This window comes from Geobacter sp., assembly GCA_009684525.1.
Lineage (GTDB): Bacteria > Desulfobacterota > Desulfuromonadia > Geobacterales > DSM-12255 > Geoanaerobacter.
Genome location: WKKR01000001.1, coordinates 1,038,084 through 1,095,754, shown reverse-complemented (window position 1 = coordinate 1,095,754; position 57,671 = coordinate 1,038,084). Strand labels below are relative to the sequence as shown.

The 57,671-nt window shown below is 60.6% G+C and carries 51 protein-coding genes, 1 tRNA gene and 1 pseudogene (1 of these 53 only partly in view); 29 read left to right on the top strand and 24 right to left on the bottom strand.

Annotated elements, in window-relative coordinates:
- Positions 1-25: 25 nt before the first annotated feature.
- From GJT30_04795 to GJT30_04760, 8 genes are all read left to right on the top strand, one after another.
- Positions 26-859 carry an ABC transporter permease subunit gene (locus tag GJT30_04795; GenBank protein ID MSM38926.1) on the top strand — a complete coding sequence of 278 codons (834 nt, stop codon included), beginning with the start codon at positions 26-28 and terminating at the stop codon, positions 857-859.
- A 107-nt stretch (positions 860-966) separates the two neighbouring features.
- The gene (locus GJT30_04790; GenBank protein MSM38925.1) at positions 967-1,461 is read left to right on the top strand and encodes a hypothetical protein; all 495 of its coding nucleotides are present in this window, start codon (positions 967-969) and stop codon (positions 1,459-1,461) included.
- On the top strand, positions 1,412-2,332 hold the full coding sequence (locus tag GJT30_04785) for a DUF815 domain-containing protein (protein ID MSM38924.1): 921 nt from the start codon (positions 1,412-1,414) through the stop codon (positions 2,330-2,332). The genes GJT30_04790 and GJT30_04785 overlap by 50 nt, the downstream gene beginning before the upstream one ends.
- 192 nt (positions 2,333-2,524) lie before the next feature.
- Complete coding sequence (locus GJT30_04780) at positions 2,525-3,331, top strand: ABC transporter substrate-binding protein (protein MSM38923.1); 807 nt, start codon at positions 2,525-2,527, stop codon at positions 3,329-3,331.
- Positions 3,332-3,346: 15 nt separating this feature from the next.
- Positions 3,347-5,404 (top strand): HAMP domain-containing protein, encoded by a 2,058-nt coding sequence (locus GJT30_04775; protein MSM38922.1) that lies wholly within the window; start codon positions 3,347-3,349, stop codon positions 5,402-5,404.
- A 181-nt stretch (positions 5,405-5,585) separates the two neighbouring features.
- The gene (locus tag GJT30_04770; protein MSM38921.1) at positions 5,586-6,257 is read left to right on the top strand and encodes a hypothetical protein; all 672 of its coding nucleotides are present in this window, start codon (positions 5,586-5,588) and stop codon (positions 6,255-6,257) included.
- Complete coding sequence (locus GJT30_04765; GenBank protein MSM38920.1) at positions 6,254-6,829, top strand: hypothetical protein; 576 nt, start codon at positions 6,254-6,256, stop codon at positions 6,827-6,829. Before GJT30_04770 ends, GJT30_04765 begins: the two co-directional genes overlap by 4 nt.
- A 51-nt stretch (positions 6,830-6,880) precedes the next feature.
- Positions 6,881-7,567, top strand: coding sequence for an outer membrane beta-barrel protein (locus GJT30_04760; GenBank protein MSM38919.1), 687 nt, complete (start codon positions 6,881-6,883; stop codon positions 7,565-7,567).
- Between the two features lie 83 nt (positions 7,568-7,650).
- On the opposite strand, the gene GJT30_04755 is transcribed toward GJT30_04760, so the two are convergent.
- The 6 genes from GJT30_04755 to GJT30_04730 form a co-directional block, all read right to left on the bottom strand.
- Positions 7,651-8,910, bottom strand: coding sequence for a hypothetical protein (locus GJT30_04755; GenBank protein ID MSM38918.1), 1,260 nt, complete (start codon positions 8,908-8,910; stop codon positions 7,651-7,653).
- An 8-nt stretch (positions 8,911-8,918) separates the two neighbouring features.
- Positions 8,919-13,451 carry a hypothetical protein gene (locus GJT30_04750; GenBank protein MSM38917.1) on the bottom strand — a complete coding sequence of 1,511 codons (4,533 nt, stop codon included), beginning with the start codon at positions 13,449-13,451 and terminating at the stop codon, positions 8,919-8,921.
- Positions 13,452-13,756: 305 nt separating this feature from the next.
- On the bottom strand, positions 13,757-15,529 hold the full coding sequence (locus tag GJT30_04745) for a M3 family oligoendopeptidase (protein MSM38916.1): 1,773 nt from the start codon (positions 15,527-15,529) through the stop codon (positions 13,757-13,759).
- Between the two features lie 140 nt (positions 15,530-15,669).
- Positions 15,670-16,890: an ammonium transporter gene (locus tag GJT30_04740; GenBank protein MSM38915.1), complete on the bottom strand. Its 1,221-nt coding sequence runs from the start codon at positions 16,888-16,890 to the stop codon at positions 15,670-15,672.
- A gap of 233 nt (positions 16,891-17,123) precedes the next feature.
- Positions 17,124-17,819: a hypothetical protein gene (locus GJT30_04735; GenBank protein MSM38914.1), complete on the bottom strand. Its 696-nt coding sequence runs from the start codon at positions 17,817-17,819 to the stop codon at positions 17,124-17,126.
- Between the two features lie 42 nt (positions 17,820-17,861).
- Entirely contained in the window at positions 17,862-18,971 is a 1,110-nt protein-coding gene (locus tag GJT30_04730) for a DUF4339 domain-containing protein (GenBank protein MSM38913.1), read from the bottom strand.
- Positions 18,972-19,202: 231 nt separating this feature from the next.
- Between GJT30_04730 and GJT30_04725 the strand changes: the two genes are divergently transcribed.
- Positions 19,203-19,655, top strand: a complete 453-nt coding sequence (locus GJT30_04725) for a peptidylprolyl isomerase (GenBank protein ID MSM38912.1) — start codon at positions 19,203-19,205, stop codon at positions 19,653-19,655.
- A gap of 224 nt (positions 19,656-19,879) precedes the next feature.
- Here the strand turns inward: GJT30_04725 and GJT30_04720 are convergent, their stop codons facing one another.
- Positions 19,880-20,491 (bottom strand): hypothetical protein, encoded by a 612-nt coding sequence (locus GJT30_04720; protein ID MSM38911.1) that lies wholly within the window; start codon positions 20,489-20,491, stop codon positions 19,880-19,882.
- Between the two features lie 241 nt (positions 20,492-20,732).
- Here GJT30_04720 and GJT30_04715 point away from each other — a divergent pair, with 241 nt between their 5' ends.
- The gene (locus tag GJT30_04715; GenBank protein MSM38910.1) at positions 20,733-21,146 is read left to right on the top strand and encodes a quinol oxidase; all 414 of its coding nucleotides are present in this window, start codon (positions 20,733-20,735) and stop codon (positions 21,144-21,146) included.
- An 86-nt stretch (positions 21,147-21,232) separates the two neighbouring features.
- On the opposite strand, the gene GJT30_04710 is transcribed toward GJT30_04715, so the two are convergent.
- The 3 genes from GJT30_04710 to GJT30_04700 are packed head-to-tail and all read right to left on the bottom strand — an operon-like array spanning position 21,233 to position 23,006.
- Entirely contained in the window at positions 21,233-21,883 is a 651-nt protein-coding gene (locus GJT30_04710; protein ID MSM38909.1) for a hypothetical protein, read from the bottom strand.
- A gap of 44 nt (positions 21,884-21,927) precedes the next feature.
- Positions 21,928-22,512, bottom strand: coding sequence for a DNA-3-methyladenine glycosylase I (locus tag GJT30_04705; protein MSM38908.1), 585 nt, complete (start codon positions 22,510-22,512; stop codon positions 21,928-21,930).
- Positions 22,509-23,006 (bottom strand): DUF3124 domain-containing protein, encoded by a 498-nt coding sequence (locus GJT30_04700; GenBank protein ID MSM38907.1) that lies wholly within the window; start codon positions 23,004-23,006, stop codon positions 22,509-22,511. Before GJT30_04700 ends, GJT30_04705 begins: the two co-directional genes overlap by 4 nt.
- 410 nt (positions 23,007-23,416) lie before the next feature.
- Here GJT30_04700 and GJT30_04695 point away from each other — a divergent pair, with 410 nt between their 5' ends.
- Complete coding sequence (locus GJT30_04695) at positions 23,417-23,779, top strand: phage holin family protein (GenBank protein ID MSM38906.1); 363 nt, start codon at positions 23,417-23,419, stop codon at positions 23,777-23,779.
- A gap of 58 nt (positions 23,780-23,837) precedes the next feature.
- On the top strand, positions 23,838-25,814 hold the full coding sequence (locus GJT30_04690; protein ID MSM38905.1) for a sodium:proton exchanger: 1,977 nt from the start codon (positions 23,838-23,840) through the stop codon (positions 25,812-25,814).
- Between the two features lie 30 nt (positions 25,815-25,844).
- On the opposite strand, the gene recQ is transcribed toward GJT30_04690, so the two are convergent.
- The 3 genes from recQ to GJT30_04675 all read right to left on the bottom strand — a co-directional run bounded on the left by recQ (position 25,845) and on the right by GJT30_04675 (position 28,733).
- Positions 25,845-27,641, bottom strand: a complete 1,797-nt coding sequence (gene recQ, locus GJT30_04685; GenBank protein ID MSM38904.1) for a DNA helicase RecQ — start codon at positions 27,639-27,641, stop codon at positions 25,845-25,847.
- A gap of 10 nt (positions 27,642-27,651) precedes the next feature.
- Positions 27,652-27,906 carry a DUF3862 domain-containing protein gene (locus GJT30_04680; GenBank protein MSM38903.1) on the bottom strand — a complete coding sequence of 85 codons (255 nt, stop codon included), beginning with the start codon at positions 27,904-27,906 and terminating at the stop codon, positions 27,652-27,654.
- Positions 27,907-27,974: 68 nt separating this feature from the next.
- Positions 27,975-28,733 carry a TSUP family transporter gene (locus tag GJT30_04675; protein ID MSM38902.1) on the bottom strand — a complete coding sequence of 253 codons (759 nt, stop codon included), beginning with the start codon at positions 28,731-28,733 and terminating at the stop codon, positions 27,975-27,977.
- A gap of 257 nt (positions 28,734-28,990) precedes the next feature.
- Between GJT30_04675 and GJT30_04670 the strand changes: the two are divergent.
- Positions 28,991-29,938: pseudogene (locus GJT30_04670) on the top strand (hypothetical protein).
- Between the two features lie 344 nt (positions 29,939-30,282).
- On the opposite strand, the gene GJT30_04665 reads toward GJT30_04670, so the two are convergent.
- The 4 genes from GJT30_04665 to GJT30_04650 all read right to left on the bottom strand — a co-directional run bounded on the left by GJT30_04665 (position 30,283) and on the right by GJT30_04650 (position 33,779).
- Positions 30,283-30,492, bottom strand: coding sequence for a hypothetical protein (locus tag GJT30_04665; protein ID MSM38901.1), 210 nt, complete (start codon positions 30,490-30,492; stop codon positions 30,283-30,285).
- A gap of 139 nt (positions 30,493-30,631) precedes the next feature.
- Positions 30,632-31,258, bottom strand: a complete 627-nt coding sequence (locus GJT30_04660) for a CAP domain-containing protein (protein ID MSM38900.1) — start codon at positions 31,256-31,258, stop codon at positions 30,632-30,634.
- Positions 31,255-31,437, bottom strand: a complete 183-nt coding sequence (locus tag GJT30_04655) for an SPOR domain-containing protein (protein ID MSM38899.1) — start codon at positions 31,435-31,437, stop codon at positions 31,255-31,257. The genes GJT30_04660 and GJT30_04655 overlap by 4 nt, the downstream gene beginning before the upstream one ends.
- Before the next feature lie 98 nt (positions 31,438-31,535).
- Entirely contained in the window at positions 31,536-33,779 is a 2,244-nt protein-coding gene (locus GJT30_04650; GenBank protein ID MSM38898.1) for a vitamin B12-dependent ribonucleotide reductase, read from the bottom strand.
- Between the two features lie 384 nt (positions 33,780-34,163).
- Between GJT30_04650 and GJT30_04645 the strand changes: the two genes are divergently transcribed.
- The 15 genes from GJT30_04645 to GJT30_04575 all read left to right on the top strand — a co-directional run bounded on the left by GJT30_04645 (position 34,164) and on the right by GJT30_04575 (position 48,034).
- Positions 34,164-35,543, top strand: coding sequence for a hypothetical protein (locus GJT30_04645; GenBank protein ID MSM38897.1), 1,380 nt, complete (start codon positions 34,164-34,166; stop codon positions 35,541-35,543).
- Between the two features lie 47 nt (positions 35,544-35,590).
- The gene (locus GJT30_04640; protein ID MSM38896.1) at positions 35,591-36,748 is read left to right on the top strand and encodes an aminotransferase class V-fold PLP-dependent enzyme; all 1,158 of its coding nucleotides are present in this window, start codon (positions 35,591-35,593) and stop codon (positions 36,746-36,748) included.
- Complete coding sequence (locus tag GJT30_04635) at positions 36,736-37,008, top strand: hypothetical protein (protein ID MSM38895.1); 273 nt, start codon at positions 36,736-36,738, stop codon at positions 37,006-37,008. Before GJT30_04640 ends, GJT30_04635 begins: the two co-directional genes overlap by 13 nt.
- Before the next feature lie 19 nt (positions 37,009-37,027).
- Complete coding sequence (locus GJT30_04630) at positions 37,028-38,347, top strand: AAA family ATPase (protein MSM38894.1); 1,320 nt, start codon at positions 37,028-37,030, stop codon at positions 38,345-38,347.
- A gap of 376 nt (positions 38,348-38,723) precedes the next feature.
- Complete coding sequence (gene tsaD, locus GJT30_04625) at positions 38,724-39,758, top strand: tRNA (adenosine(37)-N6)-threonylcarbamoyltransferase complex transferase subunit TsaD (GenBank protein ID MSM38893.1); 1,035 nt, start codon at positions 38,724-38,726, stop codon at positions 39,756-39,758.
- Positions 39,755-40,576 (top strand): 16S rRNA (adenine(1518)-N(6)/adenine(1519)-N(6))-dimethyltransferase RsmA, encoded by an 822-nt coding sequence (gene rsmA, locus GJT30_04620; protein ID MSM38892.1) that lies wholly within the window; start codon positions 39,755-39,757, stop codon positions 40,574-40,576. Before tsaD ends, rsmA begins: the two co-directional genes overlap by 4 nt.
- 69 nt (positions 40,577-40,645) lie before the next feature.
- Positions 40,646-42,004: a nucleotide sugar dehydrogenase gene (locus GJT30_04615; protein MSM38891.1), complete on the top strand. Its 1,359-nt coding sequence runs from the start codon at positions 40,646-40,648 to the stop codon at positions 42,002-42,004.
- Between the two features lie 3 nt (positions 42,005-42,007).
- Positions 42,008-42,949 (top strand): NAD-dependent epimerase/dehydratase family protein, encoded by a 942-nt coding sequence (locus tag GJT30_04610; GenBank protein ID MSM38890.1) that lies wholly within the window; start codon positions 42,008-42,010, stop codon positions 42,947-42,949.
- A gap of 12 nt (positions 42,950-42,961) precedes the next feature.
- Entirely contained in the window at positions 42,962-43,255 is a 294-nt protein-coding gene (locus tag GJT30_04605; GenBank protein ID MSM38889.1) for a septum formation initiator family protein, read from the top strand.
- A gap of 75 nt (positions 43,256-43,330) precedes the next feature.
- Complete coding sequence (locus GJT30_04600; protein MSM38888.1) at positions 43,331-43,516, top strand: hypothetical protein; 186 nt, start codon at positions 43,331-43,333, stop codon at positions 43,514-43,516.
- Positions 43,513-45,195 (top strand): arginine--tRNA ligase, encoded by a 1,683-nt coding sequence (locus GJT30_04595; protein MSM38887.1) that lies wholly within the window; start codon positions 43,513-43,515, stop codon positions 45,193-45,195. Before GJT30_04600 ends, GJT30_04595 begins: the two co-directional genes overlap by 4 nt.
- 13 nt (positions 45,196-45,208) lie before the next feature.
- Positions 45,209-46,036 (top strand): SPOR domain-containing protein, encoded by an 828-nt coding sequence (locus GJT30_04590; protein ID MSM38886.1) that lies wholly within the window; start codon positions 45,209-45,211, stop codon positions 46,034-46,036.
- A 67-nt stretch (positions 46,037-46,103) separates the two neighbouring features.
- Positions 46,104-46,180, top strand: a tRNA-Met gene (locus tag GJT30_04585).
- A gap of 277 nt (positions 46,181-46,457) precedes the next feature.
- Positions 46,458-46,709 carry a helix-turn-helix domain-containing protein gene (locus GJT30_04580; protein MSM38885.1) on the top strand — a complete coding sequence of 84 codons (252 nt, stop codon included), beginning with the start codon at positions 46,458-46,460 and terminating at the stop codon, positions 46,707-46,709.
- On the top strand, positions 46,709-48,034 hold the full coding sequence (locus GJT30_04575) for a type II toxin-antitoxin system HipA family toxin (protein ID MSM38884.1): 1,326 nt from the start codon (positions 46,709-46,711) through the stop codon (positions 48,032-48,034). Before GJT30_04580 ends, GJT30_04575 begins: the two co-directional genes overlap by 1 nt.
- Before the next feature lie 312 nt (positions 48,035-48,346).
- Here the strand turns inward: GJT30_04575 and GJT30_04570 are convergent, their stop codons facing one another.
- Genes GJT30_04570 through GJT30_04555 form a run of 4 tightly spaced genes read right to left on the bottom strand, consistent with a single transcriptional unit; the run spans position 48,347 to position 54,161 of the window.
- A complete protein-coding gene (locus GJT30_04570) occupies positions 48,347-48,694 on the bottom strand; it encodes a hypothetical protein (protein ID MSM38883.1) in 348 nt (115 codons plus the stop codon).
- A 38-nt stretch (positions 48,695-48,732) separates the two neighbouring features.
- Positions 48,733-50,661, bottom strand: a complete 1,929-nt coding sequence (gene trkD / locus GJT30_04565; GenBank protein MSM38882.1) for a potassium transporter Kup — start codon at positions 50,659-50,661, stop codon at positions 48,733-48,735.
- Between the two features lie 19 nt (positions 50,662-50,680).
- On the bottom strand, positions 50,681-51,697 hold the full coding sequence (locus GJT30_04560) for a DUF481 domain-containing protein (protein ID MSM38881.1): 1,017 nt from the start codon (positions 51,695-51,697) through the stop codon (positions 50,681-50,683).
- Between the two features lie 49 nt (positions 51,698-51,746).
- Positions 51,747-54,161: a plasma-membrane proton-efflux P-type ATPase gene (locus tag GJT30_04555; protein ID MSM38880.1), complete on the bottom strand. Its 2,415-nt coding sequence runs from the start codon at positions 54,159-54,161 to the stop codon at positions 51,747-51,749.
- A gap of 257 nt (positions 54,162-54,418) precedes the next feature.
- Between GJT30_04555 and GJT30_04550 the strand changes: the two genes are divergently transcribed.
- Positions 54,419-54,880: a universal stress protein gene (locus tag GJT30_04550; GenBank protein ID MSM38879.1), complete on the top strand. Its 462-nt coding sequence runs from the start codon at positions 54,419-54,421 to the stop codon at positions 54,878-54,880.
- A 173-nt stretch (positions 54,881-55,053) separates the two neighbouring features.
- Here the strand turns inward: GJT30_04550 and GJT30_04545 are convergent, their stop codons facing one another.
- The 3 genes in view from GJT30_04545 to GJT30_04535 are tightly spaced (at most 31 nt apart) and all read right to left on the bottom strand, a layout consistent with a single transcriptional unit that may run on beyond the window.
- Entirely contained in the window at positions 55,054-56,202 is a 1,149-nt protein-coding gene (locus tag GJT30_04545) for a sodium:proton antiporter (protein ID MSM38878.1), read from the bottom strand.
- A 31-nt stretch (positions 56,203-56,233) separates the two neighbouring features.
- Positions 56,234-57,013, bottom strand: coding sequence for a trehalose-phosphatase (gene otsB, locus GJT30_04540; GenBank protein ID MSM38877.1), 780 nt, complete (start codon positions 57,011-57,013; stop codon positions 56,234-56,236).
- A protein-coding gene (locus tag GJT30_04535; GenBank protein MSM38876.1) for a trehalose-6-phosphate synthase crosses the window boundary here: on the bottom strand, positions 57,010-57,671 show its 3' portion. 1,567 nt of this gene lie beyond the right edge of the window; the window shows 662 of its 2,229 coding nt (coding positions 1,568-2,229); its start codon lies beyond the right edge, outside the window; the stop codon is at positions 57,010-57,012. The genes otsB and GJT30_04535 overlap by 4 nt, the downstream gene beginning before the upstream one ends.

Sequence of the window (57,671 nt, the reverse complement as noted above, 5' to 3'; positions counted from 1 at the left end):
TTTCATGGGATTGCAGCAGGGTACAATGAGCGGCATGGTCTGGAAACGCCTGGCTGCCAACCGTTTTGCACTGACCGGTTGTGTGGTGGTCTGCCTCCTGTTTCTCCTCTCGCTGCTGGCGCCTTTCCTGACCCCCTACCACCCCGATGCCATCGATGCCTATCATGTCCTCCTCCCGCCGTCGGCGGCGCACTGGTTCGGCACCGACGAGTTGGGGCGCGATGTCCTCACCCGGGTGCTGTTCGGTGCGCGCATCTCCCTCAAGGTCGGGTTCGTGGCAGTGGGAATCGCGGTCTGCATCGGCACGGCCATCGGCCTGGTGGCGGGCTACTACGGCGGCTGGATCGATGCGGTGCTGATGCGTCTGGTGGACATCATGCTCTGCTTTCCGACCTTCTTCCTGATCCTTGCCGTCATTGCCATGCTGGAACCCTCCATCTGGTACATCATGGTGGTGATCGGTCTGACCGGCTGGATGGGGGTGGCGCGCCTGGTGCGGGCCGAGGTCCTCTCGCTGCGGGAGCGGGAGTTCGTCATGGCAGCCAGGGCACTGGGGGCCTCGGATCTGCGGATCATCGTCCGACACGTACTTCCCAATGCCCTTTCGCCGGTGCTGGTGTCGGCGACCCTCGGCGTGGCCGGGGCGATCCTCACCGAATCGGCCCTCTCTTTTCTCGGCATCGGCGTGCAGCCTCCCATCCCCAGCTGGGGGAACATCCTCACCTCGGGCAAGGACTATATCGAGTTCGCCTGGTGGCTGTCGCTCTTTCCGGGGCTGTCGATCCTGATCACCGTGCTCTCCTACAACCTGGTGGGGGAGGGGATCAGGGATGCCCTCGATCCGAGGCTGCACAGATAGCACGTCCATTGAGCGAGCTTTGAGTAAGCCTTCACGATTCCGTGTTCCGCACGCATCGCGCTTTACAACGGAATAAAAACAGTTTGAACAGGAGTGCAAGATCAGACATGCAGATCGATAAAACCGAATTCGACATCAATTCCCTCGAAGATGAGATCCGCGTCGACGAGCGTTGCAAGGAGCTGCTCTCTGGCTATTACCAGTCCCTGCTCGATGCCGGCTTAAGCCCTGCCGAGGCGACCCTCCTGGCCAATGGCGCCGATTACTACGTGCGGGATTTCGTGGTCGGGGCCAAGCAACGCAACCTGTTTGCCGAGCAGCCGGGGATCGTCCGCCAGTTTGCCGGAAACTGGTACATCGTCAACACCCTGGAGCCGAGCCTGGAGGTCCTGTCCGGCTACCTCCGGGGGGTGGCCGATTTCTACGGCCATCTGCACCGGCTGGGGCTGATTACGGAAGCGTTTGCAGAGCGGATGGCAGAGGAGTGCGGCGACATCCCCTTCTACGGCGAGCGGCTGGAGGCCTTCTGGGAGATCACCGGCGACGGCTACCATGCCTGGGAGCGAGCCTGCTCCCTGCGTGACGAAAACGGGGAGGCTTAAGGTGGCTGAGCAGTGGGACCGACTGGCCGAGCGGGTCGAGGGGCTGTTGGATCGTGTAGATCGTGTCCTTGAGGGCTATGCGCCGTCTGCCGCGGTCGATCATGCCCTGTTCCAGCGGTTCATCGCCTTTCGCTGGGAGCGGCGCGGCAGTGCCGGCAGGCTGGTGCCGGTTGAATTCCCCCACCTGGTCGACCTTGACGACCTGGTCGGGATCGACTACGTCAAGGAAGAGCTGATCCGCAATACCGCCCAGTTCGTGGCCGGCTATCCTGCCAACAATGTGCTGCTCTGGGGAGAACGGGGGAACGGCAAGTCCTCCTCCGTGAAGGGTCTTCTCAAGCGTTTCGCCCCCGATGGCCTCAGGCTGGTGGAGCTGCAGCGGTGGGACCTTTTGAGCCTGCCGTTCATCACTTCGCTTTTGCGCGGGATACCGTCGCGCTTCATCCTCTTTTGCGACGATCTCTCCTTTGCCGAGGGAGAGGAGGATTACCGCGCACTCAAGACCCTGCTCGACGGTGGCATTGAGGAGCGGCCCCCGAATGTCTTGCTTTATGCCACGTCCAACCGGCGCCACCTGATGCCCGAGCCGATGGCCGACAACACCGGCAGTTCGGAGATTCACCCGGAAGAGGCCATATCCGAAAAGCTCGCCCTTGCCGACCGGTTCGGTCTGACCCTGGGGTTCAGCCGTTTCGATCAGACGACCTATCTGCAGGCCGTTTCCCATTACGCGGAGAAGCTCGACCTCCCCATGGACGGGCAGGAACTCCGGCACCGCGCCCTGCTCTGGGCGCTTGAAAATGGCCGCCGCAGCGGTCGCTCTGCCCGACAGTTCATCGACGATCTGACCGGACGACTCAGAGTCGATTGAAAAGTTTTCAAGATTCCTTCCTTAAATGCTGATATAGAGAACTATCTGTCTGTCACGGATCGATAGCAGTTGCTTAACTGTTCGCGTTTTGCAGGGTCGTCCGTCCGGCAACCCCTATGGGGAGCGTTTTCTCCCCTTGCATGAGCTTTCTTTTAGGGTATTCTAAGTATTCACGGAGCGGAGGTTCATATGATGAGGACATCTCTCTTGTTGTGCGCACTGGTGCTGCTCGCCACGACTGCCGGGGCCGAAACCCTGAAAATCGGCGGGTCGGGCAGCATGATCCCCCTGGTTACCGAACTGGGCAAGGCGTATGTCAAAAAACATCCCGGTGACCGGATCGAGGTCAACCCGAAGTCGCTGGGGCAGCCGGGCGGGATCGCCGCCCTGATGGCAGGTGCTATCGACATTGCCATGTCGGCGGCCGATCTGACGCCGGAACAGAAACAACTGCCGATCAAGGCGATCGAGATCGCGCGGGTTGCCGGCGTGGTGGCGGTGAACGCCGATGTGACGGTCAAGGGGATCACCAGTCAGCAACTGTGCGACATCTATAGCGGCAAGATCACGAACTGGCACCAGGTCGGCGGTGCCGATGTCCCGATCCTGGCGCTCACCCGTCCCGAGAGCGATACCACCAAGATCGCCCTGCGACAGGCCTTTGCCTGCTTTGCCACGCTTTCGGAGCCGGGGAAGGTTCTGAATCTTTCCAAGTCAAAGGATATGTTCGATGCCCTGCAGGCCAAGCCGAACGCCATCGGGATCATCGATGCGGTTGCCATGGCAAAGGCAGGGGGGAAGATCCTGCCGCTCAGGATCGACGGCAGGAGCCATGTCGGCATGGCATCGGGGCAGTGGCCCTATATCCACCACAACAACCTGGTGCTCGGCAAGAACCGTGGTGCGGCGGTGAAGCGTTTCCTGCAGTTCATCGGCTCGCCCGAGGGGCAGGCCATCATCAAGAAGGATAAGGCAGTACCGGTCAACTTCTCCTATTAGGCGGTACCATCCCCGATGCCCAAGAACAGGCTGTCGCGAAAATTCCTCCTGCAGATCCTCCTGGCCGTATTCATCGGCCAGTGCTGCGCCACGGCCTGGACCATTCACGACAACCGTAAGATCCAAGAAGAGAATATCCGCCAGAAGGTCCTCCTTAGCGCCAAGCAGCTGGCATCCATCGCTGCCATCTCCCGGGCGAGTTTCGACTTCACCTACCTGGGACAGCTGATGGACCAGGTGCTCAAGGATGCGGACGTGGTCCGGATTGCCTACATCGACCAGACCGGCTTCACGGTAATGGACAAGAAGGGCTCCTTCTCCGGCGAACCGATCACCCTGGAGATGCCGGTACTCGCCGGTACCGAGCCTGCTGGCAGGATGGTGGTCAGGTATACCTTTGACCGGGTAAAGGACCATGTGCTGCAGCACCTCATGGCCCTGGTCGTGATCCAGGGCGGGGTCTTCCTCGTGCTGGGGCTGCTGGTGTTCTACTTCTTCCGGCGTGAACTCGGTTCCCGCATCGACGCCATGAGCAGCAACATCCAGCAGGTCATCAGCGGCGACCTCACCTGCCGGGTAACCGCGAGCAGGGACGACGAACTGGGGGCCATTGCCTCGGGTCTCGACATCCTCGTCCAGTGGCTCTCCACCACTGTCGTCAAGATCAGGACCATTGCGGGCAATGTTTCCGATGCCATGAACCACCTGAACAAGACCTTCAAGGATGTGATCAGCGGCGTCAACCGCCAGCAGCTCTCCACCGAGAATGGGCTCTTTTCGGTGCAGAACGCCCTCGATTCGCTGGAACAGGTCATTGTCTCCACCGATAACCTCCTGGAGCTTTCCGAGGAGAGTTCCTCGGCCCTAAACGAGATCCTCTCCGCCTCCCAGGGGATCGTCACCAAGATTGACCGGCTTTCCAACGAGGTGCATGCCTCTTTCGAGACGGTCATGACCCTTTCCCGCACTGCCAAGGACGTGGCTGCCATTGCCGGCCGCGCCTCCCATTCCATGGAGGATGCCACCGACGCGGTCACCCAGATCAATGAATCGGTGACCAGGGTCGACGGCATCGTTGCCGAAACCACCGAGCTCTCCGTCCACACCACCAGCATCATTGCCGACCGCGGCATCAATTCGGTGGCCGATGCCATCAACAGCATGCAGAAGATCGAAGAGCTGGTCGGATCGGTGACGGCCACCATCAGCAGCTTGGGCGCCCGGTCCAAGGATATCGCCAAGGTCCTGGATGTCATCAAGGAGGTCACCGAGCAGACCAAGCTCTTGAGCCTCAACGCCCAGATCCTGTCCGGCCAGGCAGGCGAATATGGCAAGCCGTTTGCCGTGGTGGCGTCGGAGATGAAATCCCTGTCCGACAAGACCGCCGTCTCCACCAAGGAGATCGAGGCCATTGTCTCGACCATCCAGAATGAGATCAATGCCGCGGTCTCCTCGACCCGCTCCACGGTGACCATGGTCGCCGAGGGAAAGGCGGTCGCCGTCAGGGCAAGCGAGGCGCTGCAGGGTATCCAGGAGTCCTCCCAGCGTTCCACCGACATGGTCAAGAACATCGAGACCGTGGCGGCAGAGCAGAAAAACAACCTGGGTCAGATCGTCGACGCCTTTTCCCAGATCCGGCAGCTGATCTCCGAGGTCAACCGGGCCACGGCCCAGGAAGAAAAGATCGTCGAGACCCTGCTGGGCGGTTTCACCAGCTTCCGCGACGCCATGGAAGTCACCCGCACTGCCTCCGAGGACCAGGTCAAGTCCATCCAGCTCATCTCCGAAAACCTTGCCCTGGCCAGGGAGAAGACCCGCACCATAGCAGGCGCCTCCGGCCAGCAGCGGGAGGTTAACGAAGAGATGATCAAGTCCATGAAGCGGATCATCCAGATCGGCGCCGAAACCGTCAACGGGGTCCGCGACGTCTCCGCCCGGATCGTGACCATCAGCAGCGAAGTGGACGCCCTCTACCGGGAGATCCAGACGTTCAGGACTCCTGCCAACCAACCTGACGGCGCTTCTGCGCCGAAACAGCTTTCCCCGCTCTCTCCCCCCACAAAACGTTCGTAAAGATTGGCAAAGACATTGCAGTCTACCTGCAGATACCCGGTGTCAGGTACTGCCGGGAGCTGCCGTAACGCGGCTTCCGTCTGTCGACGCAGTTCCGGAGCCCCTTGAGGGGCTGACGGAATTTTGACAGCACCGCTGCCCGGCGTCGTTTATTTGAAAGCTCTTCACACAGGGGGAACCGATGCGTTTACGGCTCATCATACTGCTGGCCGCGTTTTTCCTCGGGGCATGCGCCTCGCAGCTGCCGATCCCGGCCAACTATCCCATCTCCACGCAGAAAAAGGCCAGGGCCGCCCATCACTGGGACGTGCTGGCCGACGACGTGGCCGTGCAGACCCAGATCGCCGCCTACGGCAAGGAGAGTGCGCTTAAGGGGAAACCGCTCCATATCCGCGGACCCCAGGAAGGGACCGCCTTTAACCGCGCATTCCGCAATTTCCTGATTACCCGGATGGTCAACCGGGGGATGCAGGTGACCGACAACCCCGAGGCCGGGGCTGTCGAGGTGACCTACGACACCCAGCTGGTGCGGCATGGCAGTAACCGCTACACCCATATCCCCGGCACCCTGACGGCCCTCACCGCCGGGCTCTGGGTGATCCATGACATGGTGGATGCCGGCGTCTCGGCGGCTCCCGGCACCCTTGGCCTGGCTGCGGCCATGGACTGGGGCCTGGGCCACTATGCCGGCGGCGCGACCCATACGGAACTGATCGTCACCACCTCCATCGTCACCGACAACCACTACCGCTTCCGCAAGAACGACATCTATTATATCGAAGAGGCGGATACGGATCTCTTTGTCGAGGCGCTGGAGCGGCCGCTGAAGCGGATGGAGGTAGTGGGCCGATGAGAAATGGAAAAGCCAGTTCCGGATTCGTGAAGCTGTCCATGGCATTTCTCGCGCTCTGGCTCTGTGCCGGCTGCACCCTGCTGCGCCCCTGCGCCACCGAAACCTGCTGTACGGACGAAGGGGACTGCCTGATGACCGCCAGCTACCAGGCAGTGGACCAGCTCCTTGCAGCCATCCCCGCAGGCCGGCGGCTCCCCATGGACCGGCCGGTCATCGTGGCGACCATCGTCAATATCGATACCCTTGCGGGTTCGCGACTGGGCCGGACCCTCTCCGAGCACCTGGGGACCCGGCTGACGAAGAACGGATACAAGGTGGTGGAGCTGAAGTTGCGCGATACCATCTTTGTCAAGCAGACCGAGGGGGAGCTGATGCTCTCCCGCGAGATCCGCGAGATCGGCAGGAGCCACGAGGCCCAGGCGGTTCTGGTCGGCACCTACTCAGAGTCCAGGGGGCGGGTCTACGTTACCATCAAGCTGGTCGGTGCAACCGACGGGATCGTGATCTCGGCCCAGGACTATCTGCTGCCGATCGATGCCAATGTCCGGTCCATGCTCTGGGTACAGAACTGACGATGCGCCGGGTGACCGGCAGCGTGCACGAGGTTGAGGGCACGAGCTGTTATGAGCCACAATCCTTACAAAGGAGGGAATTGCGTGAAGAAGAGAGCGACAGGTGCAGCATGTGTCCTGATGGTGGCCCTGGCGGCCGGGTCTGCCCTGGCAGCCGACCAGACGTACGTTACGGCGCGGGCCGGGGTCTTTCTCCCCAACGGCAGAGACGGCGGGGACTACAAGGGGTTCAAGTACTTCGATACCGGCTATGACCTGGATATTGCCGTCGGCTACCGGCCCGAGCCCTATGCGGCGCTGGAGCTGGGAACCGGCTTCTACACCGCCTCGGGCACGGTGAACCGTCCCAACTTCGTCCAGGACCGGACCGCCTACGGCGTGCCCGTCACCCTGAACGCCAAGGGGATCCTGGAATTCGAAAAACTGATGCTCTCTGCCGGGGCCGGTGTCGGTCTCTACCAGGGATTCATGGAAAACAAGATCAATTTCACCACCGGCGGGATCAGCCCGGTCAACGAGACCAACCATGGCACGGCCCTCGGCTACCAGGTGGTGGTTGATGCCGATCTCAAACTCACCGAGAACTGGGCAGTCGGGGCCAACTTCAAGTGGTTCACGGCCAAGCCGGAGATCGAGATGAAGAACATCAACAGCACGGAAACGGATGTGCAGACGACCAAGGACAAGTGGGAGTTCGGCGGCACCTTCGTCAACGTGGGGGTGAAGTACTCGTTCTGAGCAGGACCTGACAGGTCACAGCGGAATGAAAAAGGGGGACCATGCGCGCTGCATGGTCCCCCTTTGTGTTCTGACCCCGCTGATTAGTAGGTTGCGTTGATGCTCCAGTCCACGGTGGTGGAGTTGGTGTCCATCAGTGAGGCGTACGGGATAAGGGTTTGCTCGATGCCGCTCTGGTAGAGATGGGTAACCAGGATGCTGGAGGGGCCGGGAATGTAGCTCGGCGCGGTCTTGATTTTTATCGTGGCAAGGGCGCCGACGGATATGCCGCTGCTGTTGTTGAGGGCGATGTTCAGTACCGGCTGGAGGGTGGCGCTGTCGGTGGTCAGGTTGGCGGCCGTGGTGGTGGTCTGGACGGCGGTAAGCAGGGTGATCACGCCGCTGTTGGGGATGTTGGCGGTGTTGTCCACCGTCAGGTTCGAGTCCAGGAGCAGGCTGAACTGGATCATGTTGGCCGTCGAGCTGGCGGCGGAGCTGTTCTTGACCGTGGTGATGGTCACCAGGGTGGTGTAATAGCCCACCTCGGGGAAGAGCGGGATCTGGCCGGTCGTGGCGTAGCCTGACTGGTTGTAGCCCGAACTGAGGAAGGTCTGGGTAGCGGTGGTCAGATTGGTGATGTCGGCGGCAAGCAGGCGGCCGTAGCTGCTAAGGTTCGCTGCATAGGAGGCGAGCAGGTTGTCGAGCAGGGTCGGGGTTGATGCCAGCTGCGAGATGCCGCAGAGCAGCAGGGAGTAGCATTTCTGGCTGTCCGAGGCGCTGCTGAGGGCGAGTGCATCGGGTGACACCGGACGGGTGGCTACGACGTCGAAGGGGAAGATGTCCGAGACCAGGGCATTGGCGGCAATGATGTTCTCCTGGGTGAGGGCCGCCGGGACCGCGGTGCTCCGGGCAAGGGCGTTACGCACCGCCAGCTCGGTGAGCGGCGTGATGGCGACGGGGATCGTCCCGCTCGGGACGCTGAGGTTGAGCACGGTCCGCAACGGCGCGTCGATCCCTTTGGTAATGGTGACCGTGCTGTTGGTCGCCTCGTTGGTATAGGTGCCGTAGGCCTTCAGCAGCACGATGCCGGTATGGGTGCCCAGATCCAGGGTGAAGGTGCCGTTGCTGGCAATGGTGGTGGTCCGCTGCAGGACCTCGATGGCGCCGGAAACATAGTAGGTCTCCACATAGCCGGAGGAGAAGGTGCCCTTGGCAACGGTCCCGACGAGCATCGTGCCGGTCGGAGGCGGGGTCGCGACCCCGGAACTGCTGCCGCCACCGCCGCACCCCGAAAGGAGCGTCATGGTCGCAAGCAGTAGGGCGATGGTTGTGGCGGCGGTTGTGATAAATCGTCTGCTGATCATGTCAGTCCTCACCAGTTGAGTATTCCGATAGTTTTACCCAGGATGACCATGGCGTCGCGGCCGTCGATGAAGCCGTCCGGGAGCGGTCTGCCGCCAGACAGCGGCCCGACGTCGCCGTGGAGTCTGGCCTGGGCCGTGACGGTCCTGATGCCGACGGCCGTCTGCAGGGCCAGCAGGGCATCGGACAGGTCCACCTTTCCGTCCATGGTGATATCGCCGTCAGGATCGGTACTGAAGGTCCAGACGACGTTTGCTGCCAGGGTGTTCCCCGCGGCATCGGCAACAGCCGTGGAGATGGTGGCCGTATAGGTGGTGGAGTAACGGAGCGGAGCCGATGGGGTGAAGATGGCGGTCCGCGTGGCGCTGTTGTAGGTGACGGTCCCGGTGGCGCCATTATCGAGATAGAAGCTCGCAGTGGTTACGGTCAGCGGGTTGACGTCCTTGGTAAAGGTGGCAGTGACCTGCGTCAGAGAGACGCTGACCCTGGTGGCGCCGGCGGCCGGCAGTGTCGAGCTGACGGCCGGCGTGACCAGATCGATGGTCCAGGCGTAGGTCGGGGGAGCCGGATCGACGTTGCCGGCAAGATCGACCGCATAGACCTTGAAGCTGTGGTTCCCTCCCAAGAGCGCGCTCAGGGTGAGCGGGCTGGTGCAGGCGAATTCCGTGCCGTTGTCCACTGAGCAGCGGAAGGTGGCGCTCTCGTCGGCGCTGAAGCCAAAGGCCGGCGTGGCCGTGTTGGACGGGTTGGCCGGCGTCAGGGTCAGGGTTGTATGGGGCGCCGTATTGTCCACCGTGACGGAGATGCTGGCCGGCGGGTTCTGGACGTTGCCGACGATGCTGTCGACCGCGCGGCTCATGATCACGTACACCCCGTCGGCCGGCAGGGTCCAACTGTAGCTCCAGCTGGCGGTTCCGGTGGCGGTCGACCAGGTGGTGCCGCCATCCGTGGAGATCTCCACCCGCTGCACGCCGAGGCCGACGTCGGACGCGGTTCCCTGGATGGTGGCGCTGCCCCCCCGCAGGTAGGAGCCGGTCACGGGGGAGGCGATGGCGGAGGTGGGACTCTCGTTGTCCACGGTGATGGCGATATCCGTGGAGGGGGTCTGGACGTTGCCGATGCCGTCGATGGCGCGGGCCTTGATGGCAAAGGCAGGCACATAGCCGCTCGGGTGTTGAGGCAGCGCTGCGGTATAGGTCCAGGTCGTGGTGCCGCCTGCTGCCTGCCAGGTGGTGCCGCCGTCAATGGAAATCTCCACCCGGGAGAGGCCGAGTACCGGGTTGCCCGCCAGGGCGGTGCCGCTGATTGCCAGCGACAGGCCATTGACGAAGGCGCCTGCCGCAGGGGAGACAATGGTCGCGGAGGGGAGCGGGTTGCTGATGATTGCCGTGATGGCCGAGGTGGTGGCCGTGTTGCCGGCAACATCAGTAGCCCGTGCCAGGATCTGATAGGTGTTGTTTACCGGTAGGGTCCAGGGGTAGCTCCAACTGCTGCCGACCGCATCATAGGTTGCAGTGAGCCAGGTGCCGCCGTTGTCCAGGGAGATTTCCACCAGGGTAACTCCGCTGCCGCCGTCGGTGGCCGTGCCGGTGATGGTATAGGAGGTTCCCGTTGGCAGGGTCGTGCCGGAGGTGGGAGCGGTGATCGCCACGCTCGGTGCTGTCTTGTCCACCCGAACCGAGACCGTGGTGGAGCTCCCCTGGTTGCCGGCATAGTCGGTTGCCCGCGCCTGCAGGGAGTACATCCCGTCCGCGGGCAGGGTCCAGCTGAAGGTCCAGGTGGTGGTGCCGGAGGCCGGGAGCCAGGTGGTGCCGCCGTCGGTGGAGACGTCGACCTGCTGGATTCCCGAACCGGCCGAGGTCGGATCGGCGGCGGTGCCGGTGACGGTGACGGTAGTCCCCCTGACCGAGGCGTTGTTCAGCGGCGAGGAGATAACTGCCGTTGGCGCCGTATTGTCCACATTGATGCTGACCGATGCGGGGGTGGTCTGGACGTTGTTGTTCATGTCAATGGCACGGGACCTGATGGTATAGGCGGCATCCAGCACCGGTTGCCAGGAAAAGGTCCAGCTGGTGGTGCCGACGGCGCTGCTCCAGTTGACGCCGTCAGTGGAGACTTCTACCCGCAACAGGCCAGATCCGACGTCGCTGGCAGAGCCGCTTATGGCGTAGCCTGTCGGCGTGCGGATGGTGGTACCGGCCAGGGGAGCGGTGATGGAGGAAGTGGGTGGCGGATCGATGCCGGTCCAGTTCAGGGTGACGGCGGTAACCGGACTGCTGACGTCGCTGCTGGTGAAGGAGATGACGGCGCTGCCCGGTCCGACTGCTGACGGCGTGAAGTTGAAGAGCAGGGTGCAGGAGGTGCCCGGCGCCAGGGTGACCATGGACGCTGAATCGGCTGCCAGTGGTACTGTCGGGCAGGTGCCCGCAGTGATGGTTGCCGTGGTGCCGGTTGGCGACAGTGACCCGGCGCTGACGTCGCTGATGACCAGGGCGAGCGGGCCATTGTTGGTCAGGGTGTAGGTCTGGCTGGATGGTGCGCTGATGATGTTGGCATTGCCGTAGTTGGTGCCGCTTGCCGGAAGGATCCGGATGACCGGGCTCATCTTCAGGCTGAAGGCCTTGGTTGAGGTTGCGGCATGGAGATACTGGGGCCAGCCGCTGTCCGCGGCGATGCCGTTGACCTTGAGGTCCGTGAGCCTCGTGTTGACGGCGCTCCACGAGACCCCATCGTTATTGGAGATAAAGACGCCACCGCCCGAGGTCCCTGCTGCCAGGGTGCTGAGGGTGGCTGCACTCGGCGCATCGGAGGTCGTGGCGTTGACGGTGAGCGACAAAATGTTCAGGGTGGTGATGCCGGAGTTGATGGCGTCCCAGGTGGCGCCGTTGCTGGTCGTCTTGTGTACGCCGGCATTGGTGCCGGCATAGACGGTGCCGGCGCCGACTGCCAGGGCATTGACGATGGTGCCGCTCAAGCCGTTGATCTGCTGGGACCAGGAGCCGCCGCTGTCGGAACGGTAGACGCCGCCGCCGTTGGTGCCGGCAAAGAGCGAGCTGCCGTTGAACGCGAGGGAGAGAACGTCTTTGTTGCCGAGGCTGGCGCTGTTGTAGGCGATCCAGGCGGGGGTGGTGGTGTTGCCGTCCCAGGAAAAGACGCTGTTGCCGGTGCCGGCATAGAGGGTATGGGGCGCGGTTGGATCGATGGCCAGGGCGTGGACGTCGGTGACCCCCAGGTCGCCGGTGATGTCGCTCCAGGTGTCGCCGTCGTCGGCGGAACGGAAAACCCCGGCGCCTGAGCCGGCATAGACCACGCCCAGAGTGTACGGGTCGTGGAGAAGACTGGTGGTGAAACTGTTGGCCGGGATGGTTGCCGGCTCTGCCCAACTGGTGCCGCGATCGGTGGAGCGGAACAGGCCGCCGCCGGAGAAGGCCGTGACGAGCCGGGTCGGATCGCCCGGCTTGACCACCATGGCCCGCCCCTGGAGCAGCCCGGTGTTGACCGCACTCCAGTTGGTGCCGGCATTGGTCGAGCGGAAGAGCCCGGCGTCGGTAGCGGCAAAGAGCGTTGCCGGGCCGCTCGGGTCGATGCCGATGGCGCGGATGGAGGTATTGGTGATGTCGATGGCCCCGGTCTGGGACCATGCCCCCCAAGTAAAGGCCACGGTATCGTAACTTCTCCGGAAGAGGCCGCCGGCAGTGCCGGCATAGGCGGTGTTGGGGGTGGTCGGGTCGATCTTCAGGGCGCGGACGGCGGTGTTGAGCAGGCCCGAATTACTGGTTCCCCAGTTGGTGCCGCCGTCGCTGCTGACGAAGACGCCGCCGCCGGCGGTGCCGGCGAAGATCGTGGCGCTCGGGGAAGTGCCGGCATAGGCGAGCGCCGTGACGTTCAGATCGGTGAGCCCGGTGCTTGTTGCGCTCCAGCTGGCGCCGCCGTCGGCGCTTTTAAAGACCCCGCCCGCTGTTGCTGCATAGATGGTGGATGGGGAGGTGGTCGAGTCGAGACAGAACGCCCTGACGTCCAGGTTGGTCAGCCCGCTGTTGACGGCGCTCCAGTTCGTCGCGGAATCGGTGCTCTTGAAGACACCGCCGCCGGTGGTGGCAGCGTAGATCGTGGCGCTGTCGTTGGGGTCGATGGCCAGCCGCTGCACGTCGAGGGTGGTGAGTCCGGTGGAAGCGGCGTTCCAGTTGACGCCGCCGTCGGGACTCTTGAAGACGCCCGCTGCGGTGGCGGCAAAGAGTTCCTGCTGCGACGGCGCCGGTTTGGCAACCACGGAGCGGACCCTGCGGTTATAGAGCCCTTTGTTGGCTGTCGTCCAGGATGAGCCGGTAACGGCCATGGAATAGGCTCCGCCGCCGTCGGTACCGGCATAGACGGTGGATGTGCCGGCGGTGGGGGCAATGGCAATGGCCCGCACGCTTTCCCTGGTTGGGGTCGGTCCGTTGCTGCTCCAGTTGTTGAAGGTGAGGGCCTCTGCGGATGATGTGAGAAAGAGAAGCAGTGCAGACAGGGCGCTCACAGCCAGTGGAAGTCGCGAAGGTCTCATGAATGATAATCTATGCATGTCGTAACCGGTGATTCCTCGCCTGAAGCCGTTTTGAGGGAAATTGCCGTAAATTCACCGAATATGAGCAATTTTCGTGCCCTCGGGCAGAGAATGGACGAGGAGGGAAACTCTAAGGGTGATGCCCCGGAGATGCAGGATGGGAGCGGGTTCGTGCAGGGGGAGGAGCGGGGGCGCCGGGGGAAGTCTCTCTTCCCCCGGCCGGGGTTGCGGTAAAAGTCAAAATAATGACCTGGTCGCGCCAAGAAAAGCCGTGCGGCGCCAAGCGGGAAACCCCTGATCCGGCGTTACGACTGTACCAGTTCTTCCAGCTCCCGGATCAGCCGCCCCAGGACGTCGTATCCCTTCTGCCAGAACCCCGGATCGGCGATGTCGATGCCGGCAAGGGCCGCGGTATCGGCAGGGGAGCAGGAGCCGCCGCTTTCGAGGACGCGGTGGAACGCCGGGACAAAGGCAGGGCCGTCCTCTTCGTAGCGGGCATAGAGGGAGATCACCAGCAGTTCGGCAAAGGTGTAGGCATAACAGTAGAAGCGGGTGTGGATGAAGTGGGAGATGTAGCTCCACCCCCAGCGGTAGGGCTCGATCATGGCGACGCTGTCGCCGAACAGCCGGGCGTTCTCCTCCCACCAGAGGTCGCAGAGCCGTGAGGCGGTCAGGAGCCCCTCGCTCCGCTCGCTGTGCAGCCGCTGCTCGAAGCGGGTCAGCACCACCTGGCGGAAGGTGGTGGCGATGATGTCCTCGATGACCGCGCAGAGGATGGCGATCTTCACCTGGCGGTCGCTCTCGTTGGCCAGCAGGTGGCGCGAGAGGAGCATCTCGCCGAAGACCGAGGCGGTCTCTGCCAGCGGCAGTGGCGGATGGTAGTTGAGCATGTTCTGCTCCTGGGCGACCACGTAGTGGAGCCCATGGCCGAGTTCATGGGCCAGGGTGGCGACGTCGCGGAGCCTGCCGGTAAAGTTGAGGAGCAGGTAAGGGGGAAGCCTCGGGGTCATCCCCATGCAGAAAGCGCCGCCGGTCTTGCCGGGGCGGGGGGAAACGTCGATGCGGCGCTCGCAGAAGAAGGCGTCGATGATCGGGGCATAGGCCGGGTTGAAGCCGCCGTAGGCGGCAAGGACCAGCTCCCTGGCCTCGTCGAAGCTGAAGCTGCGTGAGGTCTCCCCCACCGGGGCGTAGACGTCGGTGTTCTTCAGCTTTTCCATCCCGAGCAGCCGGGCTTTCAGGCGGAAGTAGCCCTGTGCCAGCGGGTAGTTGGCCTCGGTCACCTGCATCAGGTGCTCCACGGCCTCGTCGGAGAGCTCGTTGCCGATGTTGGTCGGCTGGATCGGCTGTCGGTAGCCGCGCAGCCCCAGCTCCTGGCCATGGTCGAGGGCAATGGTATTGAAGACGGTCGAGATCACCACCTGCTGCCTGGCATGCCCCTCCAGGAAGACGGTGAGCGACCGCTCGCGGACCGCGGCGTCCGGGTGGTGCAGCAGGCTCAAAAGCTCTTCGCCGGTAAAGTCCCGCTCCTCGCCGTCAAGCTCCATCCGGTAGGAGAGGGAGGCGGTCAGTTCCTCGAACAGCTTGGCAAAGGCCTCCACGCCGGTCAGGTTCTTCTGCTTGAGGAGCTGCTCTTCCCGCTCGGGCAGGGCATAGGGCTGGAACTTGCGGATGCCATGCAGGTAGTGGCGGTAAGAGGCGAAGCGGTCGTCGGCAACGAGCCGCTCGAACGGCCCGGCCTCAAGCGCCATGATCTCCAGGTCGAAGAAGAGGATAGTCCGCGAGAGCTCGTTGCCGAACTCCATGGCCTTCTGCATCAGCGATTTGTGGCTGTCTGCTTCGCTGTCCGCGGCAAAGAGGAGGTGGGAGTAGAGCTGCGGCTTGATGGCCAGCTCCTGGAGCTTCTCGTAGCTTGCCAGGGCCTCAAGCAGCCCGTCCGGGGAGAGCCCGGCAACCTTCTCCAAGTAACGCTCCCTGAAGGCCTGGCCCAGCTCGGTGGCTTTTGTGAAATCGGCGTCCAGTTCGGGAGCGTCCGGTGTGGGGTAGAGGCGGCTGGTGTCCCAGCATTGGTGGTCGGTCATGGCGTTCCTCCGAGTTGAAGTCTGGTGAAAGGGTAGACCACGGAGGGACGGCCGTCAAGGGGCGGGCGCGCCATGAAAAAAGGGTGGGGCGTCTGGCCCCACCCTGTGCGTAGCGATTCGATGCCGGGTGCCGGCAAGGGTCAGCGGACGTGATCCTCGGGGTAGGCGCCGATGGAGTGGATGGCCAGGTCGGCCCCCTGGAACTCCTCCTCGTCGGTCAGCCGGATGCCGATGGTCTTGTGCAGGATGCCGTAGGTGATGAAGCCGGTGACCAGGGCAAAGGCGATGGCAGAGAGGCTTCCCAGGAGCTGGGAGACGAAGCTGACCCCGCCGCTGCCGCCGAAGAACGGCTGGCCGAAGATGCCCGCGGCGATCCCCCCCCAGCTGCCGATGATGCCGTGCAGGGGCCAGACACCGAGCACGTCGTCGATCTTCAGCTTTTCCTGCTCGATCTGGAAGCCGAAGACGAAGATCAGCGAGGCGATGATGCCGACCGCGAAGGAGGCGAGGGGGTGCATGATGTCGCTGCCGGCGCAGACGGCGATGAGTCCGGCCAAGGCGCCGTTGTGGACGAAACCGGGGTCGTTCTTGCCCGCCCAGAGCGCGCCGAGTACACCGCCGACCATGGCCAGCAGCGAATTGACCGCCACCAGGCCGGATATCTTCTCCAGGTTGCCGGCGCTCATCACGTTGAAGCCGAACCACCCCACGGCGAGAATCCAGGAGCCGAGCGCCAGGAAGGGGATGTTGCTGATCGGGATCGGGTGGGACCTGCCGCGCAGGTAGCGACCCATGCGCGGGCCGAGGATCAGCACCGCGGGGAGGGCCAGCCAGCCGCCGATGGAGTGGACCACCACCGAGCCGGCATAATCGTGGAACTCGGCGCCACCCAGGTTCTTGAATATCCCCTGCAGGAGCGAGTTGTTCCGGCCCCAGATCAGCGATTCGAAGAGCGGGTAGGCGAGCCCGGCAAAGATGCCGCCGGCGATCACCTGGGGCCAGAACTTGGCCCGCTCGGCAATGCCGCCGGAGATGATGGCCGGGATGCAGGCGGCGAAACAGAGGAGGAAGAAGTAGTGCACCAGGTCGTAGCCCTGGTTCCCTCCCAGAAGCTCCGGCACCGGTTTCAGAAAGGATATGCCGTAGGCGATGGGGAAGCCGATGACGAAATAGGCAATGGTGGAGACCGACCAGTCGGTGAGGATCTTGACGAAGGCGTTGACCTGGTTCTTCTTCCTGACCGTTCCGACCTCCAGGAAGGCGAATCCTGCGTGCATGGCAAAGACCATGACCGCCCCGAGCATGAGAAAGAGGACATCGCTGCTGTTCTTGAGGGTTGTGGCCGCTGACGCTGCGTCCATGGGCTACCTCCATTGGTAGATGCGAGCGCCGTCCGGCGCTCCCGGCTGCACGGCTTCGTGCAACCTGACTCCCTAGAGCAACGTCTTTGCCAAGATTGTAACATGCTGAAATTACATGGTCTGTTCTGCCCGGATTTTCATGCGGTGCTTATTTAATCGTCGTGCCTGCCTAAATTGCAGGCTGAATGAGGCGGGTATCAGCTGCGGCCGGCGGATGAAAAGAGGGGGAGTCGTTACACCTTTGTGTTGAAAAATCTGGCCACCTTTACCACGATGTCGAACAGATCGGGCTCCCGGCTCTGCAGGATCTCACCAAAGCCGTCGATCTCCGTCGCATCGCCGGAACCGGCAGCGGATGGGGCCTTGCGCCGCCGTTCCTCCCGTTCCCGCTCCTGGTCGAGCCGTTCCTGCCGCTCCTGTTCCAGGAGCTTGCCACCCGCCTTCGTCCATTCGCACAGGTGCCTGAGTTCGCCGCCGTCGAGCCAGATCCCGTGCTCCTTGCAGCGGTCGACAATGACCCCGCTCTTTGCCCCGAAGTTGACGCGGTTCATGATCGTGGCGCAGACCGGGCACTTGATGTAGCTGACGCCGTAGTCCCCGGATCTCTTGGTGGCGTTGAGGCTCTCCAGCCGGCCCCGGTCGATGGTGAAGACATTGGCGACGCTTGCCTGGAGCACCGCCTCCAGCTCGCCGGGGTCGAAAAAGAGCCCCAGGCATTGGTCGCACCGTTCAATCAGGAACCTGCCGCCGATCTTCAGGTCGATGGTTTTGAGGGTGATGGCGCACCGTGGGCAGATCCGTTCCGATTCGGCAGCGTGGGTCGTATAGTAATGGACCCCTTTCAGGTCGATGTCGTTCCTGCTGCCGCAATAGTTGCAGAGAATGGAGTTTGACGGCAGCGGTGCCGAACAGTTGGTGCAGTTAGCCACAGTGTCTCCTCTGAAGGGGGGATCTGTCCCAGTGCATCGTCATCATTTCGGCAAAGGGGGGGGCGTTTCCTGCAGCACTACGGCAAATTCGCCGAACTGTCCGGCCGCGATCCACTGCTCCATCCCCTGCTTCCACATCAGCGTCTCCCTGGTGATGGCCCCTTTCCGGATGTAGCCGATGATCGCATCCTTGTCGAAAGGGCCGGCCTTTTTGCCGTTTTTCCCCACAAAGTACCGGCTCGTCTCCTCCTGGGGGAGCGGTGGCGGGGAAAGGGGGGCGGGCTGTGGTTCCTGCGGATTCATCACCATCTTCCCCAGCTGGTTTGCCATGGCAAAGCCGATCCCCATCCCGACCCCTGCCGCAGCATCGCCCCCCGGATTCTGCGCCGCCGCCTCCAGGGCCTGCGCGCTCTGGAATTTGAGGAAATTGTCCAGGTTGCCGATGATCCCCATGCTGCTCTTCTTGTCCAGGGCAGCCTCGACCTCCGGCGGCAAGGCGATGTTCTCGACCAGGAGCTTGGTCACCTCGATGCCGTACTCCTGGAATTCCGGGGCGATCTTCCCGGTCAGGAAGGTGGAGAGCTCGTTGTAGCTGGCAGCCAGATCGAGCACCGGGATGCCGCTTTCCGCCAGCATGTCCGAGAACCTGGTCACGATTAGGTTCTTCAACTGCTCGGCAACCTCCTCCACGGTGAAGTGGCCGCCGGTCCCAACGATCTCTTTGATGAATTTTGCCGGGTCGTTCACTCGGATGACATAGGTGCCGTATGCCCGCAGCCGTATCGGCCCGAATTCGGGGTCGCGCAGGGTGACGGGGTTTTTCGTCCCCCACTTCAGGTTGGTGAAATTCCGGGTGTTGACGAAATAGACCTCGGCTTTGAAGGGGCTGTGGAACCCGTATTTCCACCCCATCAGGGTGGAGAGGACCGGCAGGTTGTCGGTGGTTAGCCGATGCTGGCCGGACGCGAACAGGTCGGCGATCTCCCCCTTGTTGACGAAAACGGCGACCTGCGCCTGCCTGACCACCAGCTGGGCGCCCTGCTTGATCTCATTGTCGTACCTCGGGAACCGCCAGACCATGGTGTCGCTTGAATCGTCGGTCCATTCGATGATGTCGAGAAATTCCGCTTTGGCCTTTTCCCACAAAGTCATGGCGATTCCCCCTGCCGGATGATTGTTGCTGCTCTGACGTATTTCAGAAATGTGATCCGGAACAGTAGTTCTTATCGGAAGGTGGACATTTATGTTGAGCGTGGACGCCGTAAAGTATGGAAACCTTTTCCATGGCAATTCCGGCGCCACTCTGCTAGAGTGCCCGGTGCGCAGTTCACTCTCGCGGATGGATCTGCTGACATCCGTCTGAACAGAAAGGAGCCATGGACGATGGCACAGGCAAAGCAGGGGGATACGGTTCGGGTTCATTACACCGGTATGCTTGACGACGGAGAGGTGTTCGATTCTTCGGAATGCACCGACGATGGATGCGGCTGTTCTTCCGGTCCCCTGGAGTTCACCATAGGCGAAGGTCAGGTGATCCCCGGATTCGAGGCAGCGGTTGTCGGCATGGAACTGGGCGAGAGCAAGCAGGTCAAGATCCCGGTGGATGACGCCTATGGCCCCCGCATGGATGAGATGGTCGGCGTGGTGGAGCGGAGCCGGCTGCCAGCCGGGATCAATCCGGAGGTGGGGGGCCAGCTTGAGGTGACCCGCGAGGATGGCGAGACCTTCCCGGTACTGATCACTGCGGTGTCCGACACCGAAGTGACCCTGGATGCCAACCATCCCCTGGCTGGTCGGGATCTTACCTTCGATATCAAGCTGATCGAGATCGTCTAGCAGATTGTTGAAAACGAAGTTTCAGCGCAGCTAAAAACAGCCATCTCGCCGCCGTCCTCGAAAAGCCACCTTGTGCGGCGTAGCGTGGCTCAAGCCTCCGCGGGGCTTTCTGCGGGTGCGACGATCTGACCGTTTTTGAACAACCTGAGTTTTCGACAACCTGATAGAAAACATCCACGAACATACTTTTACGACGGCGGCCCCTGGCTGCCGTTTTTTTTTGTTCAGCCGGGCGGGCCGGCTGCCTTCTTTTCAACCTTTTCGTATTCCTTGCGCAGCCGCTCCAGCCCTTTGCTGTAGCTCTCGGCATCGCCGTACTCGAAGAAGCGGGGGTAGCGGTCGTGGTGGCCGCGGATCCGCCGTGCATGCTTGATGGGGCACCAGTACTGTTCGGTGCGCGCCGCCACCTCGCGAAAATAGGCGGCCAGCCCGTTGCCGTAGGAGCAGAAGAAGCAGTTGAACTTCTCCACGATGTTGAGATAGGGGAGGTCCTCGCGGTCGAAGACCAGGTAGTCCCCCCGCTTTACCGTGGGGATGCCGTAGATCGGGAAGCAGACCCGCTGGTAGAGGGTGATGAACAGGTCGAGCAGGAGGAAGGGGACGAATCCTGAGTAGATGACCGGAGCGGTCAGGATGACCAGCGGCCGGGATTCGGCCAGGTAGCGGAAAAGCCCCACTTTGAAGCGGCGATGCTGGCGGATCACCTCTTCGGCGAACTGGACCCGCTTTTTCTCGATGGTGAAGAAGAACTCTTCCCGCTTTTTCCTGAATTCGGCTTCGAGTTCCTCTTCAAGTGCCCTGATCCTGGCGAGCAGGTCGTCGATCTGCGGGTTCATGGGGACTCCTGGTGTATAGTGAGCTTCATTGCCAACCGGGGCTTCACACCGAGTCCATGCGACGTTGCAGTTGCGGTCCGTCTGTGCCGGGCACGAAAGGTATTTGGTTGTATTTACCGTTCTACGTGGCCGGTCATGGGTTGTCAACGCGTAATTCCGGGGCCGGCCTTCACGTCTTGCATATGGCGGCTGCAGTGATACATCTTAGTATCAGGAAGTCAGCCGACAAGGAGGTAAGACCATGAAAAGGATCGTTACGGGACTGCTGCTTGTTGCGATATGCGGGATCTTCGGCATCGCCACTGCCAGAGAGGCGAAAAAGACCGTTACCGCAACCATCGATGCCGACGGTGTTCAACGGGTCGAGATCCTGGGCGGGGGGTACTTCTTCGACCCTGACCATGTGATTGTCAAGGTGAACGTGCCGGTGGAGCTGAAGGTGCGAAAGGAATCGGGGATCGTCCCCCACAACTTTGTCATTAAGGCGCCCGAGGCAGGGATCGAGGTGGAGGAGAGCCTCTCCTCCGAACCGAAGACGATCAGGTTCACCCCCACCAAGACCGGTATCTACCCCATGTACTGCAGCAAGAAGCTGCTCTTTTTCGCCAGCCACCGGGAAAAGGGGATGGAGGGCGAGCTGGAGGTGGTGGAATAGGGGGAAGGCACAACCGTCGGGTGAGTAGAGGAAGGGGCCGCGCACGGCCCCTTTTTTCGTGGTTTATGGCAGATTGTTGAACAACCTCAGGTGCCGGAGCAGCTGCAGGAGCAGCCGCACGAAAGCCCCTTTGCCTTGGCAAAGGACTCTTTCCCCTCCCTGGCGGAGAGCCAGGCGATCAGGAGCGCGCCGACGGCATCGAGGCTGCCGATGCCGGTCAACTCGAACCCCAGGCTGGCGGCGAGCAGGGCAACGGAGAGGTAGAGGCAGGCCCTGGAGCAGGCCGCGTCGGCAAGGATCGCCGAGGAGTTGAGCGCCTTCCCGACAACGGTCTTCTGCCGGATCAGGAGCCACATGAACGAGATGGAGACCAGGGCCACGATCACCCCCCAGAAGGTGGTTTCAGGCCGGTGCTGCTGCTGGATATTGACCAGGGCCGTGATGACCAGGCCAGCGGTCAGGAAATAGAAGGCGCTGCCGGTGATCCGAAGCGCCTGCCGCTCGAAGGCGTCGCGATTCGCTTCGCCATGGGCCTTGAGGCGGCGGAGCATGTGCCATACCGCGATGCCGGAGATCACCTCCACAAAGGAGTCGATGCCGAAGCCGAACAGGGCCAGGGTCTCGTCGCTAGCGCCGAACCAGACCGATACCGCCCCTTCGCAGATGTTGTAGGCGATGGTGAAAAGGGCGAGGAGGTTTGCCCGGGCATAGAGTTTTTCGCGGCTGGTCTCGGTCATGGGGATTCAGGGTTTCCGGTGCTGGCAAGTTGGGACTGTTCCCTTCAGCGGTAGCCGTCGATGATCTCCTGGCGGCGGAAGCAGTCGACGGTGTGGTCGTTGACGAGGCCGGTGGCCTGCATGTGGGCATAGCAGATGGTCGGGCCGACAAAGGCGAAGCCGCGGCTGCCCAGATCACGGGAAAGTGCCACTGCCTCTGCCGAGGTGGTCGGATAGTCGGCCAGGGTGCGCCGCTCGCTCACCAGGGGTTGGCCGTCCACGAAGCGCCAGATATAGGCGCAGAAGCTGCCGAACTCTTCCTGTACCTTGAGGAAAGCACGGGCATTGGCAACTGCTGCATGGATCTTGGCGCGATTGCGGATGATCGACGAATCGGCGATGAGCGCGTCGATCCGCGCCTGGTCGAAGCGGGCCACGATCTCCGGGTCGAAACCGGCAAAGGCCTGGCGGTATCCGTCGCGGCGGCGCAGGATCGTGTACCACGAAAGCCCGGCCTGGGCCGCTTCCAGGGTGAGAAACTCGAACATCAGCCGGTCGTCGCGGACTGGCACCCCCCACTCCTCATCATGGTAGGCGACATAGTCCGGCTTGGTAGAATCGACCCAGGGGCAGCGGCACGGTTCGTTCATCGGATCTCCTCGCGGATCACCTGGCCGGGGCTGACAAAGGAGATCCCCTGGCCCGAGGTAGCGCCGATCATCACGCATTCGATGATCGGGGCATTGATGGTCCTGCCGGCCTGCCAGCTGACGATGAAGTTGGCGCCGAATCCGCCGGCAGTGTCCTTTTCGTCGAGATGGACGTAGATCGTGGCAAGGGGGTTCACGACCTGGGGCTTGGCCAGGTGCCTGCGCACCAGCTTGCCGTTGGTATCGTAATAGTCGATGGCGGTAACGGTGAACGGCTGCGACATCTCCGTGCTCCGGATGCTCAGGGTGGTTGCCAGGTGGAAGGGGAGGGCCTTCGGTCCAGAAAAGACGTTGGAATAGACCGGCACATAGACCGTCTGCCCCTTGGAGAGCTGCTGGGGGGACGATGCCAGGGAGGTCCCGGACAAGAGCGGCGTCAGCAGCAGCCAGAGCGCTACGACAACGGAAAGGGTCAAACCTGGTCGAAAGCCCATCTCGTTCCTCCGCAAAATGGTAATACCGGTATTTGTGGCAGAGGAACGGGTCCGCGTCAAGGGGGAAAGTTGACCGGTCACCTGTCGTTGCTTCCGGAGAGCTGCAGGATGGGGCATCCCCGACCTCTGGCGATGCCGTTGGCCGGCAGGAGCAGCTCTTGTCCGTGGCGAGGGGGCGATTGTTGTGGTAAGGTTGTACGTGAACGGGATTCCTTTAGCAAGCTATTGAAACACTCAGGTTGTTCAAAAGCAGTCAGATCGTCGCACCCGCAGAAAGCCCCGCGGAGGCGTAGTACCCACAGGGCATAAACAGCGCTACGCCGCACAAGGCGGCTTTTCGAGGACGGCGGCGAGATGGCTGTTTTTAGCTGCGCTGAAACTTCGTTTTCAACAACCTGTTTTGGCAGACGATGGAGGCAGATGTGAAACAATTCCTGGTGAAATGGGTCGTCAACAGTACGGCGCTGCTCGTGGTCGTCCAGGTGGTCTCGGGCGTCGACGTCGACAACTGGCAGACCGTCTTTGTGGCTGCGCTGGTTCTCGGTCTGCTCAATGCCTTTCTCCGGCCGGTGCTGATCTTTCTCACCCTTCCCGTGACCATGGTAACCCTGGGGCTCTTCACCCTGGTCATCAACGGGTTTCTCTTCTATCTCGCCGCCTGGCTGGTGGAAGGGCTCCATGTCGCCGGTTTCGGCTATGCCTTCTTGGCGGCGCTGGTCTTCAGCCTGGTCAGCTTCTTCCTCAATCTCTTCATCGGCCGGGACGTGAGATGACCCATCCTGTCGAAGGGGGGCTTTCCCTCCCCGATCATTCACGAAACGGTAGTCCGTAATGGCATACGAGGCGTTACAGGAACTGGAAATCCTCTTCGGCCTGGCCCTGGTGACGGTGGTCATCTTCCGGCGGCTGAAGTTTCCCTCCATTATCGGGTTCCTGGTTACCGGGATCGTTGCCGGTCCCTATACTCTCGGCTTCATCAAAGAGACCCACAATGTGGAGCAGATGGCCGAGATCGGCGTGGTGCTGCTCCTCTTCACCATCGGCATCGAGTTTTCCCTCAAGGAGCTGATGCGGATCAAGCACCTGGTGCTCTGGGGGGGCGGCCTGCAGATGGGGGCAACCATCCTGCTGGTTGCCGCCAGCGCCCTGCTCATCCCCCTTGCCGGCAATCAGGCGGTGTTCTTCGGCTTCCTGGTGGCGCTCTCCAGCACGGCGATCCTGATGAAGCTGTTGATGGAAGCCGGGGAGATGGATACCCCCCAGGGGAAGATCGCCCTTGCCATCCTGATCTTCCAGGATCTCTGCGTGGTGCCGCTGGTACTCTTCACGCCGCTTCTGGCCGGTGCCGGTCAAGGGGTGCAGGGGGTGCTGCTGATCTGCGCCAAGGCGGTGGCGGTGGTGCTCATCGCCCACTACAGCGCCCGCTTCCTGGTCCCCTGGATCTTCAAGCAGGTGGTCAAAGCTCGCAGCAGCGAACTCTTCATCCTGACCATCCTCTTCATCGGCCTCGGCATGGCCTGGCTTACGGCCAAGGCCGGTCTGTCGCTGGCGCTCGGCGCCTTCATCGCCGGGCTGGCCATCTCCGAGTCGGAATACAGCCACCAGGCCTTAAGCGACATCATCCCGTTCCGCGACGCCTTCATGAGCCTCTTTTTCATCTCGGTCGGCATGCTGCTCGACCCGGCTATCCTGCTGAAGTATCCGGTTGCCATCGCCTGCCTGGTCCTGGCCATCATCCTTTTGAAAGGGGGGATTACCACCGGCGCGGTATTCGTGCAGGGGGTGCCGCTACGTATCGCCCTGGTGGCCGGCCTCTCTCTGGCCCAGATCGGCGAATTCTCCTTTGTCCTGGCCCAGACCGGCCTCAGCCACGGGCTGCTCGACCGGGAGCTCTACCAGGTATTCCTTGCTGGCTCCATCGCCACCATGGGGCTCACCCCGCTCTGCATGAAGGTCGCCCCCTGGCTGGCGGAGACCGTCAGCGGCAGGCTCCCCGCATCCTTCAGCCGGGGGCGGGGGAGGCTGGCCAGGACCGAGAAGCCGCTGGAGATTTCCGACCACGTCATCGTCGTCGGCTTTGGCGTCAACGGCAGGAACCTGTCAAAGGTGCTGAAGCACCTGCAGATCCCCCATGCCATCATCGAGACCAACCCCTACACGGTCAAGGGGGAGAAGAAGCGGGGGGAGCGGATCATCTTTGGCGACGCCTCGCGGCAGGAGATCCTGAGCCATGCCCGGGTCGCTGATGCCCGCATCATTGTCGTCGCCATCTCCGATGCCGCGGCCAGCCGGCGGATAGCGGCCCTGGCCCGGCAGTTGAACCCGACCATCCACATCATCGTCCGGACCCGCTATCTCCTGGAGGTGGAGCCGCTCTACAAGCTGGGGGTCAACGAGGTGATCCCGGAGGAGTTCGAGACCTCGGTGGAGATCCTCTCCCGTGTCCTGCGTACCTTCCTGGTCCCTTCCGACCAGATCGAGCACTGCATCGCCGAGGTGCGGCGGGACGGCTACGAAATGCTCCGCTCCATGAGCCGGCGGCACAGCCATGCCGTCGGGATCAGCGGCTACCTTGCCGGCGCGGAGATTGGCACCTTCCGGGTGCAGAAGGGGGCAGTTCTGGAAGGAGAGGGGCTGCGGGAGGGGACCATCAGGGCGCGCTCAGGGGCGACGGTCCTGGCGATCAGGAGGGGGGACGAGGTGGTGCCGAACCCCGATCCGGTCTGGGAACTGCAACGGGACGACCTGGTCCTGCTGCTCGGGACTCCGGAGCAGCTGGCCGCGGCCAGGCGGCTGTTCGGGGGGTGAGGGTGCGGTCCGCCACGGTGACGGTCCCGCTCAGCCGGTGTACTCCCTGATTGCCCGCAGGAATGCCGGCCCGTAGCGCCCCAGCTTGTGGGAGCCTACGCCGCTGATGGTCGCCATCTCCTCCGCGTCCGCAGGTTTGCGGGCAGCCATCTCGATGAGCGTGGCATCGCCGAAGACCACGAACGGCGGCACCTGCTGCTCGTCCGCCAGTTGCTTCCGCAGCACGCGCAACGCCTCGAACAGCCCCTCGTCGCAGGTCATCCCTTCCCGCCGTCCCCTCTTCGCCTCTTTCTTTGCCGTTGCCGGCCTGAGCCGCGGCCTGGCCAGGACCAGCCGCTCTTCCCCCTTGAGCAGCGGCCGGGCGCGACTGGTCAGTTTCAGCACCGAGAAGTTCCCCATGTCCTGCTCCAGGTAGCCCAGGTGGATCAGCTGGCGCATCAGGCTTCCCCAGGAGTCGTGGGAGATGGCGCGGCCGATGCCGAAGGTGGAGAGCCGGTCGTGGCCGAGCGCCTGGATCCGTTGGTTCTGGGAGCCGCGCAGGACGTCGATCACGTGCCCCATGCCGAAACGCTGCCCCACCCGGAAGACGCAGGAGAGCGCCTTTTGCGCCTCCTCGGTGGCGTCGTACCGCTCCGGCGGCGACAGGCAGATATCGCAGTTGCCGCACTCCTCCATGAGCTGTTCGCCGAAATAGCCGAGCAGCACCCGCCGCCGGCAGGTGAGCGCCTCGGCAAAGCCGACCATGGCGTTCAGCTTGTGCAGCTCGATCCGGTTCTGCTCAAGGTTGCGCCCCGATTCGATCAGCGCCCGGCTGACGGCAATGTCGCCGTAACCGAAGAGCAGGAGCGCCTCGGCAGGGAGCCCGTCCCGGCCGGCCCTGCCGGTTTCCTGGTAATAGCTCTCGATGTTCTTGGGCAGGTCGTAATGGACGACGAAGCGGACGTTCGGCTTGTCGATCCCCATGCCGAAGGCGACCGTTGCCACCACCACCCGGAGATCGTCGCGCTGGAACGCCTCCTGGACCCGGCTTCGTTCCCGGTCGGGCAGGCCGGCATGGTAGGGTGCTGCCTCGATGCCGGCGGCCGAGAGGCGGGCCGCCACCTCCTCCACCCGCTTGCGGGAAAGGGCATAGACGATCCCCGCCTCCTTGGGCCGCTCCTTGAGGAAGGCGAGGAGCTGCTGGGGCGCCTTCTGCTTCGCCACCACGGTGTAGCGGATGTTGGGGCGGTCGAACCCCGCCACGTGGCAGGTGGCTGCCGACAGCCGCAGCCGTTCGATGATGTCGGTCCTGGTCTGGGGGTCGGCGGTGGCGGTGAGGGCGATCAGCGGCACCTCGGGGAAGAGGCTCCGCAGTCGGCCGAGCTGCACGTATTCGGGCCGGAAATCATGCCCCCACTGGGAGACGCAGTGGGCCTCGTCGATGGCGAAGAGGGCGATCTGCACTTCCTGCAGCCGCTCCAGGAAGGCATCGCTCATCAGCCGCTCCGGCGCCACATAGAGCAGCTTGAGTTGGCCGTTGTGCAGCCGCGCCAGCACCTGCCGTGCCTCGCTCTCGGCAAGGGTGGAGTTGTAGCAGGCCGCGGCGACGCCGTTGGCCACGAGGGCGTCCACCTGGTCCTTCATCAGCGAGATCAGCGGGGAGACGATGATGCCGACGCCGGGGCGGTGCAGGGCCGGGATCTGGTAGCAGAGCGACTTGCCGCCGCCGGTCGGCATCAGGACAAAGGCGTTCTCCCCGCGGATCAGCCGGTCGACGATCTCCTCCTGGTGCGGGCGGAAGGAATCGTAGCCGAAGACGGTCTTCAGGGTCTGGCGTGGCGTGGTCATGGGAGCCGGGTTACCTGATGTTCTTGCTGGTGAAGAGCACCACCTTGTTGCCGACGAAATTGACGGAGATGTTTCTGGTGTCGTTGCCCCAGACGCAGCTCCGCATGAAGAGCGCCTCCGAGCAGTTGTCGGGCTTGCCCAGGATCTTCACTACCGCCTCGTAGGTGAGCCCCATCTTCAGCTTGGAATAGTTTTCCATGGTCAGCTTGCTGCAGCCGCCGAGGATAGTTGCGGCCAGGATGAGGGAGATAAGGAGTCTTTTCATGGTCTGTCTTCTCTCTTGGATTGGATATGGCCGTCAGCCGTGGCGGCTTTCCGGCGTGATGGAACCGTTTAGCGGATAAAGTAGATCAGGGCGACGACAATGCCGACGGCTACGACGACCCGGCGCAGGGTAAGAGGCTGCACCCGCCCGGCCAGGCGTCCCCCCAGCGTGCCGCCTGCCAGGGCGCCAACCGCCATCACCATTGCCACCGGCCAGACCACCTTGCCGGAAAAGAGGAAAAAGACGGCTGCCGCTATGTTGATGCAGAAGGCAATGGCCTGTTTCAGGGCATTGAGCCGCGTCAGGGAGTCCTCCACGGCCAGCCCCAGCACCGCCAGCACGATGACGCTCACCCCGGCGCCGAAATAACCGCCATAGACCGCTGCGGGAAAGACCAGCAGCGGGGAGAGGGATTCGTGGCTCACCCCGGCCAGGCCGGCCCGCTTTTGCAGCCAGGCGCGGACCCGGTCCTGGCCGGCCAGCAGCAGGGCAGCAAAGAGGATCAGGTAGGGGACCATGCTGCGAAACTGCTGTTCGCCGGTCTTGAGCAGCAGGATGCCGCCGCAGATGCCGCCGAGGATGCTTGCCGGCATGAGCAGCCAGAGTCGGTGCCGTTGTCCGGCCAGGTCTTTTGCCTGGGCAAAGGTCGCCCCCAGGTAACCGGGGCAGAGCGCCACCGTGTTGGTCACGTTGGCTGCCACCGCCGGGATTCCCACGGCCGTGAGCATGGGAAAGGTGATGAGCGTGCCACCGCCGGCCAGGGCATTCACTGCTCCGCCAACCACTGCTGCCAGCCCAATGAGGAGATAGTCGAAGCCGCTGATCATCCCGGTATCCTTCAATCGATACCTGTCCCGGTATCGACACTTGATCCTGCAGACCGCAGCATAAACGAGGCGCCTGCGTAACGCAACGTTTGGTTTCACTCTTCCGGTCTTTGCGGCTGCCTGCCGGCCGTATCTCGCCACTATGTTTTTTCCTCTCCGAGCAGTATTATATATGCAGGAGTTGAGCGCAAGATTGACGATTTTCGAGTTAATGGATCACGTGGTGCGGCTCTATGGGGAAAGGAGAGGGTGAGATCATGATAAGGCTGTCATTACGAAGAGTTGGTGTCTGTCTCGTCGCTCTGATGCTGGCGCTTATGCCACTGGTGGCCATGGCGCAGACCGAAGAGCCCACATCGAATCCGCCGCCGGTCAGTCAGCCCCTGGTCAATGAAGGGACCCTGGCGGTCAAACTGGTATTCGCCCTGGCCGTGGGGAGTACCGAGGACGAGATCGAGGCGGAGAGCATTCTCGGCGATCTCGGCATTGCGCCGCGCAACGGCTGGATTGCCGATTATCCGGTGACCCCGGATATCGTTGCCGAGGTCAGAAACTCGGTAGCCGCTGCTGCAGACGCAGATCGTCTGTCGATGGCAGCGGAAGATGCTCTGAAGCAGTATGATGACACGCTGGTCGCCATGGGGCTCAGGGTCAGGGTCTACAGCGGCGAACCGGCAGTCGACAAGCCGGTCAGTTGCGAGAACTATCCGAATCCGGCCATGGTTACCACCACCTATACTTCCGAGGGGCCGCCGGTTGTCACCTATTACTGCCCGCCGCCTGACTACTACTATCTCTACACCTGGGTACCCTATCCATTCTGGTGGTACGATTTCTGGTACCCCGGCTTCTTCGTCCTGCGCGATTTCCACCGGGTGGTTTACCTGGACAGGCGGGTGGTGGTGGTCTCCAATCATTACCGGGATGTCAGGAAGAACCGGGTAATAAGGGTCGACCCGATCGAGCGCTACCGGGGACGGACCTATGCCGGCATCGGCGCGCCCCACCGGCGTGATTACCTCTCCACCGGCGTGCCGCAAAGCTCGCGCCGGATCTTCAACGAACCGCGAGGGGGGAGAACTCCCGCAGTGCAGCGGGGAACGGCCGTGGGGACCGCGCCGCGGCGAAGCGGCAGTTCCGTGACCGGGACCGTTGAACGACGGACCGTAACGCCGACGCCCCGGAGCGGTGTGATCCCGGCTCCGCGTGTCGAGCGGCAGGCTCCCATCGAACAACGTTCGATTGCGCCTCTGCCCAGCGGCGGGGCATTCCGGGGGAGCGAGAGCGGAGGGTTCCAGGGACAGCGGGGTGGCGGGTCAAATTTTGAACGGCGATCCTTCTCTCCGATGCCCAGCGGCGGCGGCTTCCAGGGAGGCGGTGGTGGATTCCAGGCACCGGGCGGCGGCGACGGCGGCGGGCGTCGGGAACGGCGCTGATACGGGCTGATGCTGATGCTGCAGCAGAAACACAAACACCGGGTGCATTGAAGTGCGCCCGGTGTTCTGTTGTGTGGCCTATCGCGTCGCGTCCGCTCCCCTCGGGGATCTCACTAGCCATGGGGAAGGGAGCAGAAGATCCGTCGTGACGACAGATAGAGCACCTCTTCGGCATAGGGCAGGTCTTCCTCCGCTACCATAATTTCTGTGACATCGCGTTCCCCGCTGTTTGCATTGAACGAATATTCGACACCACTCATGTCGAGCAGTTCGACAACCGATTCGAGATCGTACTCGTTTCGTGCATCGTAAAACCGTGTCATGGTCTTCACCTCCATCCGGGAGCGGATCTATATTCCGCCTGTCACCCGCTCCCCGTCTCTTTCCCTGATGACTTCATTATAGCACAGATCGCTCCTGGGAGATGCCGGATGCCTGCCTGGTGCAGGTCGCGGGGCAGGTTCAGTTGCCGGTGAAGCCGCCGGCAAAGTCGATGACGCACATCGTGCCAAAGGTCGGGTGGGGGCCGCAGGCAATGCCGGCAACGGAAATGGCGCGCCGATAGATGTTTGTGCGGTGCCCCCGGTCCGGGACGCCATCATCGACGATCAGCTGCAGCACCATGGCCCGTGCCTCGGCCGGGCCGTAGCCGATGTTCTCGGCGATCTCACCCTGCCACTCCCCGTGCCGCTCGATCCGCTCCCGCATGTTGCCGCTCTTCCTGCCGTCGTGACCGACCGTGCCGCTTGCTGCCTGCTCCTCAGCCAGATCGGCCGCTGCCTCGGCCAGGCCGTCCGACCAGGAGAGCGGGTGAAGCGGCTTCTGCCGGTTCAGGAAACGGATCGCCTCGTCCACTGCCCTGACCCCCTCGGTAGTCATCACCAGAGTGCGCGAATCGGGAAGGCGGTAGCTCTTTCCCTGGAACTGGCTGCGGAACTGGCGCAGAAACCCGGCATAGGCCTTGGGGTTGGTGCGAGCCAGGTTGATTTCGGCAAGGACCTCCCTGGTGGAAGGTTCCCCGGCCTGCGTGGTTACGGCGGGCAGCAGGAGCGACAGCAGGAAGAGGGTGGTGAGCAGGTAGCGGATCATGTTGTGCCTCCGGGGTCTTGTCTTTGGGTGTTGTCCGGCTGTTCCGTGATCCAGTAGGTCTGCTTGTGAGGGCTGCGCGTCAGGTCGGCCAGCCGCGCCTCGGCAACGGCCCGGTCATGAAAGGTGCCGACCAGGAAACGGTTGCCGTTATCGTCCTGGCGCCAGAGATCAACGGTCATGGGTTCTTTGTTCTCCTCGGATCGGTGCATTTCTGCCGGGTAACACAGAAAAAAGGCCCGCATCTCTGCGGGCCCTCTGATCACACCTCGTTACACGGTTACGCGCATTCGCTGTAGCCGCAGGAGCGGCAGACCGCGCAGCCACCTTCGTGCTCGACCGTGCCGCCGCACTCGGGGCAGGCGCCCCGTTCGGGGATTTTTATCTCCAGGCCGGTGTCCATGCCGGAGGCTGCCATGTGGGCCTGGATCGCCTTGGCCACGGCGTCGGCGCAGGAGGTGATCTTGTTTTCGCCGAAGCCCGACGGGCAGTGGCAGGAGATCCCCATCAGCTGCTTGATGACTTGGCGCGCCTGGACCCCGCTCCGCCAGGCAAGGGAGACCAGGCGACCCATGGCTTCGGCCTGGGAGGCTGCGCAGCCGCCCGCCTTGCCCATGGTGGTGAACAGCTCGAACAGGCCGGCCTTGTCCTCGTTGACCGTCACGTAGAGCGGCCCGCAGCCGGTCTGCATCTGGTAGGTCCATCCCTTGAGCGCCTTGGGGCGCTCCCGCTTGAAGACGTGCTTCTCTTCTACAGTCGGTGCCGCCGATCCCTTCTCCTCTTTCTTGCCGGTGGAAAGGACCTGCTCGTCGCGGGAGCCGTCGCGGTAGATGGTGACCCCTTTGCAGCCGGTCTGGTAGGCGAGGCGGTAGACCTGTTCCACGTCGTCCATGGTGGCGGTGTTGGGGAAGTTGACCGTCTTGGAGACCGCGTTGTCGGTATGCTTCTGGAAAGCGGCCTGCATCCGGATGTGGAAGTCGGGGGTGATGTCGTGGGCGGTGACAAAGACCTGGCGCACGTCTTCGGGTATCTCGGCGATGTCGTGAACGGTGCCGTGCTCGGCGATCCGCTCCATCAGCTCCTGTGAGTAGAAGCCGCGCTTCCTGGCCACCTCTTCGAACAACGGGTTGACCTCGATCATCCTGGTGTTGTCCAGGACGTTGCGGATGAAGGAGACGGCAAAGAGCGGTTCCACGCCGCTTGAGGCATTACCGATGATGGAGATGGTCCCGGTGGGTGCGATAGTGGTGACCGTGGCGTTGCGGATCGGCTCTTTGCCCGGCTTGTCGTAGATGGAGCCCTTGAAGTTGGGGAAGGGGCCGCGGGTGACGGCCAGGGCGCGGGAGGCGGCATGCCCCTCGTCGTTGATGAACTGCATCACCTTTTCACCGAGCTTGATCGCCTGGTCGGAGCAGTAGGGGATGCCGAGCATGATCAGCATGTCGGCCCATCCCATGACGCCGAGACCGATCTTCCGGTTGCCCCGGGTCATCTCGTCGATCTGCGGCAGCGGGTAGTTGTTCACCTCGATGACGTTGTCCAGGAAGTGGACCGCCAGGGTGACTACCTCTTTGAGCCGCTGCCAGTCGACCTCGCCATTCTTCACCATCTTGCCCAGGTTGATGGAACCGAGGTTGCACGATTCGTAGGGAAGGAGCGGCTGTTCGCCGCAGGGGTTGGTGGATTCGATCTCCCCCAGGAGCGGGGTGGGGTTGTCGCGGTTCAGGCGGTCGAGGAAGATGATGCCCGGCTCGCCGTTTTCCCAGGCCTGCTTGACGATGCGGTGGAAGACCTTGCGGGCGTTGAGGGTGCCGGCCGGCTTGCCGTCGCGGGGGTTGATTAGGGTGAAGTCGCGGTCCGCGTCCACCGCCTGCATGAACTCCTCGGTGAGGCCGACGGAGATGTTGAAGTTGTTGAGCTGTTTCTGGTCGGCCTTGCACATGATGAAGTTGGTGATATCCGGGTGGTCGACCCGCAGGATGGCCATGTTGGCCCCGCGCCGGGTCCCCCCCTGCTTGATGGTCTCGGTGGCGATGTCGAAGACCCGCATGAAGGAGAGGGGGCCGCTGGAGATGCCGGTGGTGGACATGACCACGTCATTGGCCGGCCGCAGGCGCGAGAAGGAGAAGCCGGTGCCGCCCCCCGACTTGTGGATCAGGGCGGTATGCTTGACCGCCTCGAAGATCTCTTCCATGGAGTCCCCCACCGGCAGGACGAAGCAGGCGGAGAGCTGGCCCAGTTCCCGGCCGGCGTTCATCAGGGTCGGCGAGTTGGGGAGGAACTCGAAACCGGTCATGACGTGGTAGAAGGCGTCGCTTAAGGCGCTTACGTCGGCCTTCTTGTCGAAAACCCTGTCGGCTGAGGCAATGGTGTCGGCTACCCTGCGGAACATGTCCACCGGCCCTTCCAGCGGCTTGCCGTCCTTGTCGCGCTTCAGGTAGCGCTTTTCCAGGACGGTGCGAGCGTTCGGGGAGAGGCCGGGGATGGTTGCGATGCTCTTGGTAGCCGGTTGTGCCTTTGCCATGGGTGTTGATCTCCTTGCTGTCGGTTTGGTAGGTTGCCACAATATTTAGTGGCACGCAAAGCAATTAACCACAACATCTATGGCGTGTCAAGGGGGTAGCCGGGAAAAAATCTAACCGCTTGATTCGTTTGGCAAACTGGCGAATAGATAGTTTCCATCCGGAAACTCCGGATGAGAAACTATTGGTTTCCGAATCGGAAAGGAGGAATTTTACGTTCTGGCAAGCAATCTCGCAGATTGACGCCGCCAGGGCGGAAAAGAACCCTTTCCGGACGGAAACTAGAGAGGTTCTGCTCCGGGGTAGCTGATTTACAAGGAACGGATTTTGTGCTACAACCACACAGCTTTTCTACGGCGGTCGCATGACCGCCGGCGAGGCTCGGATTGCGACAGAAGGAGATGGCAGAGGCGCTGCCGCGGAAGGTGACCATGACGAAGTGCTGGTTGAAACGTTTCCTTGTTGCTTGTACAGCGTTGAGCCTGACGGCCTGCAGCCTGGATTTCCTGAGCGGAGTGCGGCCGCAGCCAGCGCCGGTGCCGGCCAAAGCGACGGTGGACCCGGCCAATGACCGGGCAGTAGCGCCTGCCGCGCAGGCTGTTCCATCCGCTGTCTCTTTGCCTGCCGCTCCGGTGCCGCCGCCCCCTGCGCCGGCAACCGACGCTGCTCCCGTTGCCCCGCCGGTCCAGCTGGCGCCGCTCCCCGCACGGGAGCAGTCCGGGATAGCCCCGGCCGGCGACCGAACCAGCGCCCTTGTAGAAAAACCGGATTTTTCCTACCACAATGCCACCCTTGCCGAGGATACGGTCTGGCGGGGGCTGGTGCAGGTCGAGGGATGGGTGACGGTTCCGCCGCAGGTGACCCTGCGGGTGGAGGCTGGCACCACGGTCCGCTTCGTCTCCGCAGAGGGGGGGAAGGGTGGCCTGCTGGTGCAGGGACGGCTGGTGGCGGCGGGGAACAGCGATCAGCCGATCCTGTTCGCTTCTGCCTTTCGGAATTCCGCAGCAGGTGACTGGCAGGGGATCGTGCTCCTGGCCAGCGACAAGAAGAACGTCATGGAGGAGTGCCGTATCGAGGGGGCCGTCAACGGCCTGCAGGCACTGTTTGCCCAGGTGACCCTGCACTCCTTGACCCTGGCATCGTGCGAGACCGGCCTCTCCTTCAGGGATGCCTTTGCCGGCATTGCCGGAAGCGGGGTGAGCGGCTGCAGCGTGGGGGTGCGCGCGGTGGAGAGCGAGCTCGAACTGCGTGACACGAGCATCTCCAGCAACCGCCAGGGGATGGTGGTGAGCGGCGGCTCTCTCTATCTTGCCAGTGCGACGCTCTATGGTAACGATAAGACCGCGCTCACGGCCGACAATACCCGGTTGCAGGCCTCCGGCAGCAGCTTCACGGTCAACGGCACCGGCATGCGGCTGAACGGCTGCGACGGGGCGATCTCCTACTGCCGCTTCCTCAACAACCGCGAAGCAGGGCTGCACCTGGTGGGAAGCCGCCTGCGGGTCAACGGCAACGATATTTCCCAGAACAGCGGGGTTGGCCTCCGGATCGTTGAGGGGGGGAACGTGCTCTGGGGCAACGTGCTGGCGGCCAACAACAGCCACGACCTGGAATATGAAGGGGCTGCCGACCTGTTCGCCATGGGGAACTGGTGGGGAGAGACGGAGCCGAGCCGCATACCCGAGCGGATTCGCATACTGGGGGGTGCTGGCGGCGGGGTCCTCTATCAGCCTCCCCTTACCCTGCGTCCCCAGTTCGGTTTCTGACCTGAAAGCGGTTGCCAAGGGTAGGGGTGCATGATACTGTTTGAGCAATGTCGATCTACCTGGATAACGCAGCTACCTCATTCCCCAAGCCAGAAACGGTCTATACCGCAGTAGAGCATGCACTGCGGGATGTCGGTGTCAGCCCCGGCCGTGGCAGTCACCGTCGCGGCCTTGCAGCGGCCCGGCTGGTCCTGGAGGCGCGGGAGGCACTGGCCGACCTGTTTGCCATCCCTGATTCAAGCCGGATCGTCTTTACCCAGAATGCCACCGAGGCGCTCAACCTGGCCGTTTTGGGACTGCTCAAGCCGGGCGATCGCGTGGTTACCACCACCATGGAGCACAACTCCCTGGCCCGCCCCCTCCATCTGGCCGCGCGGCGGGGGGTGGAGATCGTCTTCGTCCCTGCTGATCGGACGGGCAGGGTCGACAGTGCGGAGATTGCCGCGGCGCTGGCTGCGCCGACCAGGCTGGTGGCCCTGTCCCACTGCTCGAACGTGACCGGCACGATCCAGCCGGTTGCGGAGATCGGTGCGCTGGCCCGCAAGCGCGGGGCGCTGATGCTGGTGGACGCGGCCCAGAGCGTCGGCTGCATCCCGATCGACGTGGGCGCCATGTCCATCGACCTCCTGGCGGCACCGGGCCACAAAGGGCTCTACGGCCCGCCAGGGACCGGGTTTCTCTATATCGCCGACGGCATCGACCTCGATCCGCTCATGGTGGGGGGGACCGGCACCGCTTCCACCGGGGAGGACCAGCCCGCAGACCTGCCGGAGCGCTTCGAGAGCGGCACCCTCAATACCCCGGCCATCGCGGGGCTCCTTGCCGGCGTCTCGTTTGTCGCTTCGACAGGGGTTGCCGCGATTGCCCGCCATGAGGAGCGCCTGGTGAACCGGCTTTGTGCCGGGCTGCAGGAGATGCCGTCAGTCCGGCTCTGCGGACCCGAACCGCTGAAACTCAGGGGGAGCGTGGTCTCGTTTACCGTGGACGGCATGGACCCCGGGCACGTGGGATTCCTCCTCGACCAGGAATATGATATTGCGGTCCGGACCGGCCTCCACTGCGCTCCTGCCGCCCATCGGACCATCGGCACCTTTCCCGCGGGCACGGTCAGGGTGAGCCCCGGCTATTTTACCACTGACGCGGAGATCGATACCTTCATCACCGCTCTTCGGAGCATCACCAGGGGGAGGATATGCAACGACTGAGATGCGTGGCAGGACTGCTGCTCATGGTACTGGTTGCCGGCTGTTCGCTGCCGCCCGAACGTCCCTTTACCCGTCAGGACCTGTTCAAGACCAACATTTTCTCCCTTTTCACTATCAAGGAATCGCCCGACAGCATCCTGGCCGTCATCAACCAGGAGGGAGAGGTGGTGGTGGAAGGGATCGATAAAAACAAGAAGGCCTATTTCGTCAAGATTGTGTCAAAGGGAAAGGAACTCAAGACCACCTATGTTGAAAAATGACAAGAACACGGGAACCGAAATCATGAAGACATTCATACTCGATACGAACGTCCTCCTCTACGACCCCCAGGCTCTTTCCAAGTTCCAGGAAAACGACATCATCATCCCGATCACGGTGATCGAGGAGATCGACCGGTTCAAGAAGGACATGAACGAGACCGGTCGCAACGCCCGGCACATCTCGCGGCTGCTCGACCAGTTGCGCAAGGTCGGCTCCCTGTCGGCCGGGGTGCGTCTTGAGACCGGCGGCCTGCTCCGGGTGGAGATCTACGAAGAGAAGGTGATGAAGCGCCTGCCGCCTGAGCTGCGCGAAGACCGGGGCGACAACCGTATCCTGGCCGTGGCCGTGGATTTCCAGGAAAAGGACAAGCGCGGCCCGGTCATCCTGGTCACCAAGGATACCAACCTCCGGATCAAGGCCGATGCCCTGGGGCTCAAGGCCGAGGACTACGAATCGGACAAGGTCGACATCGAGGAACTCTATCCGGGCTTCAGCGAGATCGAGGTGGAGCCGGTGGTCATCGACCGTCTGCACGGCCAGGGTTTCTCGGATACCGACTTGGAGATGCTCCCCAACGAGTACGTCACCCTCAAGGACCAGGTGAACCCCTCCCACAGCGCCATCTGCCGTTACGATTCTGCCCAGCGCCGGCTGATACCGATCCGCAAGATCGGCAAGGACGGGGTCTGGAGCATCCAGCCGCGCAACCGCGAGCAGTTCTTCGCCCTCGATGCGCTCCTGGACGACACTATCAAGCTGGTCACCCTGGTGGGGAAGGCGGGCACCGGCAAGACCCTGCTGGCCATTGCCGCAGGCCTGCACAAGGTGGCCGAGGAGAATGTCTACAACCGGCTGTTGGTTTCCCGACCGGTCTTTCCCATGGGGCGCGATCTCGGTTTCCTCCCCGGCGACATCGAGGAGAAGCTCACCCCCTGGATGCAGCCAATCTTCGACAACGTGGAACTGCTCCTATCCGGCCACGAGGCGGAGAAGCGCCACAGCAAGGGGTACAAAGAGCTGATGGCCATGGGCATCCTGGACATCGAGCCGCTCACCTATATCCGGGGCCGTTCCATCCCGAACCAGTACATGATCGTCGACGAGGCCCAGAACCTCACCCCCCACGAGATCAAGACCATCATCACTCGGGCAGGGGAGGGGACCAAGATCGTCCTCACCGGCGACCCGTACCAGATCGACAACCCCTACGTGGACGCCTCCAGCAACGGCCTGACCTACGTGGTGGAGCGCTTCAAGGAGCAGACGATCTCGGGGCATATTATCATGAATAAGGGGGAGCGGTCGGCGCTGGCAGAACTCGCCGCCAATCTCCTTTAGGAACGCGCCCTTTGTCCGATATCTGCGTAAGTCTTCGCGGTCCGTTGTGCGGCGTGGCGCTGTTTATGCCCTGAGGGTACCACGCCTCCGCCGGATCGCTCGACAGCCTTGATCTCGAACAAAAATCGCGTTCCTGCTGACGCTGGTAGTGTTCATCCGGAAACACCGGATGAGGTACTGCCGGTTTCCAGATCAGAAACGAGGGATTTTTTGTCCTGGCAAGGAAATCAAGGGATTGCGCGGAGGCTTGAGCCACGCTACGCCGCACAAGGAATCCCGAAGATTGACACCGCCAGGGCGAAAAAGAACCGTTTCCGGGTAGTGGTCTCGGGGCGTGTTTATGCGCCCCGAACTATTTCGACGTGAGAGTGAAAGCATGCTCGTATTGGCAATCGAGACATCCTGCGACGAGACCGCGGCAGCGGTGGTGCGCGACGGCCGCACCATCCTTTCCAGCATCGTCGCTTCCCAGGTGCAGGTGCATGCCGAGTACGGCGGCGTGGTGCCGGAGATCGCTTCCCGCAAGCACCTTGAGAGTATCGTGCCGGTGGTGGAGGAGGCGCTGAAGAGCGCCGGCGTCGGTATCGACGCCATCCAGGGGGTGGCGGTTACCCGTGGGCCCGGCCTGGTCGGGGCGCTCCTGGTGGGGATCGCCGCTGCCCGCGGTATCGCTGTCGGCCGGGGTATCCCGGTGGCCGGGGTCAACCACATCGAGTCCCATCTGCTGGCCCCGTTCCTGGAACAGGAGGTGGCGTTCCCCTATCTCGCCCTGGCGGTCTCCGGCGGCCACACCCATCTCTACCGGGTGGACGGCATCGGTTCCTATGCGACACTGGGCCAGACCCAGGACGATGCCGCTGGCGAGGCCTTCGACAAGGTGGCGAAGCTGGTGGGGCTTCCCTATCCCGGCGGTGCGGTGATCGACGGGCTTGCGTCCTCAGGCGATCCCGCTGCCATCCGCTTTCCCCGGCCGCTCCTCCATGACGGTAGCTGCAATTTCAGCTTCAGCGGTCTGAAGACCTCCGTGCTTACCTGGCTGCAGAAGAACCCGGAGGCGAAGAGCGGCCAAGAGCTGAACGACCTGTGCGCCTCGTTCCAGGCCGCAGTCTGCGACGTGCTGGTGGGGAAGACCGCCCTGGCACTGGAGCAGACCGGCATCCAGCGCCTGGTGGTTGCCGGCGGTGTCGCCTGCAACAGTGGCCTGCGCGGTGCCATGGAGCGCCTGGCCGGGCAGCGGGGGGTTGCTCTCCATATCCCCAGGCCGGCGCTCTGTGCCGATAACGCGGCCATGGTGGCAGTGCCGGGCGATTACTACCTCAGCCGCGGCCTGGCCGGCGGCCGCGACCTGGATGCCCTGCCTTCATGGCCCCTCGACCGGATAACCCGCGAGCTGGCAGCGGCAGGGCTATGAAGCTCCCCCGGCCGAAAAAGGCCCTTGGCCAGAACTTCCTCGTGGACCAGGGGGTGCTGGGCCGGATCGTGGCTGCGGTCGACCTTGCTCCCGACGATCGCGTCCTGGAGGTCGGTCCGGGCCGGGGTGCGCTCACCCGGCTTCTGGCAGAGCGGGCCGCTGCGGTCCTGGCGGTTGAGCTCGACCGCCAGCTGGTGCCGCTTCTGACCGCTGAATTCGCGGACCGGCCGTCGGTGGAGGTGCTCCAGTCCGATATCCTGCGCCTCGACGTGACCGCCCTCTTTGCCGAGAGGGGGGGCGGGACGTGGAAGGTGGCGGCCAACCTCCCCTACAACATCTCGTCCCAGGTGCTCTTCAAGTTTCTCGACGAGCGGCGGCTCTTTTCCCGGATGGTGCTGATGCTGCAACGCGAGGTGGGGGAGCGGCTTCTGGCCACGCCCGGCGGCAAGGAGTACGGCATCCTGTCGGTCCTCTTCCCCATGTTCTTCATGGTGCGCCGCGAATGCATCGTTCGCCCCGGCGCCTTTTTCCCGCCCCCCAAGGTCGACTCCATGGTGCTCTCCTTCGTGCCGCTGGAGGCGCCCCGTTTCCCTCTCTCGGACGAGGCGCTGTTCCGCCGGGTAGTGAAGGCCTCGTTCGGGCAGCGTCGCAAGACGCTCTGGAACTGCCTGAAAGGGGGCGCGTTCGTCCCCACCGACGAGGGCTTGCGCGAGCTCCTGGCAGCGTGCGGCATCGACCCGGTCCGCCGGGGGGAAACCCTTTCCCTGGAGGAGTTTGCGCGGCTGGCCAATCGACTGGCCACGGCGGGGCTTGCCTGAAAAAAGTGGTATCAACAGCATCTGTTATGCTATAAATAACCGTTTATCGAAATTAACCCGGAGGTTTTCATGAAAATCTGCGTTTTTGGCGCCGGTTACGTTGGACTGGTGGCGGCTGCCTGCTTTGCCGAGAGCGGCAACACGGTCATTACCGTCGATGTGGACCAGGCCAAGATCGAAAGCCTCAAGCAGGGCGTGATACCGATCTACGAGCCGGGGCTCAAGGAACTGGTGCTGCGCAACCAGGCCGAAGGGAGGCTCTCCTTTACCACCGACATCCCCCTTGCCGTGAAGAGCTCGCTGATCAATTTCATTGCCGTGGGAACGCCGCCGGGCGAGGACGGCTCTGCCGATCTCCAGTACGTGCAGGCTGTTGCCCGCGATATCGGCCGCCACATGGAGAGCTACAAGATCGTGGTCGACAAGTCTACGGTGCCGGTCGGGACCGCCGACAAGGTGCGTGCCGCCCTGCAGCAGGAGCTGGACGCGCGGGGGCTCCCGCTTGAATTCGACGTGGTCTCCAACCCCGAGTTCCTCAAGGAGGGGGCGGCCATCGACGACTTCATGAAGCCCGACCGGGTGGTGATCGGCACCGACAACGTCCGGACCGCCGAGATCATGAAGGAGCTCTATGAGCCGTTCATGCGGAAGAACAACCGGATGATCATCATGGACATCCGGAGCGCCGAGATGACCAAGTACGCTGCCAATGCCATGCTGGCGACCCGGATCTCCTTCATGAACCAGATCGCCCTGCTCTGCGAGCGGATGGGGGCGGATGTGGCCGCGGTGCGTGAAGGGATCGGCTCCGATTCGCGGATCGGCTACGACTTTCTCTTCCCCGGCCCCGGCTATGGCGGTTCCTGCTTCCCCAAGGATGTGAAGGCGCTGATCCGCACGGCAGAGGAGTGCGACTACGACTTCCTCCTGCTCAAATCGGTCGAGGAGGTGAACGAACTGCAGAAGCAGGTCCTCTCTACCAAGGTGCTCGACCTGCTCGGAAATGCCGGTGCCCAGAAGCCGCTTGCCGGCCGGACCGTGGCCTGCTGGGGGCTCTCCTTCAAGCCGCGCACCGACGACATGCGCGAGGCCCCGTCCATCACCATCATCGAGAACCTGCTGGCAGCCGGCGCCACGGTGCGTGCCCACGATCCCGAGGCGCTGAAAGAGGCGGCCAAGGCCTTCGGCGACCGGATCGTCTACAGCCACAACCAGTACGATATCCTGGCCGGTGCCGATGCCCTGGTGATCATCACCGACTGGAACGAATACCGCAACCCCGACTTCGACCGGATCAAGGCCGATCTGAAGGAACCGCTCATCGTGGATGGCCGTAATCTCTACAAACCGGACCGGATGCAGTCGGCGGGATTCCGCTATGTGCCGCTTGGCCGCAACGGCGCCGGGATCGCAGCAGGGGGGAAATAGGCCATGCGGGTACTGGTAACCGGCGGGGCGGGGTTCATAGGCTCTCACCTCTGCGAACGGCTTCTTGACGATGGTCACGAGGTCGTCTGTCTCGACAACTTTTTTACCGGTACCAAGCAGAACATCATGCGCCTTATGGACGACCACCGGTTCGAGCTCGTCCGCCACGACATCATCGAGCCGATCCTCTTGGAGGTGGACCGGGTCTTCAACCTAGCCTGCCCGGCGTCCCCCATCCACTACCAGTACAATCCGGTCAAGACCATCAAGACCAGCGTCATGGGGACCATCAATATGCTCGGGCTTGCCAAGCGGGTCAGGGCGCGCATCCTCCAGGCATCGACCTCGGAGGTCTACGGCGATCCCCAGGTTCACCCCCAGCCCGAGGAATACTGGGGGAACGTGAACCCCATCGGCATCAGGAGCTGTTACGACGAGGGGAAGCGGGTGGCCGAGACGCTGATGATGGACTACCACCGGCAGAACGGCGTTGATATCCGCATCGTCCGGATCTTCAATACCTATGGCCCGCGGATGGCGGTCAACGACGGCCGGGTCGTCTCCAATTTCATTGTCCAGGCGCTCAAGGGGGAGGATATCACGGTCTACGGCGAGGGGCAGCAGACCCGCTCCTTCTGCTACGTTTCCGACCTGGTGGATGGCCTGATCCGGATGATGGCGTGCGACGGGTTCAACGGGCCGGTCAACCTGGGAAACCCGGCCGAGACCACCATCCTGGAGTTTGCCGAGCGGATCATCGCCCTGACCGGGTCCCGCTCCCGCATCGTCTTCAAGCCGCTGCCAGCCGATGACCCGAAGCAACGCCAGCCCGACATCCGGTTGGCCGGGGAGAAGCTGGGCTGGGCACCCAAAGTCCCGGTGGAACAGGGTTTAAGGGAAACCATAGGTTATTTTTCCGCGCTGCTGGGTATCTCGCAGTCATAACGGGTGGGAATGATGAACAAGCGGCTTTACCTCATCCCCGCAGCGGTCATCCTCCTCATCCTCTTTTCCACGATCTTCGGGGAGCGCGGACTGCTCAGAATCTCTGCGCTCAATCGCGAAAAACAGGAGTTGCAGCAGCGAAGCGATGCATTAACGCAGGAAAACGAGCGGCTCAAGCGCGAGATCGAGGCGCTGAAGACCGATCGTCGCTACCTGGAGAGCATTGCCCGCAAGGATTTCGGTCTGGTGCGGCCGAACGAGACCATCTACCAGTTCCATGCCGTTTCGTCGGCACGGAGACCATAAAGCGCCAGAGAGGCCCGGCAGTTGCCGCGTCGCAACCCTCTGTCCGGACCCCGGCGCGTTTCATACGGAGTCACCATGACCATTGACGGAAAAAGACAGTCCTGCGCGATCTGCGCCTGGCGCGTAAACTGCGCCAAGCGGTTCTGCGTCCAGGACGGCGGCGCCCGCTGTCCCGACTATTCGCGGGACGTATCGATCAAGGAACCGCAGGAGCCGGCGCAGGATCAACAGGAAAAGCAGGAGGAGGTACGGGGTTCATGAAGGGAAGAGTCCATGAGGTGATTGTCGCGGCCCTCGCCGAATGCCATGCAGAAGGGTTGCTGACCTCGGGAGCGTATCCCTCCTTTGCGGTGGAACGGCCCGCCCATGCCGAGCATGGCGATTTCGCCACCAACCTGGCGATGCAGCTGGCAAAGCCGGAGCGGAAGGCGCCCCGTGCCATTGCCGACGTCCTGGTGGGAAAACTGTCTGCACGCACGGATATCATCGCCAGGGTGGAGGTTGCCGGCCCCGGCTTCATCAACTTCTTCATCACCCCGGCTGCCTGGCAGCAGACCCTGCTGGAGATCGAGCAGGCCGGCGACGGCTATGGCAAAAGCAGCATCGGCAACGGGGCAAAGGTCCAGGTGGAGTTCGTCAGCGCCAACCCCACCGGGCCGCTCCATATCGGCCACGGCCGCGGCGCCGCCACCGGCGACACTATCTGCCGGCTCCTCGCCGCCACCGGCTGGGACGTGACCCGCGAATTCTACTACAACGATGCCGGCCAGCAGATCGCCAACCTGGCGCTGTCGGTACAGGCGCGCTGCCTCGGGATCGAGGCGGACGACCCGCGCTGGCCCGCCGACGGCTACCAGGGCGACTATATCAGGGACGTGGCCCGCAGCTACCTGGCTGGTGAGACCGTGGAGGCGGGCGACCAGCACGTCATTGCCACCGGCGACCCCCACGACCTGGATGCCATCCTCCGCTTCGCCGTCGCCTATCTGCGCCGCGAGCAGGACCTGGATCTCACCGCCTTCGACGTCGGTTTCGACGTCTATTACCTGGAGTCGAGCCTCTATGCCGACGGCCGGGTGGACGACACGGTGCGGCGGCTCAAAGAGAGCGGCTACACCTACGAGCAGGACGGCGCCCTCTGGCTCCGCACCACCGAGTTCGGCGACGACAAGGACCGGGTGATGCAGAAGAGCGACGGCGGCTACACCTATTTTGTCCCCGATGTCGCCTATCACCTGGCAAAGTGGGAGCGCGGCTTTTCACGGGTCATCAACGAGCAGGGGGCCGACCACCACAGCACCATCACCAGGGTCCGGGCCGGCCTGCAGGCGCTCGGCGTCGGCATCCCCCAGGGGTGGCCGGAATATGTGCTGCACCAGATGGTCACGGTCATGCGGGGGGGCGAGGAGGTCAAGATCTCCAAGCGCGCCGGCACCTATGTCACCCTGCGGGACCTGATCGACGAGGTGGGGCGCGACGCCACCCGCTTCTTCTTTGTCATGCGCAAGCCGGACGCCCAGCTGGTCTTCGATATCGACCTGGCCAAGGAGCAGAGCAACGACAACCCGGTCTATTATGTCCAGTACGCCCATGCGCGGATCTGCAGCATCTTCGACATGGCTGCCCAGAAGGGGATTGTGCCCGATTTCGCCGCCTGCCCGCTACACCGGCTCGACGGTGAGGAAGAGGCGGCGGTCATCCGCACCCTGGCCTCCTTCCCCGAGGTGGTGGAAGGGAGCGCCCAGGCCTTCGAGCCGCACCGGATCGTCTATTACCTCCTGGAGCTGGCAGGCCAGTTCCACAGTTACTACAACCGCAACCGCGTCGTCACCGAAGACCTGGAGCAGACCACTGCCCGGCTCTTTTTGCTCAAGTGCATCGCCACTACCCTGAAGAACGCCCTCGGGCTCTTGGGGGTTTCCGCCCCCGAGCGGATGTAGGAAGCAAGCCGTCATGGTACTCGATTACCGCGAACGAAAACCTGTCACAAAGAACAAGCCGAAGCGCCAGCCGGTCGGGATATTCGGCCTGGTGATCCTGGTTGCCGTGCTGATCTCCTATGTCCTCGGCGTTGCCTCGGGCTGGTTCGCCCACAGCTACCGTGCCAGCCGGCAGGCAGCCGCGCAGGCCGCAGCAGCCGCGATCGGGGCGCCGGATAAACCGGCCGCTGCCACGGACCCCCGGCTGGGAACGGCACCGCTGACCAAGGGTGGCGAGGTGCCGCTCACCTTCTACGAAACCCTTCCCAAAGGGCAGGGGGGCGTGGTTATCGGCAGCGGCATCAACCCCAGGCATCCGGAGCAGCCACCGGCGGCGCCTCCGGTCAAGCCTGCTCCCCAGGCGTCTCCTCCTGCCAGTTCTTCCGCACCCCAGGCTGCGCAGAAGCCCGCTGCCCCACCGTCTTCCCCGGCGCAGCAGTCAGCACCGGAAAAGGTAGTAGTTCCCCAGCCCAAGGCCTCCGCTCCTGCAGCCAAGGCGCCTGCGCCAGCGGTCAAGGCTCCTGCAATGCCGGTCAAGCAGGAGACTGCCGCAACCAAGCCCGCTTCAACCGGCGATACGAAGCGCTATGCCGTCCAGGTTGCCTCCTATCGCGAGCGCAAGGAGGCCGAGACGATCCGGGGGCGACTGGCAGCCATGGGTCAGGAAGCGTATATCGTCGAGGTCCGGGTGCCGGAAAAGGGCGTCTGGTACCGTGTCAATGCGGGTAAACACCTCCGAAAGCAGGAAGCTCAAGCACTCGCAACCAAGCTGGGAAGCGGCGCCGTGCCCATTCCCGAATAGAAGGAGTGTATACGGGATAATTTTCATTGACTCCCGGTGAAGTACCGTGGTATAAGTTGGTCTGCATCGCGGGGTGGAGCAGTCTGGTAGCTCGTCGGGCTCATAACCCGAAGGTCAGAGGTTCAAATCCTCTCCCCGCAACCAAACATTTTCAGGGACTTGCGCAACTCGCAGGTCCCTTTTTTTGTGCGTTTGTACCGAATGGCGCTAGTTTAAGGTACTTTTACATACCAAACTAGCTGAAAATATTGGCTCGAATGGCATAATGCGCCATGAAAAATGACCTTACCCCATTGACTTAACCTAACTTTTTGTTGGGTTTTTTTATGCCTTATAAATAATATTTGAAATTTATTGCTTTTCGGCTATAAAATACAAATATCATCTTTAGGCAATAAATATGGTTCAGCAGGAGCACCGTATGTCCCAGAAAATTCTCTCTCCGGATGCTCTTGGCGTGGCCTTACGCGCCGAGCGGAAAAAGAGGAAGCTAAGCCAGACAGAAGTCGGCAAGTCTGTCGGCATTGACCAGCCAACCATATCACGCGTGGAAAAAGGGAATCCGGGCACGGAACTGGGAACCCTCTTTCGCCTACTGGCCGCTCTTGACCTGGAGCTGATAATCCAGCCGCGGCAACACCCGGCAAACGAAGCCAAGGGAGATGCCTGGTAATGGCACGCCCCCGCCTGTCGGCAGACTTGTATGTTTATATGAACGGCCGAAAAGTGGGCTGTCTGACCCGCAGTGCCAGCGGCCGGCTTCTTTTCACCTACGGTCAAGAATGGCTAGATTCGGAGCTGCGCCGACCGTTATCACTCTCCATGCCGCTTACCCCTGAAACATATGCCGGCGATGTTGTCGAAAGTTACTTCGACAACCTTCTACCCGACAGCCAGCCCATCAGAAACCGGATTCAGGCACGATTTGCCGCCGGCTCGAATCGATGCTTTGACCTGCTATGGCATGTGGGGCGGGATTGCGCCGGTGCCCTGCAACTCTTTCCCGAAGATATTACAGCAGTAGATGTGCAAAGGGTTGAAGCCGTCCCTTTAAGTGATGCTGAGATAGCCGACACTCTGCGCAACTACCAGACCATGCCTCTCGGGATGGGTAGAGACCGGGATTTCCGCATCTCCATTGCCGGGGCACAGGAAAAGACCGCCTTTCTGCTCCATGAAGACAAGTGGTGCCTCCCGGTAGGGACTACACCGACCAGCCATATCTTTAAGCTTCCCATCGGCATGATCGTTCACAGTGGCATGGACCTGTCCGACAGTGTCGAAAACGAATGGCTCTGCCATCTCATCCTGAAAGAATACGGGCTGGCAGTAGCAAATGCGGAGATCAGAACCTTCGATAATGTGAAGGTCCTGGTCGTCGAACGGTTTGACCGACGCTGGGCCGAAGACCGGTCGTGGCTGATTCGCCTCCCTCAGGAAGACATGTGTCAGGCGCTTGGTGTACCACCGGTGCTGAAGTATGAAAGCGATGGCGGGCCAGGGATGGAACGAATCATGACGCTCCTGCTCGGTTCCTCCGAAGGATTGACCGACCGGAAAACGTTCATGACATTGCAGGTACTGTTCTGGCTCATGGGGGCCATTGACGGCCATGCGAAGAACTTCAGTGTCTTCCTGCTGCCGGGTGGCAATTATCGTCTGACGCCGTCCTATGACGTCATCTCTGCCTACCCGTTACTGGCAAAGCGGCAGCTGGAGCGGCAAAATCTGAAGATGGCGATGGCGGTCAAGGGGAAGAGCAGCCATTACCAATGGCAGAAAATCCTACATCGGCATTGGCTGTCCATGGCTGCCCGCTGCCGCTTCCCGGTGGAGGAGATGGCCGCTGTCATCGACGAGCTGCTGGAGAGAATGGACGAAGTTATTGCTAACGTTTCAAGCCGGTTGCCGGCATCCTTTCCTGCGGAGGTGGGAGAGGCAGTTTTCGACGGAATGCGTGATGCGCGGGATCGTATGAGACGCTCAAAAAATCCCTGAAGTAGTCAGAAAATGAAAGCCATTTTACCCAAAATACTGTACACAATCTTCTGAAAAACATGGTTAAAATGGTTGACATGTACACAAAATGGGTGATAATTGATTTCAATAATGACAGCAAGTTAACGAATTTATTGAGAAATTCATGAGTGACCGCCGCCACTCATAACCCGAAGGTCAGAGGTTCAAATCCTCTCCCCGCAACCAAACAAAATCAAGGACTTGCGCAACCGGCAAGTCCTTTTTTTATTGCCATTGTACCCTATTGTGTACCCTGAAGGATCCGACAATACCCTTCCTCTGGAGCTGCACTCATGCAGACAAGGTATCCGTCACTCCTTCGTTCCAGGCGGCCAACATCCGGCTTCCCACGTCCCGGAACTCCGGATGCTCCTCAACGTAAGCGGACAACATACCCTGGGTATCGTTAACTCCATCTGCAATCTCCTCGAAGATTTGACCGATCTTTCCGATCGGCAGTGCCAGGTACGCTACCGCAAATTTCTCCAGGACCTTCCGATACCACCACTTCTTGGATCCTGCCAGGGAAAGTGCTGGGACGTCCTTGGGGATGTACGCCACCGTTGTCACCATGTCATACACCGGTGTCAAACGGACCGGCAGCCCGGGCCGCCCATACAGCACGCCGAAATTCTTCAGATGGGCATCGCCATTCCGTCATTATCTTTATGCATGGTTTATATTTCCACCTGCTGACCTAGTTCTACTACCTGTCCGGGGGGGATGTTGAAGAATGAAGTGGCAGTTAAGGCGTTCCGGGACATGAAGGAAAAGAGATGCTCCTGCCACCGCATCATTCCCGATTCCAAAGATGTCGAAATAATAGTCTCCCTGGCAAGGTAGTAGGTGACACGATCCAGGTCTAGTGGGCGCATGAACGATTCGCACTGTCGTAATGCAACAGGGACATTGGGGCTCTGCATAAAACCGTAGCGAACAATGACCCTGGTAAAACCCATCTGCATTTCCATCTCTGTCAACCGCTCAGCTGCAGGAACCCGTGGAACTTCCTCCGTCAGGACGGTGAGGATAATTACCTGTTCATGCAGTACTTGGTTATGAGTAAGGTGATGCTGGAGCATTGGGGGAGTTCCGACAGGTCGCCCGGTCATGAAAACCGCCGTTCCGGGTACACGGTGGGGTGGTGATTCTGCCAGTGTGGCGAGGAAATTTTCTAGTGGCTCCCGCTCCCCCTGTAATCTCTGGTTGAGAACATTTCTTCCCCGTTGCCATGTTGTCATGAGAGTAAAGACGCCGACACCAGCAATGATGGGAAACCAGCCACCATGAACAATTTTAAGAAGATTCGCACTGAAAAAAGAGAGGTCGATTACAAGAAAAAGCCCGGTGAGGGCGCAGGCTGAAGCAAGTCGCCAATGCCACTGCTTTACCATGAGAAAAAAAGCAAGAATAGTCGTGATCACCATGGTTGTGGTCACGGCAACACCGTAGGCTCCCGCGAGATTTGCCGACGACCCGAACCCTACGACAAGCATGAGAGTGGTAATCATGAGTACCGTGTTTACTGTGGGAAGATATACCTGCCCGATTTCTTCCGATGAGGTCTGAATCAGACGGAACCTTGGACTGTACCCGAGCTGCATCGCCTGCCGGGTCAGGGAAAAGGCCCCCGATATAACTGCCTGGGATGCAATGACCGTCGCCATAGTGGCGAGTATCACGACTGGATAAAGCCCCCATTGAGGAGCCAAATGGTAGAATGGTTCCGTTACATCGTCAGGTCGTACAAGGAGGATGGCCCCTTGACCAAAGTAGTTGAGGAGAAGGGCAGGAAGGACAAAAGTGAACCACATGAGTCGGATCGGACGCGGCCCAAAGTGCCCCATATCGGCATAGAGTGCTTCTCCACCGGTCACCACAAGGAAAACCGAACCAAGTACCTGAAAAGCGAACAGACCATTTTCTTTGAAAAACAGCACGCCATACAATGGATTCACTGCTAATAAAACGTTTGGTGACCTCAGGATGCCGCCAATCCCGAGAATCGCAATGGTGGCAAACCAGAGCACCATTACCGGACCGAACACAACCCCGACACCTGCGGTTCCCCGCCGCTGAAAGAGGAAGAGTGTAATGAGAATAATGATTGTTATTGGGACTATAAAGCCCTCCAACGCAGGTGCAGCAATTTTGAGCCCTTCTACGGCACTTAAGACTGAGATTGCGGGTGTAATCACCCCGTCGCCATAGAGAAGGGACGCACCAATAAGTCCAAGTGGGAGAATGTACCGCAGCTGTTTTGGTGATAACTGGCTTCGCGGGGTCAAAAGTGCAAGAAGCGCAAGTATCCCGCCTTCCCCGCGGTTGTCAGCCTGCATGAGGAAAAGCAGATATTTAATGGAGATTACGAGAGTGAGTGACCAGAAAACCAGAGAGAGTATCCCCAGAATGTTCTCAGGTGTAGGAGGCAATGAATGACTGCCATGAAAGCACTCTCTGAGAGCATATAAGGGACTTGTGCCGATATCTCCATACACGACCCCGAGCGACGCAAGTGCCAGAAAAGGCAAACGTTGGTCTTTGGTATCCTCCCTGGGTGTATCAGAGCCTGAAGAAATGGGGGAACGGAGCTTGACTTTTCTCATTGCATTGACTCGTAGCTGTTTACCAGTAAGCGTACTCGTAGGTAAGTCCGAAAATCAGATTCAGATCTGAATTCTTCTTCCCCGCCTCGGGTAAGCTATTATAACGATAATCGACCTCAAAATTGGCGGCAACGCTGTCGATAAGTGGCAGACGGAACCCTTGTTCAGTTCTCAGGACTACCGAGTTAATGCTAAAACTGAAATAACCTTCTTGACGATGAAATAACTTGAGGCGTTTAGGCACAGCTTCCCATTCAAAACCTGCGGCCCAGCGGCCTGCCGCGTCACGTTTGTCCTCGCCGACTTTCACATCCTCGTTGAAGTAGGAAACTCCAGTCTCAGTAAAGAAACTGAGTTGTCGTGTATCGAAAAACTGATATCCAATGCCGAGTCCTTCGGTATTGCGAAGATTGAGGTTGGCGAAAGAGTCCTGTTCAGTGAGTGATTGTGCGTAGGTGTACAGTTTTTCAAAGGTAAAAAAGTCGTACTTGAGACTTCCCAACGAATTGCGTGAAGTAATCTCCCCGTTTGCCTCGCCGTAATTATACTTGGCATCCACAGTGAAGCGGTGCTTATGCGTCTTGACCTGGAAACGAGTTGCGATGTTCAGTGCCTTGGTGTCTGTATTGCCACTATTGAGACTGCCTCCAAGATTGAATAACCCAGAATAGGTTGAAGGGCTGACAGCAAGCAACTGATCTAGCGGAGTCGGTAAAGACTTTCCCAAAAGAGTGCTTTCAACTTGGATTTTACCCCTCTCCGCGCAGCTGATTTTCCCTATGAGAAATTCGTTATTCTGGAACTCGACGGGCAAGCTTTGATCAGAGCTAATGCAGTCAACCTCTTTCCAGGCAATGTTAAGCTTCTCATCTGCATAAACTGTCTTAAAGATGAGTAAATCCTTCTCCATTCGCACTATTTTGCCTGTGAGACGGTCTCCGTTTTTCATCCGGATCTCATCGGCTTCAGCTGAGCAGACTGGAAACACTAATAACAGAATGCTGAGATAAATTAGCCGACAGCTATTAACTTTCATAAGCATGTCCATGAGTGCCTCGTGCTGTCTGTATTTATTGTCTCACAATTTAAGGGTGTTTCTCTAGAAGACCAGGGATTTCTCTATTGAAAATGCGATATGCAGCCAGTTTTGCCCGATCCTCGATCAAGAACCAGGCGAGAGAATAGAGCCAGACCGTCCCCCCCCAGAACCAACCGATGGGGGCCATGAAGATTCCGTAAACTGCCAATGTGGTTGCAATAAGTTGCGTTCCAATGATTGCAACTACAAGCGCTTTAGCAGGTCGAGTACTCCAAAATGGACCTTTGGTGCGAGCTGCGAATATGGTGAGGTGCCCCGACACCGAGAGTTTTAAGTAAATTATGGACTGAATGACATCACGGCCAAGGTGCGAAAGCTGCTCAGCAAGATAGAAAAGGCCGAAAGAAGCAATGACCCCAACGATACCGAGCACTGTGGCAACCCCAAGGACAACCGGCATATCCCATTTTTGCGGGGCATCAGAAGTTTCCGCATGGTCGAAGGCAATGGCAAGGATAGCTCCATCGTTCAATAGGGCCAGGAGAACAATCATGACTGCCGTTACCGGGTAAAAGTTGAAGACTAGAATCGAAAAGGTTATGAACAGGAGTACCCGAATCGTCTCTGAGATCCTATAGAGGGTGTAGCTGGTCATTCTTTGAAAAATCCTGCGGCTCTCAGTGATTGCATCGATTATAACTGTGAGTCCAGGAGAAAGGAGGACTATGGCTGCTGCGGCTCGTGCCGCATCGGTTGCCCCGGATACAGCAATGCCGACATCGGCCTTTTTAAGTGCTGGTGCATCGTTTACACCGTCGCCAGTCATCCCCACGATGTGCCCCTGTTGTTGCAGTACCTCCACTATGTGGAATTTATGCTCTGGGAAGACTTGTGCAAACCCATCGGCATTCTCGATGATATCAGCGAGGCGTGTTGCCTCACGATAATCGCTGCCCGTAAAGATAGTGGCATCAAGGATCCTGCTGCCAAGACCGACTTGCGTGGATACCTCACGAGCAATGGCAAGCTGGTCACCAGTCACCATTTTCACATTCGTCCCCATTCGCCGAGCTGCTTCTATAGTCTGCCGGGAATCATCCCGGGGTGGATCAAAGAGAGGGATTATCCCCAGGAAACACCATTCCCCACCTTTTTCTTTCCGGGCTACCGCCAGAGAACGGAACCCACGTTTTGCAAAAACCTCCACCGCAGCGTCTATCCGATTTCTGGCCGCTGATTCAGGGGCAACAAGATCCACTATCACTTGCGGGGCACCCTTGGAAACCTGAAAGATTGTTCCATCGGGATCTATCATCTCCGCCTCGGTCCTTTTGCCGACCGGATCAAAGGGGATATATCGTGACATCCGATAGTTTTTTAGAGTCGATACTTCCGGCAGTCCATTCAGAACTGCAAGGTCAATAGGATCGGAATCTTCACTCCGGGAAGCCAAGGCTGCCGCCAGCATTACCGATTCAGGCTCAACTCCTTCGAAACAATACGGGTCTCCAATAACAAGCTCATTTTTGGTCAATGTGCCGGTTTTGTCGGAACAGAGGATGTCCATCCCTGCAAGTTCCTCAATGGCGGCGAGCCTGCTGACAATTGCTTGGCGACTTGCAAGTAATCGTGCACCGACAGCCATGGTCACCGAAAGGACCGTTGGCATTGCCACTGGTATTGCAGCTACGGTCAGCACTAATGCGAACTGCAGGGACACACCGATTGGGTCCCCACGGAAGAAGGCAACGGTAAGAATTAGTGCTACGAGTGCAATGGCAACAACTATAAGGTAATCCCCGATTTTCAGGACGGCTCGCTGAAAATGGCTTACCGACCTGCCCTTATCAATAAGTTGGGCAGTCTTGCCAAAAACTGTTTCACTTCCTGTTGCAACAACAATGGCATTACCCTCACCCCGTTTTACGATAGTCCCAGAGAAAACCTTTTCCTCTTGACCGCGGCCAACCGGAAGCGATTCACCAGTCAAGGCTGATTGATCAATCTCGAGCGGCTCTCCCTCAATGAGATAGGCATCAGCGGGAACGATATCCCCCAATCGGAGCCGGATTACATCTCCAGGCACCAGTTCCCTGGAAGGCACAATCTGCCATTCCCCGCCTCGTCGCACCTTTGCCTTGAGCGCAAGCTGCTCTTTAAGGGCAGCAATGGCATTTCCGGCCTGGTGTTCTTCCCAGAAACTGACAATGGAATTTACCAGAAGGAGTACGAGGATAATTCCAAAATCTTCCCAGCGACGAACGATTGCCGAAAGAAGAGCCGCCGATTCAATCATCCAGGGTATTGGGCCCCAAAAGGATGCAAGAAATTTTCGAATGGACGAGACACGTTCTTCCTGAAGTTCGTTGTAACCGTACTCAAGGAGGCGGCGGTTATTTTCGTTCTCCGAAAGCCCGTCAGGCGAAGATCCAAGGCTGGCAAAGAGTTCGTCACGTGGCATAATCGCTTGCTGTAGTTTTTCCTGAAGATGCCCACTGTTCCCTTGATATTCGCTCATATCAGGCCTCCTCACTCCGATTCAGGAACCATCTGGGTTCAACTTCGGCAACATGTCAATCCGCTCCAAGAATAACCCTTACGGCCTTGGACGCAAGCGCCTTGGCTCACTTGTTCATCAAAACAGAATTGGTGATATAATAGTATTAGGAAATATGTGGAACGACGGACAAATTCGTAACATACTTGGAGGTGCAAATCATGGAAGATCTCAAGAGTATATTAGTTGTAAGCAGAATGACTACTTACTGCCAAGAAGCGGTTCATTGTGGGGTTTCACTCGCCCGCAAGTTCAATGCAGAGCTTTCAATAATCCACGTAATTCACAATCCGTTCGGTCTCGAGGGTTGGAACCTGCCAATCGTTTCGCTGGAGAAAGAGTATCAGGAATTGATGCGGAAAGCTAAAGAAGACTTGGATCGGATACTCAAAAACGAACGAAGTGAGGGACTTGCGGTAAAAGAGTTGATCAGGAAAGGTAATCCTACGGAGGAGATATTGAAAGCAGTGAAAGAACTGAACATAGATCTTCTCATTATGCTTTCCCACGAAGAATGGCGACTTGAACACTTCCTTTTTGGTCGCAGCAATGAGGAAATCATCCGGAAGATGCCATGTTCCGTCTTGCTAGTTAAGAAAGAACCAAAGCCGATTCATTGGTAATTGTCAGTCGAGAGCATGTGGTTTGTTTGTAATATGTCTCTGCCTCCATTTAATATCTCGTTTTTGAAGGGAGGTGGAGACATTTTAGTATTAATTGACCTTCCTCCCGAAAATGTTCTGCTCTAACGGTACAGTATTTTGCACAGTTACGTTTGGTTTGCTGGGAGATACCGTTATTGAATGCGCCTGACTTTCAGGAGTTTCCCCGCAATTATGGCGATGAGGGAGCAACCGGCACTTAATAACGCTCCCATTTTCGCGGCACCCTGCGTAACTGGCTCAGGAAATGCCTCTCCGGCAACAAAGAGGGCCACAGTCAGTCCGATTCCCGCTATCAGCCCGACAAGGGCCAGCTCTTTGTTGTTAACCTTGTTGGGCAACGAATAGCCCAAGCGGTGCCCAAGCCATCCCATGATAAAGATCCCTCCTGTTTTGCCGATTACTAAGGCACCCAGCACCAGCCAGGTGGCATCGCCGATGGAGGTGAACTGCACACCCGCGTTGGCAAGTCCGAACATGAACAGACCGAAATCGACCACAATTTTCCAGTCTTGTTCGAAGCGGTGCATAACGGAATGCTCATGGATGTCCCCTTCGAAGATATGCCGTGTCTCTCTCTCCGGGTGGGGGAAAAACGGTATTATAAACACAAATGAGAGTGCAGGGTGCAGATGGGCATTGAACAGCCCCACCCAGCTGAGGGTGCCCCCGGCCAGGAGATATGGCCAGTAATTTTGTATCTTGAAACGTCGCAGCAGATAGGCGGTGGCCATGCCGGCGACCGTCAACATGAGCCAGATTGGCTGGGTCGGTTGACCCGGATCGGGATAGAACAGCGCTATGATGGCCAGACCAATGGCATCATCGGCTATGGCCAGCAGGAGCAGGAATGAGATGGCCGGATGGCGGCTGCCGAAGACGATTCGCGCCACCAGCCAGGCCAGGGCGATGTCCGTGGCGGTCGGGATTCCCCATCCCCTGCGCAATGAAGGATCGCCGACAACTTCATTGATAACGATGTAAACCAATACGGGGCCTACCACGCCTCCGATGGTGGCCAGCAACGGATTGACGGCTTTGTGCAGCGGGTGGAGGTCGCCGCCCGGCAGGCAGCTCTGGGTGATTTCGGCAGCGGCAATGCCGAAAAACAGCACCATGAAGATGTCGTTTGTCAGGAAGTGAAAGCTCAATTGTCCAATAAGTGGACCATGGTTGAAGTGGAAGTAGCTCTCCGGAGAAAGGTTCGACCAGACGAGTGCAACTATGATCCCGCTGATAAGCGGAACGGAAAATTCTCGTAACATGTTAATGCGTTTATGCATTGTGATGTATCCTTCTCAGCGGAGCGGCAGGTCACTCTCCCCTGTTATTGTATTGTGATTCCAGGATTCCGACTATCGAATTGAGGAGCCCGAGCAGTTCAGACTGGCTGTTCAGGTAATAGGGGGCAGCGGTTCGGTCGTCCTTGCCGATATGAATGCCGAACAGATCGGTATCTTTCAGTTGAAAGACCTCCTCGTCGGTCAGATCGTCTCCGAAAAAGATGGATCGCGTTAATCCGAGTCTCTCCATCGAGGCCACTAGCGCCTCTCCTTTGGTCTGTGCCTCCATGGGGAGCAGGTTGACGACGAATTTCCCGCCGATTCTTTTCGGCTCGGGTGTGAGCTGCGCAATCGCGGCATTGACATGCGCCAGGGTCCTTTCCGGGTCAGTTGCCTTGCGATAATGGACGGTAAGCGATTCTCCCTTGAATTCGATCTCTACTCCCCGGATCTCCTTGAGTCCTTCCAGAAGCTGCTCTCTCCAGCCAGTGCAGGTCTGCACGAATCGTTGGTCCCGTGATTCCGTGCCGATCGGCCATTCGGCGCCATGGTTGCCAATGAGCAGATGTGGTTCGAATCCGAGGATAGCCAGGGCATCTTTTCTTGATCTGCCTGTGATCACCGAGACCTTTGCCAGCTTGACGAGCCGTTTCATGGCACAGCGGACCGGTTCGGCAACCATGGCTGCAGAGTATTCAGCAACGATCGGGGCAAGGGTGCCGTCAAGATCGAAGGCAAAAAGGGTGTCCGGCCCAATATAACTGCCAAAAACCTTCAGCGCTTTTTCGTTGAAGAGATAGACCGCGGTCACGTGTCTTTTCCGATTCTGGAGGCCAATTTCTCCCGTTGGCGGACGCGGGCTGCATCCAGGAGCATTCGTCCGGCCCACCGATAGACATTGAAGTCACGTACCATCGCACGCATGCTGCGCATGCGCTCCCGCTGCTCGAAGTCGGGCATGCTGAGTGCGCGGTCCAGGGCTTCAGCGGTCTGCTCGATATGGTATGGATTGACAATGAGCGCCTCGTGCAGCTCATGGGCCGCACCGGTGAACTGGCTCAGGACGAGCACCCCCTGCTCGTCGTCGCGAGAGGCAACGTATTCCTTGGCCACCAGATTCATCCCGTCGTGCAGGCTTGTCACCATGCAGACATCAGCAGCCCGGTAGTAATGGTTCACTACTTCAGGGGAGTGGTGTTCTACCTTGAGGCAGATCGGCTGCCAGTTCTCTTTCGAGAAGCGCTGGTTGATGCGAGTCGCGAGATTCCGGACCTGTGACTCGAATGCCTGGTAATCATCAAGCGCAGAACGGGTCGGTGCGGCAATCTGGATAAAGGTAAATCTCCCGATCATTTCCTCGTGCATCTCCAGCAGCTTTTCAACGGCCCTGAACCGCTCGAGGATCCCTTTGGTGTAATCCTGACGGTCCACACCGATCCCGATCTTGTGATCCAGTGGCAGTCCCAGTG

Coding starts and splice junctions, on each gene's coding strand:
- GJT30_04675 (MSM38902.1), bottom strand. CDS start 28,733: ATGATCAGCGGCTTCGACTATCTCCTCATTGGGCTGGCAGCAGTGGTT.
- GJT30_04690 (MSM38905.1), top strand. CDS start 23,838: ATGGCATACGAGGCGTTACAGGAACTGGAAATCCTCTTCGGCCTGGCC.
- GJT30_04700 (MSM38907.1), bottom strand. CDS start 23,006: ATGGGCTTTCGACCAGGTTTGACCCTTTCCGTTGTCGTAGCGCTCTGG.
- GJT30_04775 (MSM38922.1), top strand. CDS start 3,347: ATGCCCAAGAACAGGCTGTCGCGAAAATTCCTCCTGCAGATCCTCCTG.
- GJT30_04635 (MSM38895.1), top strand. CDS start 36,736: ATGCAACGACTGAGATGCGTGGCAGGACTGCTGCTCATGGTACTGGTT.
- GJT30_04715 (MSM38910.1), top strand. CDS start 20,733: ATGAAAAGGATCGTTACGGGACTGCTGCTTGTTGCGATATGCGGGATC.
- GJT30_04745 (MSM38916.1), bottom strand. CDS start 15,529: ATGACCGACCACCAATGCTGGGACACCAGCCGCCTCTACCCCACACCG.
- GJT30_04730 (MSM38913.1), bottom strand. CDS start 18,971: ATGACTTTGTGGGAAAAGGCCAAAGCGGAATTTCTCGACATCATCGAA.
- GJT30_04695 (MSM38906.1), top strand. CDS start 23,417: ATGGAGGCAGATGTGAAACAATTCCTGGTGAAATGGGTCGTCAACAGT.
- GJT30_04640 (MSM38896.1), top strand. CDS start 35,591: ATGTCGATCTACCTGGATAACGCAGCTACCTCATTCCCCAAGCCAGAA.
- GJT30_04600 (MSM38888.1), top strand. CDS start 43,331: ATGACCATTGACGGAAAAAGACAGTCCTGCGCGATCTGCGCCTGGCGC.
- recQ (MSM38904.1), bottom strand. CDS start 27,641: ATGACCACGCCACGCCAGACCCTGAAGACCGTCTTCGGCTACGATTCC.
- GJT30_04560 (MSM38881.1), bottom strand. CDS start 51,697: ATGAAAGTTAATAGCTGTCGGCTAATTTATCTCAGCATTCTGTTATTA.
- GJT30_04790 (MSM38925.1), top strand. CDS start 967: ATGCAGATCGATAAAACCGAATTCGACATCAATTCCCTCGAAGATGAG.
- GJT30_04665 (MSM38901.1), bottom strand. CDS start 30,492: ATGACACGGTTTTACGATGCACGAAACGAGTACGATCTCGAATCGGTT.
- GJT30_04590 (MSM38886.1), top strand. CDS start 45,209: ATGGTACTCGATTACCGCGAACGAAAACCTGTCACAAAGAACAAGCCG.
- GJT30_04780 (MSM38923.1), top strand. CDS start 2,525: ATGAGGACATCTCTCTTGTTGTGCGCACTGGTGCTGCTCGCCACGACT.
- GJT30_04595 (MSM38887.1), top strand. CDS start 43,513: ATGAAGGGAAGAGTCCATGAGGTGATTGTCGCGGCCCTCGCCGAATGC.
- GJT30_04605 (MSM38889.1), top strand. CDS start 42,962: ATGAACAAGCGGCTTTACCTCATCCCCGCAGCGGTCATCCTCCTCATC.
- GJT30_04725 (MSM38912.1), top strand. CDS start 19,203: ATGGCACAGGCAAAGCAGGGGGATACGGTTCGGGTTCATTACACCGGT.
- GJT30_04705 (MSM38908.1), bottom strand. CDS start 22,512: ATGAACGAACCGTGCCGCTGCCCCTGGGTCGATTCTACCAAGCCGGAC.
- GJT30_04610 (MSM38890.1), top strand. CDS start 42,008: ATGCGGGTACTGGTAACCGGCGGGGCGGGGTTCATAGGCTCTCACCTC.
- GJT30_04765 (MSM38920.1), top strand. CDS start 6,254: ATGAGAAATGGAAAAGCCAGTTCCGGATTCGTGAAGCTGTCCATGGCA.
- GJT30_04550 (MSM38879.1), top strand. CDS start 54,419: ATGGAAGATCTCAAGAGTATATTAGTTGTAAGCAGAATGACTACTTAC.
- GJT30_04555 (MSM38880.1), bottom strand. CDS start 54,161: ATGCCACGTGACGAACTCTTTGCCAGCCTTGGATCTTCGCCTGACGGG.
- tsaD (MSM38893.1), top strand. CDS start 38,724: ATGCTCGTATTGGCAATCGAGACATCCTGCGACGAGACCGCGGCAGCG.
- GJT30_04770 (MSM38921.1), top strand. CDS start 5,586: ATGCGTTTACGGCTCATCATACTGCTGGCCGCGTTTTTCCTCGGGGCA.
- GJT30_04545 (MSM38878.1), bottom strand. CDS start 56,202: ATGCATAAACGCATTAACATGTTACGAGAATTTTCCGTTCCGCTTATC.
- trkD (MSM38882.1), bottom strand. CDS start 50,661: ATGAGAAAAGTCAAGCTCCGTTCCCCCATTTCTTCAGGCTCTGATACA.
- GJT30_04650 (MSM38898.1), bottom strand. CDS start 33,779: ATGGCAAAGGCACAACCGGCTACCAAGAGCATCGCAACCATCCCCGGC.
- GJT30_04750 (MSM38917.1), bottom strand. CDS start 13,451: ATGAGACCTTCGCGACTTCCACTGGCTGTGAGCGCCCTGTCTGCACTG.
- GJT30_04740 (MSM38915.1), bottom strand. CDS start 16,890: ATGGACGCAGCGTCAGCGGCCACAACCCTCAAGAACAGCAGCGATGTC.
- rsmA (MSM38892.1), top strand. CDS start 39,755: ATGAAGCTCCCCCGGCCGAAAAAGGCCCTTGGCCAGAACTTCCTCGTG.
- GJT30_04755 (MSM38918.1), bottom strand. CDS start 8,910: ATGATCAGCAGACGATTTATCACAACCGCCGCCACAACCATCGCCCTA.
- GJT30_04785 (MSM38924.1), top strand. CDS start 1,412: ATGCCTGGGAGCGAGCCTGCTCCCTGCGTGACGAAAACGGGGAGGCTT.
- GJT30_04615 (MSM38891.1), top strand. CDS start 40,646: ATGAAAATCTGCGTTTTTGGCGCCGGTTACGTTGGACTGGTGGCGGCT.
- GJT30_04710 (MSM38909.1), bottom strand. CDS start 21,883: ATGACCGAGACCAGCCGCGAAAAACTCTATGCCCGGGCAAACCTCCTC.
- GJT30_04680 (MSM38903.1), bottom strand. CDS start 27,906: ATGAAAAGACTCCTTATCTCCCTCATCCTGGCCGCAACTATCCTCGGC.
- GJT30_04575 (MSM38884.1), top strand. CDS start 46,709: ATGGCACGCCCCCGCCTGTCGGCAGACTTGTATGTTTATATGAACGGC.
- GJT30_04655 (MSM38899.1), bottom strand. CDS start 31,437: ATGACCGTTGATCTCTGGCGCCAGGACGATAACGGCAACCGTTTCCTG.
- GJT30_04720 (MSM38911.1), bottom strand. CDS start 20,491: ATGAACCCGCAGATCGACGACCTGCTCGCCAGGATCAGGGCACTTGAA.
- GJT30_04660 (MSM38900.1), bottom strand. CDS start 31,258: ATGATCCGCTACCTGCTCACCACCCTCTTCCTGCTGTCGCTCCTGCTG.
- GJT30_04760 (MSM38919.1), top strand. CDS start 6,881: ATGAGCCACAATCCTTACAAAGGAGGGAATTGCGTGAAGAAGAGAGCG.
- GJT30_04795 (MSM38926.1), top strand. CDS start 26: ATGAGCGGCATGGTCTGGAAACGCCTGGCTGCCAACCGTTTTGCACTG.
- GJT30_04580 (MSM38885.1), top strand. CDS start 46,458: ATGTCCCAGAAAATTCTCTCTCCGGATGCTCTTGGCGTGGCCTTACGC.